At 73.0% G+C, this 56076-nt stretch carries 56 protein-coding genes (2 of these 56 only partly in view); 31 read left to right on the top strand and 25 right to left on the bottom strand.

Annotated elements, in window-relative coordinates:
- Window positions 1-46, top strand: partial view of a DUF2332 domain-containing protein gene (locus tag ACFYPR_RS24375; protein ID WP_355064004.1) — the 3' portion only. The gene continues 890 nt to the left of window position 1, outside the view; 46 of the gene's 936 nt are visible here — the last part of the coding sequence; its start codon lies off the left edge, out of view; its stop codon occupies window positions 44-46.
- A gap of 24 nt (window positions 47-70) precedes the next feature.
- Here the strand turns inward: ACFYPR_RS24375 and ACFYPR_RS24370 are convergent, their stop codons facing one another.
- From ACFYPR_RS24370 to ACFYPR_RS24360, 3 genes are read right to left on the bottom strand one after another with little or no spacing between them, the layout of a single operon-like run.
- Window positions 71-1006: a MerR family transcriptional regulator gene (locus ACFYPR_RS24370; RefSeq protein ID WP_355064002.1), complete on the bottom strand. Its 936-nt coding sequence runs from the start codon at window positions 1004-1006 to the stop codon at window positions 71-73.
- Window positions 1007-1052: 46 nt separating this feature from the next.
- A complete protein-coding gene (locus ACFYPR_RS24365) occupies window positions 1053-1892 on the bottom strand; it encodes an alpha/beta hydrolase (protein WP_355064000.1) in 840 nt (279 codons plus the stop codon).
- An 11-nt stretch (window positions 1893-1903) separates the two neighbouring features.
- On the bottom strand, window positions 1904-3190 hold the full coding sequence (locus ACFYPR_RS24360; protein ID WP_355063998.1) for an MFS transporter: 1287 nt from the start codon (window positions 3188-3190) through the stop codon (window positions 1904-1906).
- Between the two features lie 142 nt (window positions 3191-3332).
- On the opposite strand from ACFYPR_RS24360, the gene ACFYPR_RS24355 reads away from it, so the two are divergent.
- Together ACFYPR_RS24355 and ACFYPR_RS24350 are read left to right on the top strand one after the other, a co-directional pair.
- Window positions 3333-3587 (top strand): DUF5522 domain-containing protein, encoded by a 255-nt coding sequence (locus ACFYPR_RS24355; protein WP_354861203.1) that lies wholly within the window; start codon window positions 3333-3335, stop codon window positions 3585-3587.
- Between the two features lie 99 nt (window positions 3588-3686).
- Window positions 3687-4235 (top strand): hypothetical protein, encoded by a 549-nt coding sequence (locus ACFYPR_RS24350; protein ID WP_355133574.1) that lies wholly within the window; start codon window positions 3687-3689, stop codon window positions 4233-4235.
- Window positions 4236-4254: 19 nt separating this feature from the next.
- On the opposite strand, the gene ACFYPR_RS24345 is transcribed toward ACFYPR_RS24350, so the two are convergent.
- The gene (locus ACFYPR_RS24345) at window positions 4255-4944 is read right to left on the bottom strand and encodes a metal-dependent transcriptional regulator (RefSeq protein ID WP_355133576.1); all 690 of its coding nucleotides are present in this window, start codon (window positions 4942-4944) and stop codon (window positions 4255-4257) included.
- A 100-nt stretch (window positions 4945-5044) separates the two neighbouring features.
- Between ACFYPR_RS24345 and ACFYPR_RS24340 the strand changes: the two genes are divergently transcribed.
- Genes ACFYPR_RS24340 through ACFYPR_RS24330 form a run of 3 tightly spaced genes read left to right on the top strand, consistent with a single transcriptional unit; the run spans window position 5045 to window position 9706 of the window.
- Entirely contained in the window at window positions 5045-5905 is an 861-nt protein-coding gene (locus tag ACFYPR_RS24340) for a sulfurtransferase (protein WP_387183954.1), read from the top strand.
- A 48-nt stretch (window positions 5906-5953) separates the two neighbouring features.
- Window positions 5954-7135, top strand: coding sequence for an acetoin utilization protein AcuC (locus ACFYPR_RS24335; RefSeq protein WP_355133580.1), 1182 nt, complete (start codon window positions 5954-5956; stop codon window positions 7133-7135).
- 15 nt (window positions 7136-7150) lie between these two features.
- Complete coding sequence (locus tag ACFYPR_RS24330) at window positions 7151-9706, top strand: GNAT family N-acetyltransferase (protein WP_354861196.1); 2556 nt, start codon at window positions 7151-7153, stop codon at window positions 9704-9706.
- Window positions 9707-9716: 10 nt separating this feature from the next.
- On the opposite strand, the gene ACFYPR_RS24325 is transcribed toward ACFYPR_RS24330, so the two are convergent.
- The gene (locus tag ACFYPR_RS24325) at window positions 9717-10124 is read right to left on the bottom strand and encodes a VOC family protein (RefSeq protein WP_355063990.1); all 408 of its coding nucleotides are present in this window, start codon (window positions 10122-10124) and stop codon (window positions 9717-9719) included.
- A 107-nt stretch (window positions 10125-10231) separates the two neighbouring features.
- A complete protein-coding gene (gene sigB, locus ACFYPR_RS24320) occupies window positions 10232-11248 on the bottom strand; it encodes an RNA polymerase sigma factor SigB (protein ID WP_355063988.1) in 1017 nt (338 codons plus the stop codon).
- A gap of 232 nt (window positions 11249-11480) precedes the next feature.
- On the opposite strand from sigB, the gene ACFYPR_RS24315 reads away from it, so the two are divergent.
- Window positions 11481-12269, top strand: coding sequence for a sporulation protein (locus tag ACFYPR_RS24315; RefSeq protein ID WP_355064060.1), 789 nt, complete (start codon window positions 11481-11483; stop codon window positions 12267-12269).
- Window positions 12270-12360: 91 nt separating this feature from the next.
- Here the strand turns inward: ACFYPR_RS24315 and dtd are convergent, their stop codons facing one another.
- The 4 genes from dtd to ACFYPR_RS24295 form a co-directional block, all read right to left on the bottom strand.
- The gene (dtd, locus tag ACFYPR_RS24310) at window positions 12361-12783 is read right to left on the bottom strand and encodes a D-aminoacyl-tRNA deacylase (protein WP_354861190.1); all 423 of its coding nucleotides are present in this window, start codon (window positions 12781-12783) and stop codon (window positions 12361-12363) included.
- 28 nt (window positions 12784-12811) lie between these two features.
- Entirely contained in the window at window positions 12812-14296 is a 1485-nt protein-coding gene (locus ACFYPR_RS24305) for a methyltransferase (protein ID WP_354861188.1), read from the bottom strand.
- 230 nt (window positions 14297-14526) lie between these two features.
- A complete protein-coding gene (locus ACFYPR_RS24300; RefSeq protein WP_387262636.1) occupies window positions 14527-15591 on the bottom strand; it encodes a macro domain-containing protein in 1065 nt (354 codons plus the stop codon).
- Window positions 15592-15596: 5 nt separating this feature from the next.
- A complete protein-coding gene (locus ACFYPR_RS24295) occupies window positions 15597-16253 on the bottom strand; it encodes a DUF4433 domain-containing protein (RefSeq protein ID WP_387262633.1) in 657 nt (218 codons plus the stop codon).
- Window positions 16254-16412: 159 nt separating this feature from the next.
- On the opposite strand from ACFYPR_RS24295, the gene ACFYPR_RS24290 reads away from it, so the two are divergent.
- The gene (locus ACFYPR_RS24290) at window positions 16413-17000 is read left to right on the top strand and encodes an HhH-GPD-type base excision DNA repair protein (RefSeq protein ID WP_387262631.1); all 588 of its coding nucleotides are present in this window, start codon (window positions 16413-16415) and stop codon (window positions 16998-17000) included.
- A gap of 3 nt (window positions 17001-17003) precedes the next feature.
- Here ACFYPR_RS24290 and ACFYPR_RS24285 read toward each other — a convergent pair whose 3' ends face one another.
- Both ACFYPR_RS24285 and ACFYPR_RS24280 read right to left on the bottom strand, forming a co-directional pair.
- Window positions 17004-17315 (bottom strand): hypothetical protein, encoded by a 312-nt coding sequence (locus ACFYPR_RS24285; RefSeq protein WP_354861218.1) that lies wholly within the window; start codon window positions 17313-17315, stop codon window positions 17004-17006.
- 13 nt (window positions 17316-17328) lie between these two features.
- The gene (locus ACFYPR_RS24280; protein WP_354861181.1) at window positions 17329-17616 is read right to left on the bottom strand and encodes a hypothetical protein; all 288 of its coding nucleotides are present in this window, start codon (window positions 17614-17616) and stop codon (window positions 17329-17331) included.
- 104 nt (window positions 17617-17720) lie between these two features.
- Here ACFYPR_RS24280 and ACFYPR_RS24275 point away from each other — a divergent pair, with 104 nt between their 5' ends.
- A complete protein-coding gene (locus ACFYPR_RS24275; protein WP_354861180.1) occupies window positions 17721-18080 on the top strand; it encodes a DUF3099 domain-containing protein in 360 nt (119 codons plus the stop codon).
- A gap of 63 nt (window positions 18081-18143) precedes the next feature.
- On the opposite strand, the gene ACFYPR_RS24270 is transcribed toward ACFYPR_RS24275, so the two are convergent.
- Entirely contained in the window at window positions 18144-19043 is a 900-nt protein-coding gene (locus ACFYPR_RS24270) for a carbohydrate kinase family protein (RefSeq protein ID WP_387262628.1), read from the bottom strand.
- A complete protein-coding gene (locus ACFYPR_RS24265; protein WP_355133596.1) occupies window positions 19040-19975 on the bottom strand; it encodes a pseudouridine-5'-phosphate glycosidase in 936 nt (311 codons plus the stop codon). The genes ACFYPR_RS24270 and ACFYPR_RS24265 overlap by 4 nt, the downstream gene beginning before the upstream one ends.
- Window positions 19976-20063: 88 nt before the next feature.
- Between ACFYPR_RS24265 and ACFYPR_RS24260 the strand changes: the two genes are divergently transcribed.
- The 3 genes from ACFYPR_RS24260 (at window position 20064) to ACFYPR_RS24250 (ending at window position 22900) form a co-directional block, all read left to right on the top strand.
- A complete protein-coding gene (locus ACFYPR_RS24260) occupies window positions 20064-20282 on the top strand; it encodes a DUF3039 domain-containing protein (RefSeq protein ID WP_007456912.1) in 219 nt (72 codons plus the stop codon).
- Window positions 20283-20322: 40 nt separating this feature from the next.
- On the top strand, window positions 20323-20985 hold the full coding sequence (locus ACFYPR_RS24255; protein WP_354863159.1) for a trimeric intracellular cation channel family protein: 663 nt from the start codon (window positions 20323-20325) through the stop codon (window positions 20983-20985).
- 181 nt (window positions 20986-21166) lie between these two features.
- Window positions 21167-22900 carry a DEAD/DEAH box helicase gene (locus ACFYPR_RS24250; RefSeq protein WP_387262624.1) on the top strand — a complete coding sequence of 578 codons (1734 nt, stop codon included), beginning with the start codon at window positions 21167-21169 and terminating at the stop codon, window positions 22898-22900.
- A gap of 118 nt (window positions 22901-23018) precedes the next feature.
- Here ACFYPR_RS24250 and ACFYPR_RS24245 read toward each other — a convergent pair whose 3' ends face one another.
- Both ACFYPR_RS24245 and ACFYPR_RS24240 read right to left on the bottom strand, forming a co-directional pair.
- Window positions 23019-23252, bottom strand: coding sequence for a hypothetical protein (locus ACFYPR_RS24245; protein WP_234587953.1), 234 nt, complete (start codon window positions 23250-23252; stop codon window positions 23019-23021).
- A 245-nt stretch (window positions 23253-23497) separates the two neighbouring features.
- Window positions 23498-25114 (bottom strand): RNA polymerase sigma factor, encoded by a 1617-nt coding sequence (locus ACFYPR_RS24240; protein WP_355133600.1) that lies wholly within the window; start codon window positions 25112-25114, stop codon window positions 23498-23500.
- Between the two features lie 288 nt (window positions 25115-25402).
- Between ACFYPR_RS24240 and ACFYPR_RS24235 the strand changes: the two genes are divergently transcribed.
- Window positions 25403-26224, top strand: coding sequence for an inositol monophosphatase family protein (locus ACFYPR_RS24235; RefSeq protein ID WP_354862506.1), 822 nt, complete (start codon window positions 25403-25405; stop codon window positions 26222-26224).
- Window positions 26225-26282: 58 nt separating this feature from the next.
- Here ACFYPR_RS24235 and ACFYPR_RS24230 read toward each other — a convergent pair whose 3' ends face one another.
- On the bottom strand, window positions 26283-26801 hold the full coding sequence (locus ACFYPR_RS24230) for a LytR C-terminal domain-containing protein (RefSeq protein WP_354862507.1): 519 nt from the start codon (window positions 26799-26801) through the stop codon (window positions 26283-26285).
- 435 nt (window positions 26802-27236) lie between these two features.
- Between ACFYPR_RS24230 and ACFYPR_RS24225 the strand changes: the two genes are divergently transcribed.
- Both ACFYPR_RS24225 and ACFYPR_RS24220 read left to right on the top strand, forming a co-directional pair.
- Entirely contained in the window at window positions 27237-27533 is a 297-nt protein-coding gene (locus ACFYPR_RS24225) for a DUF4193 domain-containing protein (protein WP_007075406.1), read from the top strand.
- A 120-nt stretch (window positions 27534-27653) separates the two neighbouring features.
- Window positions 27654-28451: a hypothetical protein gene (locus ACFYPR_RS24220; protein WP_387262621.1), complete on the top strand. Its 798-nt coding sequence runs from the start codon at window positions 27654-27656 to the stop codon at window positions 28449-28451.
- Between the two features lie 19 nt (window positions 28452-28470).
- Here the strand turns inward: ACFYPR_RS24220 and ACFYPR_RS24215 are convergent, their stop codons facing one another.
- The gene (locus ACFYPR_RS24215) at window positions 28471-29004 is read right to left on the bottom strand and encodes a DUF3093 domain-containing protein (protein ID WP_387183984.1); all 534 of its coding nucleotides are present in this window, start codon (window positions 29002-29004) and stop codon (window positions 28471-28473) included.
- A gap of 84 nt (window positions 29005-29088) precedes the next feature.
- Here ACFYPR_RS24215 and dut point away from each other — a divergent pair, with 84 nt between their 5' ends.
- From dut to ACFYPR_RS24195, 4 genes are all read left to right on the top strand, one after another.
- Entirely contained in the window at window positions 29089-29625 is a 537-nt protein-coding gene (dut, locus tag ACFYPR_RS24210) for a dUTP diphosphatase (RefSeq protein ID WP_354862500.1), read from the top strand.
- A gap of 25 nt (window positions 29626-29650) precedes the next feature.
- Complete coding sequence (locus ACFYPR_RS24205; RefSeq protein ID WP_354862498.1) at window positions 29651-30325, top strand: DUF3710 domain-containing protein; 675 nt, start codon at window positions 29651-29653, stop codon at window positions 30323-30325.
- A gap of 126 nt (window positions 30326-30451) precedes the next feature.
- Window positions 30452-30832, top strand: a complete 381-nt coding sequence (locus ACFYPR_RS24200) for an OB-fold nucleic acid binding domain-containing protein (protein ID WP_354862496.1) — start codon at window positions 30452-30454, stop codon at window positions 30830-30832.
- A 25-nt stretch (window positions 30833-30857) separates the two neighbouring features.
- Complete coding sequence (locus ACFYPR_RS24195; RefSeq protein WP_354862494.1) at window positions 30858-31544, top strand: DUF3159 domain-containing protein; 687 nt, start codon at window positions 30858-30860, stop codon at window positions 31542-31544.
- Between the two features lie 27 nt (window positions 31545-31571).
- On the opposite strand, the gene ACFYPR_RS24190 is transcribed toward ACFYPR_RS24195, so the two are convergent.
- The gene (locus ACFYPR_RS24190) at window positions 31572-32261 is read right to left on the bottom strand and encodes a TrkA family potassium uptake protein (RefSeq protein WP_234587936.1); all 690 of its coding nucleotides are present in this window, start codon (window positions 32259-32261) and stop codon (window positions 31572-31574) included.
- Window positions 32262-32264: 3 nt separating this feature from the next.
- Window positions 32265-32930, bottom strand: a complete 666-nt coding sequence (locus tag ACFYPR_RS24185) for a TrkA family potassium uptake protein (protein WP_266251020.1) — start codon at window positions 32928-32930, stop codon at window positions 32265-32267.
- A 173-nt stretch (window positions 32931-33103) separates the two neighbouring features.
- Between ACFYPR_RS24185 and ACFYPR_RS24180 the strand changes: the two genes are divergently transcribed.
- The 3 genes from ACFYPR_RS24180 to dxs all read left to right on the top strand — a co-directional run bounded on the left by ACFYPR_RS24180 (window position 33104) and on the right by dxs (window position 38459).
- Window positions 33104-35173, top strand: coding sequence for an APC family permease (locus ACFYPR_RS24180; RefSeq protein ID WP_354862491.1), 2070 nt, complete (start codon window positions 33104-33106; stop codon window positions 35171-35173).
- The gene (locus tag ACFYPR_RS24175; RefSeq protein WP_387262618.1) at window positions 35166-36431 is read left to right on the top strand and encodes a class I SAM-dependent RNA methyltransferase; all 1266 of its coding nucleotides are present in this window, start codon (window positions 35166-35168) and stop codon (window positions 36429-36431) included. The genes ACFYPR_RS24180 and ACFYPR_RS24175 overlap by 8 nt, the downstream gene beginning before the upstream one ends.
- 81 nt (window positions 36432-36512) lie before the next feature.
- A complete protein-coding gene (dxs, locus tag ACFYPR_RS24170; protein WP_355063976.1) occupies window positions 36513-38459 on the top strand; it encodes a 1-deoxy-D-xylulose-5-phosphate synthase in 1947 nt (648 codons plus the stop codon).
- A 167-nt stretch (window positions 38460-38626) separates the two neighbouring features.
- On the opposite strand, the gene ACFYPR_RS24165 is transcribed toward dxs, so the two are convergent.
- Window positions 38627-39826 (bottom strand): hypothetical protein, encoded by a 1200-nt coding sequence (locus ACFYPR_RS24165; protein ID WP_387262616.1) that lies wholly within the window; start codon window positions 39824-39826, stop codon window positions 38627-38629.
- Between the two features lie 545 nt (window positions 39827-40371).
- Here ACFYPR_RS24165 and ACFYPR_RS24160 point away from each other — a divergent pair.
- Window positions 40372-42087, top strand: coding sequence for a hypothetical protein (locus ACFYPR_RS24160; protein WP_387184224.1), 1716 nt, complete (start codon window positions 40372-40374; stop codon window positions 42085-42087).
- Window positions 42087-43889 carry a hypothetical protein gene (locus ACFYPR_RS24155; protein WP_387183999.1) on the top strand — a complete coding sequence of 601 codons (1803 nt, stop codon included), beginning with the start codon at window positions 42087-42089 and terminating at the stop codon, window positions 43887-43889. The genes ACFYPR_RS24160 and ACFYPR_RS24155 overlap by 1 nt, the downstream gene beginning before the upstream one ends.
- Here the strand turns inward: ACFYPR_RS24155 and ACFYPR_RS24150 are convergent.
- On the bottom strand, window positions 43886-45781 hold the full coding sequence (locus ACFYPR_RS24150; RefSeq protein WP_387262775.1) for a hypothetical protein: 1896 nt from the start codon (window positions 45779-45781) through the stop codon (window positions 43886-43888). The two genes, ACFYPR_RS24155 and ACFYPR_RS24150, sit on opposite strands and share 4 nt — an antisense overlap.
- Window positions 45782-45898: 117 nt before the next feature.
- Here ACFYPR_RS24150 and ACFYPR_RS24145 point away from each other — a divergent pair, with 117 nt between their 5' ends.
- From ACFYPR_RS24145 to ACFYPR_RS24115, 7 genes are all read left to right on the top strand, one after another.
- Window positions 45899-47176, top strand: coding sequence for a PQQ-binding-like beta-propeller repeat protein (locus tag ACFYPR_RS24145; RefSeq protein WP_387262613.1), 1278 nt, complete (start codon window positions 45899-45901; stop codon window positions 47174-47176).
- Complete coding sequence (locus tag ACFYPR_RS24140; protein WP_387262611.1) at window positions 47173-48468, top strand: PQQ-binding-like beta-propeller repeat protein; 1296 nt, start codon at window positions 47173-47175, stop codon at window positions 48466-48468. The genes ACFYPR_RS24145 and ACFYPR_RS24140 overlap by 4 nt, the downstream gene beginning before the upstream one ends.
- An 85-nt stretch (window positions 48469-48553) precedes the next feature.
- Entirely contained in the window at window positions 48554-49222 is a 669-nt protein-coding gene (locus ACFYPR_RS24135; RefSeq protein ID WP_039907546.1) for a response regulator transcription factor, read from the top strand.
- Window positions 49219-50400, top strand: coding sequence for a HAMP domain-containing sensor histidine kinase (locus ACFYPR_RS24130; protein ID WP_363938216.1), 1182 nt, complete (start codon window positions 49219-49221; stop codon window positions 50398-50400). Before ACFYPR_RS24135 ends, ACFYPR_RS24130 begins: the two co-directional genes overlap by 4 nt.
- A gap of 147 nt (window positions 50401-50547) precedes the next feature.
- Window positions 50548-50865: a VOC family protein gene (locus ACFYPR_RS24125; RefSeq protein ID WP_387184006.1), complete on the top strand. Its 318-nt coding sequence runs from the start codon at window positions 50548-50550 to the stop codon at window positions 50863-50865.
- Window positions 50862-51323 (top strand): VOC family protein, encoded by a 462-nt coding sequence (locus ACFYPR_RS24120; protein ID WP_355063972.1) that lies wholly within the window; start codon window positions 50862-50864, stop codon window positions 51321-51323. The genes ACFYPR_RS24125 and ACFYPR_RS24120 overlap by 4 nt, the downstream gene beginning before the upstream one ends.
- Window positions 51324-51359: 36 nt before the next feature.
- The gene (locus tag ACFYPR_RS24115) at window positions 51360-51911 is read left to right on the top strand and encodes a levansucrase (RefSeq protein ID WP_354858154.1); all 552 of its coding nucleotides are present in this window, start codon (window positions 51360-51362) and stop codon (window positions 51909-51911) included.
- Between the two features lie 66 nt (window positions 51912-51977).
- Here the strand turns inward: ACFYPR_RS24115 and ACFYPR_RS24110 are convergent, their stop codons facing one another.
- The 3 genes from ACFYPR_RS24110 to ACFYPR_RS24100 all read right to left on the bottom strand — a co-directional run.
- The gene (locus ACFYPR_RS24110; protein ID WP_355133618.1) at window positions 51978-52766 is read right to left on the bottom strand and encodes a hypothetical protein; all 789 of its coding nucleotides are present in this window, start codon (window positions 52764-52766) and stop codon (window positions 51978-51980) included.
- Window positions 52767-52946: 180 nt separating this feature from the next.
- Window positions 52947-55007, bottom strand: coding sequence for a 3-hydroxyacyl-CoA dehydrogenase NAD-binding domain-containing protein (locus ACFYPR_RS24105; protein ID WP_354858150.1), 2061 nt, complete (start codon window positions 55005-55007; stop codon window positions 52947-52949).
- Window positions 55004-56076: the 3' portion of a thiolase family protein gene (locus ACFYPR_RS24100; protein ID WP_354858147.1), read on the bottom strand. It continues 124 nt past the right edge of the window; only the last 1073 of its 1197 coding nucleotides appear in the window; its start codon lies off the right edge, out of view; its stop codon occupies window positions 55004-55006. Before ACFYPR_RS24100 ends, ACFYPR_RS24105 begins: the two co-directional genes overlap by 4 nt.

Raw genomic sequence — 56076 nt, 5'->3', positions numbered from 1 at the left:
GGCCTGGGCCCGGGGGCACGGCCAGGCGCTGACCTGGTTCGCCTGACGTTCCGACGCCGACCCGGCCGGTTCAGCGGTTCGGCGCGGGCGTCCGGGCTTGCAGGGCACGGATGAACCAGTCCGCCGCCGGCGCGACCGCGCCACCGCCCGACCAGCCGTTGATCACCGACAGCAGGTCGAGGTAACGGTCCCGGCGAGGGTCATTGGCCAGCACCAGGCGGTCGAGCAACCGCTGGCGCAGGTCGGCGTCGTCGGGGAGGCCGTGCAGGCGGGCGTACCGGTCGGTGACCGCCGCGACCACCGGCCCGGCCTCGGGTCCGGCCGGATCGAGACCGGCGGCCAGGGCGTTGGCCACCCCGTCCCGGACCATGGCGACGGCGTCCGGGCGGGGCAGCCCGGGCACGTCGTTGTCGGCGGCGTGCTGGCGAGCGAGCCGCCGCATGCTCGCCCGGAAGGCAGGGTCCCGGCACAGGTCGGCCAACTCCACCCACGCCTGCACCTGCTCGGCGGTGGGGTCGTCGGGCAGGTCCGGCGTCATCGAGACGAGCACGCCCGGGTACGTCGGCGGGTCGCCGGTGAAGACGCTGTCCAGGAAGTCGTCCACCAGTTGCCCCCGTTGGTGGGCGGTGAGCTGGGCCAACCGGTGCAGGTCGTCCACCTCGGAGGGGCCCGCCTCCCGCCTCGCCGCGACGGTCAGCACGGCCTGGCGCAGTCGCAGCACCCGGATCTGCACCGCCAGCGCCTCGGCGTGCGCGGCGGCCACCTCGTGCAGGGGCACCTCGCGGTCCACCACCCGACGGATGGAGGCCAGGTCCACGCCCAGGTCGCGCAGCGTCCGGACCAGTTCCAGTCGCGCGACGGCCTCCGGGCCGTACTGGCGGTAGCCGGCCGGGCTCCGGTCGGTCGGCGGCACGATCCCGCTGTCGGCGTAGTACCGGATGGTCTTGACGCTCAGCCCGGTGCGTCGGGCCAGGTCGCCGATCGTGTACCGCTCGTCACCGCTCATGCCCCCACCCTCGCGTCTCCCCCCGGTGGAGACTCAAGCCACCGCATCAGCGCAGGAACGCCGAGACGGTGGCGGTGAACCGGTCGGCGTCGTCCAGCCACGGGTAGTGCCCCGCGCCGGGCTGTACGACCAGCTCGGCGCCGGGCATCAGCTCCGCGAGCTGGGCAACCAGGCCCGGCGGGGCACCGAGATCCAGCTCACCGGCGAGCAGCAGCACCGGGCGTGGGTGGGCGGCGAGCGCGGCGCGGGTGGCCGGCGGGTCGAAAGCGCCGTCGGCGCCGAACATCCGGGCGGCCTCCTGGTTGCGCTGGGCGGCCTCGACCGCCTGGTGCGCGCGGGCCGCCGTGTCCCACCGGCCGTAGAAGAACGGCGCGATCGCCTGCCAGGCGTCGCCGGTGGCCCGTCCGGTCACCATGGACTCCAGCGCCGAGGCGGCCTCCGGGTACCACCGCTCATCGGCGCGGGCCCGGGTGACCTCCTGGCGCAGAGCGGCGGTCGCCTCCAGCCCCACGGCCCGGGTGCTCGGCGTGATCAGCGCGAGCCGGCCCACGCGGTCGGGGTGTCGGGCCGCGTACTGCAGCGCCACGTTCGCGCCGGCGGAGTGCCCGAGCAGGTCCAGCCGGGCGAGCCCCAGGTGCACGCGTAGCGCCTCGACGTCGGCGACCAGGCGGTCGCACCGGTACGAGGAGGCGTCCGACGGCACCGCCGACCGGCCGGTGCCGCGCAGGTCCAGCCGAACCAGGCTCCGATGCGAGGACAGGCCGCCCAGGTCACCGAGGTACGCCGAGTCGCGCATCGGCCCGCCCGGCAGGCAGATCAGCGGGTCGCCCCCGCCGAGACTCCGATACGCGAGCGTGGTGCCGTCCGAGGCGGCGAAGGTGGGCATGCCCCACCCTCTCAGACGCCGACGTCCGCCGGCGTGTCCCGCATCCGGCGCAGCGGCGAGCAGACCACGAACAGGCACGCCGCCCAGGTGCCCAGTACGCAGACCCAGAGCGCGCCGCGCAGCCCCAGCGTGGTGCCGAGCGCGCCGCCGGTCAGCGCGCCCAGCGGGATCACCCCGAAGCAGATCCAGAGGAACGCCGCGTTGACCCGGCCGAGGATCGCCGGCGGGGTGATCCGCTGCCGGTACGACATCGCCGCCACGTTGAACAGCACCGCGTTGGCCGAGAACGCGGCCAGTCCGACTCCGTAGAGCAGCAGTCCCCAGCCGGGTCGGGCCAACGGCATCAGCAGATAGAACGGGCCGGGCGCGGTCATCGCCACCCAGATCACCCGGGCCGAGCCGAGCCAGGCCGACAGCCGGGCGGCCAGCACCCCCACCACCAGCCCGCCGACGGCGCTGACCGAGAAGACCAGACCCACCTGCACCGGCGCGGCGTGCAGCTCCCGCACCAGGAAGGTCACCTCGATCGAGGCGGACGTCATCACCCAGAAGTTCGACCACGTCGTGCAGGCCAGGATGCTGACCAGGATCGGCTGCCGCCGGATGAAGCCGAGCCCGTCGGTCAACTCCACCCGCAGGAGTACGCGGGGAGCCGGCTCGCGGCGTACCGGTGGCTGCCGCATCAGGATCAGCGTCAGCGCGCTGACCAGGAAGGCGAACCCGTTGGCCAGGAAGGTGCGGGCGGCGCCGACCAGCCCGATCAGCGCGCCGCTGACCGTCGGGCCGACCAGTTCGGCGGCGTCCTGGCTGATGGTCAACTTGGCGTTGCCGTCCACCAGCAGGTCCGCCGGCACCAGCCGGGGCAGCAGAGTCTTGTACGCCACGGTGAACAGCACGGTGAGCACGCCACCGAGCCCGACCACCGCGTACAGGAAGGGCAGGGTGAGGTGGCCGACCAGCGCGGCCACCGGCAGGGACAGCAGGAGCGCGGCCCGACCCAGGTCGCACGCGATCATCAGCCGCCGCTGGTCGAGCCGGTCGGCGACGATGCCCGCCGGCAGCGAGAACAGCAGGTACGGCAGCCAGGCCAGGACGGTCAGCAGGGAGACCTGGAACACGCTGGCGTGCAGGGTGTCGGCGGCGAGCAGCGGCACTGCGACATTGGCGATCCGCGTGCCCAGCTCGCTGACCGTCTGACCGCCCCAGAGCAGCAGAAAGTTCCGGCTGCGCCACAGCGACGGGGTCGCCCCCGCCTCGACCGCCTCGACCGCCGGGGACCGCTGCACCTGCTGACTCACCGTCGCCGCCTGTCCGTGCGGGTAAGCGCCGCCGGCCGGCGGCCCGCGGACTCTACCGAGGCGCAACCCCACCCGGCACCGCAATTCCGCCCGCCCGGCACGGCTGGGCCACCGCCGACGGGTCCTCCCTAGACTGCTGCGGGTGAGCGGAGAGCGACGACCCCTGGCGGATCGGCCGCTCGCCGAGCCGCACCCGTCCCGGCTGCCGTCCGAGCACCCCGAGCGGGCCCGGATCCTCGCCGCGCACGCCGCCGCGCTGGCCGCCGGTGAAGCCGGTTACCCCGACCCGGCGACGGGGCTCTTCGTGCTCAGCGCCGGCTTCCTCGCCCGCCGCGGCACGTGCTGCGGCCGGGGCTGCCGGCACTGCCCGTATGTGGACGATCCACCGTCGGAATAGGCGTGCACGAGGACTTCCGCCCGACCCGCACACCCCGTACGGTGTCCGACGGACATCCGGCGGGGCCCCCTCCGCCGTCGGTCGGCGAGAGGGTGGAGTGTGCGCGGGCGGATCGTGGTCGCCGGGCTGGCGGGCCTGCTGCTGAGCGGCTGTGCCGCCGAGGCCGAGCCGGTGGCGGTGCCGCCGCAGGCGCCGGTCGCCCTGGACGTGTCGGCGGCCTCCTCAGGGGGTGCCTGCCGGCTGTTGGACTTCGCGGTGATCGAGCAGCTCGTCAAGGTGCGCTTCGACGTGGCGGCGGCCAGCGAGCGGGGTGACACGCACACGTGCGTGGTCCGGGCCGAACGCGCGGCGCTGCCGGAGCTGATGCTCAGTGTGTCCGAGACCACCATCGACAAGACCACCTTCGGCGCGGACGTGGTGCCCGACAAGGCGGCGAAGGTGACCGGGCTGGGTCAGCAGGCGTACCGGCGTACCACCGCCGCGACCGGCGGGCACGGCCCGGTCGCCGAGGTCGGCTGGCTGGGCACCGACGGACGCCTGGCCACGCTGACCTGGACGGGCGCCCGTGCCGCCGACCGCGCGGCCGCCGACAAGCTGGCCGGAGACCTGGTCGGGCTGGCCAAGAAGGTGGACACCCGGGCGCTGTGACGCCCGGGTGGGCGGCCGGTCAGTTGGCGGCGACGAAGACCCGGGAGGCGACCTCGCGAGGCAGCCGCACCCGGTCGCCGGAGCGGTCGATCGACACCCCGTCGCGCTCCTGGGCCACCGTCACCGTGGCGCCCGGGTCCACCCCGGCGGCGTGCAGCTGGCGCAGCACGTCGGCGTCCTTCTGCACGCTCTCGCAGATCCGCCGCACCACGACCGGCCCGGAGAGGCCGGGGAAGGCCAGGTTGCGCTCGCCCTCGGCGGCCTCGGTGGTCTCCGCCTCGGCCGACCCCAGCTCCGCAAGCCCGGGGATCGGGTTGCCGTACGGGGAGCGGGTCGGCCGGTTGAGCAGGTCGTACACCCGCTTCTCCACCGCGTCGCTCATCACGTGCTCCCAACGGCAGGCCTCCTCGTGGGCCTCCTCGTAGGGCATCCCGATGACGTTGACCAGCAGCAGCTCGGCGAGGCGGTGCTTGCGCATCACGGAGACGGCGCTGCCCCGGCCGAGCGCGGTGAGCGTCAGGTGCCGGTCGCCCTCGACGGTGAGGAGGCCGTCGCGCTCCATCCGGGCGACGGTCTGGCTCACGGTGGGGCCGCTCTGCTGCAGCCGTTCGGCAATCCGGGCGCGCAGGGGCGGCACCCCCTCCTCCTCCAACTCGAGGATGGTGCGCAGGTACATCTCGGTCGTGTCGACCAGGTCGTGAGACTTCATAACGTCAGCGGCCCTCCGGTGCACGATGCTACCCCGCTGCGTGGCCGACGACCGCCGCCGAACCGCGTAATGCCGACCCGGATGGTGTTGGATGGTCGCCATGTCCGGTACCGAGGAGTTGCTTGTCGAGGTCGATCAGCTCGCCGTCGAACTCGACCACGCCGACCCGCCCACCCTCCTCGACGTCCGCTGGCGGCTCACCGGCCCGCCCGGCCACGACGACTACCTGGCCGGTCACCTGCCCGGCGCGGTCTTCGTCGATTTGGACACCGCGCTGTGCGGGCCGCCCGGGGTCGGCGGCCGGCACCCGCTGCCCGATCCGGGCGCGCTACAGGCCGCGCTGCGGGCCGCCGGCGTCCGCGCCGGTCACCCCGTGGTGGTGTACGACGGCGGTGACGGCCTGGCCGCCGCGCGCGCCTGGTGGACGTTGCGCTGGGCCGGGCACCGGCCGGTGCGCCTGCTGCACGGTGGCTTCCCGGCCTGGGTCGCCGCCGGACGACGGGTCTCCACCACCGCGCCCGCCCCGGCCGACGGCGACGTCGAGGTGCGCCCCGGTGATCTTCCGGTGCTGGATGCCGGGCAGGCCGCCGCGCTGGCTGCCGCCGACGACGCCGTGCTGCTCGACGTGCGCGCGGCGCCCCGCTACGCCGGCGAGGTCGAGCCGATCGACCCGGTCGCCGGTCACGTGCCCGGCGCGGCCAACCTGCCCGCCGGCGAGTACGTGGGCGCCGACGGGCGCTTCCCGGCCGCCGACGTGCTGCGCGAGCGGTTCGCCGCGGTCGGCGCGACCGGGGCGCGGACGGTCGGGGCGTACTGCGGCTCCGGGGTGACCGCCGCGCAGGCGGTCCTCGCGCTGCACCTGGCCGGCCGCACGGACGCCGCGCTCTACGTGGGTTCGTGGAGCAACTGGGTCGCCGACCCGGCCCGGCCGGTCGCCTCCGGGCCGACACCCGGCCGCTGACCAGCGCGTGCGGTGGGCCGACGACGGTCCCCGTGCGACGATGAGCTCATGTCCGACGACACGGTAGTGGTGTGGGACCCCTCGCTGCTCGCCTACGACATGGGTGACCATCCGCTCGACCCGGTCCGGGTGGAGCTGACCGTCGCGCTCGCCCGGGAGCTGGGCATCCTGGATCGTCCCGGGGTGCGCGTGGTCAAGCCGGAGCCCGCCGACGACTCCCTGCTCACCCGCGTGCACCACCCGGCCTACCTGGCCGCGGTGCGGGCCGCGCCGCGTGACCCGCTGTTCGCCGGGTACGGGCTGGGCACCTCCGACAACCCGGTCTTCGAGGGGATGCACGAGTCCAGCGCGTTGATCGCCGGCGCGACCGTGACCGCGGCCGAGGCGGTCTGGCGCGGTGACGCCCGCCGGGCCGTGAACGTGGCCGGTGGGCTGCACCACGCGATGCCCGCCCGCGCGTCCGGCTTCTGCGTCTACAACGACCCGGCGGTGGCCATCGCCCGCCTGCTGGATCTGGGCGCCGAGCGCATCGCGTACGTCGACGTGGACGTGCACCACGGCGACGGGGTGCAGCAGATCTTCTGGGACGACCCCCGGGTGCTCACGGTCAGCCTGCACGAGACGCCGCTCGCGCTCTTTCCGGGCACCGGCTTCCCGGACGAGACCGGCGGGCCGGGCGCGCAGGGCAGCGCGGTGAACATGCCGCTGCCGCCCGGCGTCGACGACACCGGCTGGCAGCGGGCGTTCCACGCGATCGTGCCGTCGGTGCTGCGCGCGTTCCGGCCGCAGGTGCTGGTGAGCCAGTGCGGCGCGGACGGGCACCGACTGGATCCGCTGGCCGACCTGAACCTGACGGTGGACGGGCAGCGCGCGACCTACCTGGCGTTGCGGGCGCTCGCCGACGAGCTGTGCGAGGGCCGCTGGGTGGCCACCGGCGGCGGCGGGTACGCGCTGGTCGAGGTCGTGCCCCGAGCCTGGAGCCACCTGTTGGCCGTGGCGACCGGTGACCCGATCGACCCGGCGACGCTCACCCCGCCGGGCTGGCGTGAGCTGGCCGCGGCCCGTCGGCCGGGCCGGGAGATTCCGCTGCGGATGACCGACGACGCGGACCCGTCGTACGAGCCGTGGCAGCCGACGGGCGAGCCGAACGCGGTGGACCGGGCGATCGCGGCGACCCGCAAGACCGTCTTCCCGCTGCTCGGGCTCGACCCGTACGACCCGCGGGACTGAGCCGGGCCGTTTCCTGTGACGACCGTGGACCAGCCGGTGGACGTGCTGCTCAGCGACGGCAGCACCGTCCAGTTGCGACCGATCAGGCCGGACGACGCGCCGGCGATCGTGGCGATGCACAGCCGGTTCTCCGAGCGCACCCGCTACCTGCGCTACTTCTCGCCGTACCCGCGCATCCCGGAACGGGATCTGATCCGGTTCGTCACGGTCGACCACCACGACCGGGAGGCGTTCGTGGTGCTGGCCGGGGACCGGCTCGTCGCCGTCGGCCGGTACGAGCGGCTCGGCCCGCAGGCGCCGGAGGCGGAGGTCGCCTTCGTGGTCGAGGACGCCTTCCAGGGCCGGGGCATCGGCCCGGTGCTGATGGAGCACCTGGCCGACGCCGCGCGGCGCAACGGCATCCTGAGCTTCGTCGCCGAGGTGCTGCCGGCCAACGGGACGATGCTGCGGGTCTTCTCCGACTTCGGCTACCAGGTGCAGCGCGCGTACGCCGACGGGGTGGTGCACCTGAGCTTCCCGATCGCCCCGACGGAGGCGACCCTGGAGGTGCAGCGCGGCCGGGAGCACCGCACCGAGGCCCGCTCGATCGCCCGGCTGCTCGCCCCGCGAGGCATCGCCGTCTACGGCGCGAGCGCCACCGGCCAGGGCGTCGGCGCGGCCGTGCTCGGGCACCTGCGCGACGGCGGGTTCACCGGCGCGGTGGTGCCGGTGCACCCGAGCGCGTCGACGGTGGCGGGGCTGCCTGCGTACCCCTCGGCGGTCGACGCCGGGGTCGCGGTGGACCTGGCGGTGGTGGCGGTCCCGCCGGAGGCGGCGACCGCGGTGGTCGCGGACGCGGCCGCCGCCGGGGTGCACGGCCTGGTCGTGATCTCGGCCGGCTTCGCCGAGGCCGGCCCGGAGGGCGCGGCCAGGCAACGTGCGCTGGTCCGCGCGGCGCACGCCGCCGGGATGCGCGTGGTGGGCCCGAACTGCCTGGGCGTGGCCAACACCGACCCGACGGTACGCCTCAACGCCACCCTCGCCCCGGCGCTGCCGCCGGCCGGTCGGGTCGGCATCTTCAGCCAGTCCGGCGCGTTCGGGGTGGCGCTGCTCGCCGAGGCGGACCGGCGTGGCCTCGGGCTGTCCAGCTTCGTGTCGGCCGGCAATCGGGCCGACGTGTCGGGCAACGACCTGCTGCAGTACTGGCAGGACGACCCGGGCACCGACGTGATCATGTTGTATCTGGAGACGTTCGGCAATCCGCGCAAGTTCGCCCGGCTGGCCCGGCGGATCGGCCGGGCGAAACCGGTCGTGGCGCTTGCCTCGCCGGCCCGCCCGGCCGGTGTGGGCGACACCGCCGGCCCGGACGAGGTGGCGGTGGCCGCGCTGTTCGCCCAGTCCGGGGTGATCCGGGTGGACACCGTGCCGGAGCTGCTCGACGTGGGGGTGTTGCTGGCCAACCAGCCGCTGCCGGCCGGCGGCCGGGTCGGCGTGGTCGGCAACTCGTCGGCGCTGACCGGCCTGGCCGCCACGGCCTGTGTCGGGCAGGGCTTGACCGTCGCCGAGGGCTACCCGCGCGACGTCGCGCCGAGCGCCGGCGCCGACGAGTTCGCCGCCGCCCTCGCCGAGACGGCCGCCGACGACCGGGTGGACGCGCTCGTCGTGGTCTTCGCCCCGCCCCTGCCCGGCCAACGCACCGAGGTGGACGCCGATGTCACCGCCGCGCTGCCGGCCGCCCTCGCCCTGGGCAAGCCGACCGTGGCGACGTTCCTGGTCGGTCGATTGCCGGCCGGGGTGCCGGCGTACGCCGGCGTGGAGGAGGCCGTCCGGGCGCTCGCCCGGGTACACCGGTACGCCGAGTGGCTGCGCCGCCCACCCGGGGTCGCGCCCGAGCTGCCCGGGATCGACCGGGACGCCGCAGCGGCCGCGCTGCGCGGCGACGGCACCGACGCGGAGGCGCTGCTGGCCGCGTACGGCATCGAGACCGTCGCGTCGGTGCCCGTGGACTCGGTCGACGCGGCGGTCGACGCGGCGGCGCGGGTGGGTTACCCGGTGGCGCTCAAGGCCGCCGCCGCGGGGCTGCGACACCGGCTCGACCTGGGCGCGGTCCGCCTCGATCTGCCCGACGAGGCGAGCGTCCGCCGCGCGTACGCCGACATGGCCGCCGGCTTCGGCGCGGACGTGCTGGTGCAGCCGATGGTCCCGCCCGGTGTGGCCTGCGTGGTGGAGCTGGTGGAAGATCCGGCGTTCGGGCCGGTGGTCGGCTTCGGCCTCGGCGGGGTCGCCACCGAGCTGCTGGGCGATCGGGCCTGGCGGGCGGTGCCGCTGACCCACACCGACGCCGCCGAGCTGGTCGACGAACCCCGGGCGGCACCGCTGTTGCGGGGGCACCGGGGCGCCGCGCCGGTGGACCGGGCGGCGCTGGCCGACCTGCTGCTGCGGGTCGGTCAGCTGGCCGACGAGCAGCCCCGCGTGCGCTCGGTGACCCTCAACCCGGTGCTCGCCCGCCCGGACGGCATCTCGGTCCTGCACGCCCAGGTGCGGGTGGGCGGGGTGGCCGCCCGCCCGGACACCGGCCCCCGGCGCCTCTGACCGCGGCCGCTCAGGCGCGGCTGGAGATCTGCTGGACGCCCCAGGTGTTGCCGTCCGGGTCGGCGAAGAAGATGAAGCCGACGTTGTCCAGCGGGTCCGGCACCGGGCTCGGGTTCTGGCCCACCACCTGGATGTCGCTGACCTCCACGCCACGGGCGACCAGCTCCGCGTGGGCCCGCTTCAGGTCGGGCACCACCAGTTGCAGGCCCTTGAGCGAACCCGGCGGCATCTCCGGGACCACGCCCTTGCCGATCACGATCGAGCAGCCCGAGCCGGGCGGGGTCAACTGCACGATGCGGGCCTCGTCGCTGATCACCGTGTCGTGGTCGACGGCGAAGCCGAGCTGGTCGGCATAGAACGTCTTCGCCCGGTCCAGATCGGAGACCGGCACGATCACCACTTCCAACGTCCAGTTCATGGCACTCTCCTCGCTCGTCGCGGCGCCGGTCGGCGCCACAGTCAAGCACCCCGACAGCAGGAAAGGTCCCGGCGAACCGCCGGGACCTTTCCTGCTCATCCGGTGCGTCAGCAGGCGTACGCCTCCAGGCGCTGCGCCCGCTCCGGAGCGCGCAGCTTCAGCAACGTCACCTTCTCGATCTGCCGGATGCGCTCGCGGGACAGGCCGAACTCGCGGCCGACCTCGTCCAGGGTGCGCTGCCGGCCGTCGTCCAGCCCGAACCGGAGCCGGATGACCGCCTGCTCCCGCTGCGACAGCGTGGCCAGCACGATGCTCACCTCGTTGCGCAGTTCGCCCTGCGCGGCACCCTCGCCCGGGTCGGTGCGCGGGTCCACCGAGGCCACGAAGTCACCGAGCGCGCTCTCGCCGTCGTCGCCGACGGCCTGGTCCAGGCTGACCGGCTCGCGGTCGTACGAGATCAGCTCGATGACCTGGAACTCGGGGATGTCCAGGGCCCGGGCGACCTCGGCGACTCCTGGCTCGCGACCCAGCGTCACCGCCAGTTCCCGGCGGGCCCGGACCATCCGGTTGACCTGCTCGACCATGTGCACGGGAATGCGGATGGTGCGGGCCTGGTCGGCCATGGCACGGGTGATCGCCTGCCGGATCCACCAGGTGGCGTACGTGGAGAACTTGTAACCCTTGGCGTAGTCGAACTTCTCCACCGCCCGGATGAGCCCGAGGTTGCCCTCCTGGATCAGGTCGAGGAAGGCCATCCCGCGTCCGGTGTAGCGCTTGGCGATGCTGACCACCAGCCGCAGGTTCGCCTCCAACAGGTGGTCCTTGGCGGCGCGGCCCTCGGCGACGATCAGCTCCAGGTCGGCCCGCAGCTCCTCGGAGACCGGGGTGCAGGTGGCGAGCTTCTCGTCGGCGAACAGGCCGGCCTCGATCCGCCGGGCCAGGTCGACCTCCTGCGCCGCGGTCAGCAGCTTCGTCCGGCCGATTCCGTTCAGGTACGCCCGGACCAGGTCGGTGGAGATGCCGCGCTCGTCGGTGGCGTCCAGGTCGGTGAGGGCCTCGGCGGCCCCGTTGGTCTCGGTGCTGGTGGCCGGGCGCGTCCGGTGTTCCGTCATCTGCAGGACCATCTCTGTCTCTCCCCGTGTCCACGTCTGTGCCGTGTCTCCGGCCCAGTGGTGCCGGTGTGACACACAGCTTGGCGGGCAGAGCGTGAAACGGGAGTGAGGCGATCGGGCACCCGACAGGAATCCGGCCGGATCGTTGCCGCGGTGTGTCATCCCGGCGGTTGCGTGCCCGGCCCGGCTACGTTGCGGACGGTCGGCCGCCCCGGGTCGGCGTGGTCCGACGATGGAGGACGGTGTGGTCTTCAAGCGGCTCATGAAGGCGATGGGGGTCGGCGGCCCCTCGGTCGAGACGGTGCTCGCCAACCCGAACTGCCGCCCCGGCGGGCAGTTGGAGGGCCACGTCCAGGTGCTCGGCGGCGACCATCAGGTCGACATCGACGACGTCACGCTCGGCCTGGTCACCCGGGTCGAGGTGGAGAGCGGCGGCAACGACTACGACACCACCCAGGAGTTCCACCGCCAGCGGGTCACCGGTGCGTTCCGGCTGGAGCCGGGGCAGCGCCACGATCTCCCGTTCCGCTTCGACGTGCCCTGGGAGACACCCGTCACCGAGCTGTACGGGCAGCACCTGCACGGCATGACGATGGGGCTGCGGACCGAGCTGGAGGTCGCCCGCGCCGTCGACACGGGTGACCTGGACGCCGTGTCGGTGCACCCGCTGCCCGCCCAGGAGCGGCTGCTGGAGGCGCTGCTGCGGCTGGGCTTCCGGTTCGCGCGCGCCGACGTGGAGCGTGGACACCTCTACGGCGTACGGCAGACGTTGCCCTTCTACCAGGAGATCGAGTTCAGCCCGGCACCGCAGTACGCCCGCTCGATCAACCAGTTGGAGGTCACCTTCATCGCCGACGCGCGACAGATGCAGGTGGTGCTGGAGGTCGACAAACGCGGCGGCGTCTTCACCGAGGGCCGGGACGCCTTCGGCCGGTTCACGGTCGAGCACGCCACCGCCGACAACACCGACTGGACCGCCGAACTGGACACCTGGCTCCGCCAGTCCCTGTCCCGCCGAGGCCTCTTCTCCTGACCCCCGGCTGCCCCGGTGATCAAGAGCTTTGCGTCACCTTGGGGCCGGATTCTGACGCAAACCTCTTGATCACCGGGAAGAGGGGCGGGGGTCAGAGGTCTAGGAGGAGGGTTTGGGGGCCTATGTTGAGGCTTTCCACCAGCATGTGGGCTCGGAAGCGGCCCGTTTCGACCTTGGCGCCTCGTTCGCGTAGGGCGTCGACCACCGCTGTCACCAGGGGTTCGGCGACCTCGGCGGGGGCTGCCGCCGTCCAGCTTGGACGGCGGCCCTTGCGGGCGTCGCCGTAGAGGGTGAACTGGCTGACCAGCAGGATCGGCGCGCCGGTGTCGGCGGCGGACCGTTCACCGTCCAGGATGCGCAGCTCGTGCACCTTGCGCGCCATGGTCTGAGCGGTCTGCGCGGTGTCGGTGTGGGTCACTCCGAGCAGCACCAGCAGGCCGTTCTCGATCGCGCCGACCACCTCGCCGTCGACGGTCACGCTGGCCCGCCCGACGGTCTGCACCACCGCCCGCATCAGCGTGCCACCGCGCACATCGCTGGCATCACGTGGTCACCGGTTCGATGAAGCCGCGCTCCACCAGGTGCGCGACGATCGGGCCGGCGGCCTCGGCCATCTCCGCGGGTTCGACGTCGTGGGCCGCCGCGAGCAGGGCGAGCTGGTCGCGCAGCGGCAGCCGGCCGTCGGCCCCACCGACCAGTGCCAGCACCAGCGGGTCGATCTCCTCGGTCCAGCGCAGGCCGTGCGGCATCGCGAGCACCTGCCGGTCCACCGCCCAGCCCTCGTCGCCCATGGTGGCCTCCTGACGCAGCTGGAGGCCGTCGGTGGCCCGGTAGCGCTCGGCGAGCAGCGCTTCGGTGTCGCGTACCCGCAGGAAGTCCTGGCGGTCGAACCAGGCGCCGATCTGGTCGCCCAGCGGCGGCTGGACCCGCTGACGCAGGTCCTCCACGCGGACCACCGGGTCGGCGTGCCCACCCTGGCGCAGAGACACGATGCCGAAGCCGATCGCCTCGATCTTGTGCGCGTCGAACCAGTCCAGCCAGACGGCCGCCCGCTGCGGGTCGGCGCCCTCGCCGACGTCGGTGAGCCACAGGTCGACGTACGCCATCGGGTCGGCCACCTCGCGCTGGATCACCCAGGCGTCCAGGCCGGTGCCGGCGAACCAGCCGGCCACCCGCTCGTCCCACTCCTCGCCGGCGACGTGCACCCAGTTCGCCAGGTACTGCATGGTGCCGCCCTCGGTGAGCAGGCCGGGGGCGGCGGAGGCCAGTTCGGCGGCGATCGCGTCACCCACCCGGCCCGAGTCGCGGTAGACGTGCGTGGTGGTGCCCGGACCGACCACGAACGGTGGGTTGCTCACCACCAGGTCGAAGCGACGGCCGGCCACCGGGGCGACCAGGTCACCCCGCAGCAGCTCCCAGTCCTGGCCGTTGAGAGCGGCGGTGGTCGCGGCGAAGCGCAGAGCCCGCTCGGAGAGGTCCGTGGCGGTCACCGTGTCGGCGTGGGTGGCCAGGTGCAGGGCCTGGACGCCGGAGCCGGTGCCCAGGTCCAGCGCGCTGCCCACCCGCCGGCGCACGGTCGCGCCGATCAGGGTCTGGGTGGCGCCGCCGATGCCCAGCACGTGCTCGGCGTGCAGCGGACGACCCGGCCGGGCGCTGGCCGGCACGTCGGCGAGCACCCACCAGTCGTCGCCGTACGGCTCCAGGTCGACGCCGGCACGCAGACCGCCGCCGTACCGCTCGACCAGCCCGCCCGCCAGCGCCTCCGCAAGGCGCAGCGGCGCCAGCGCGGCAGCCACCGCGGCCTCCGGCTCGGTCTGGTCGCAGATGAACACCCGGATCAGGGTGCCGAGCGGGTCGCCGTCCTCGGTGGCGCGCAGCGCGGCCCGGTAGTCGTTGCGGGAGACCGCAGCGGTGGCCTGCGCGCCCAGCCGCTCGGCGATGCCGTGGCTGGTGAACCCCGTTCGGGTCAGCGCGGTCCGCAGCGCGTCGACGCCGGCGGGGGAGAGCAGCATGTCGTGTTCGTCCACGCCCTCATCCTGCCTTTCGCCCCGCCCCGCGTCGGCAGCACCCGCCGGACGACTGCCGGAGCGTCGGTGTCTGCCCGAATCGGCGCGCCAGGCAAGATGGCAGGTATGACGCTCGTGCTGCCCATCGATCCGGAGGCCAACCGGCTGCTGGAGCGCAGTCCGCTGGCCCTGCTCATCGGAATGACCCTGGACCAGAGCCTGCCCTGCCCATAGGAAGTGACTCGTTCCTGTCAGGCTGGCAGAAGCTCATGCTCCTGGAGCCGGGCTGCGGCCACCCGTACGTGCTTGTCGGTGAACATGCGTGCCTTGCGCAGACTCCAAGACGCCACTCGATCGGCCAATTCGGCCGGTTCGGCTGTCGGAGGCGCCTGAATAGAGGCGAAGTGCACCGTGGCGAGTAGTTCGAGACTGTAAGGCGTTTCGAAGCTGTCGACCAGCTCAAGCAGCTCGTTGACGCGGCGGACGATCTCATCTTCGCCTCGTAGCGCAGTTTCGGCTGCCTCAACGCTCTGAGGAAGGGGGTTGATCGGCGCGAACTGAGTGACCGGTGCAGACCGGTCCCCTATGCCTGACAGGTAGTGGCCTTCAAGGCTGTCCAGCACGTGGCCAAGGGTCGGCGCGTAGGGCCCGTAGGTTCCCCGGTTGAACGCCAACTTCAGCGGTGTGCCTAGAACCTGGAGGAAGTAGGCGAGCTTCTGGATCTCCAACTCGCTGATCCCCTCCCGAACCTCCTGAAGCCGAGCACGGTCGAGATATCGGGCGATGGCGATCAGTAGTACGGCGCGGAGGGGGGTCAGGGCGGGGACTGGTGTTGCGTTCGGCATGGCGGCAGGCGCTGGAGCTCCTTCCGGAGCGAAGACCACGACGCGTACGTTAGGCATACGAGCGGCTGCCTGCTCAATCAACGGACGAACGTCGCTCCACCGCAAACCACCGTTGCCGCAGCCTAGGGCGGGTATGGCGACGGAAGTGATACCTCGCTCTTTGGCCACTTCTACCAGCGAGCCGAGGCCAGCAACGATGTCCTCTAGATGCGACCTGCCCCGCCAGTGTCCCTTGGTTGGAAAGTTCAGGATGTATCGCCGGTGGCCGAGTATGGCGTTGTCGAACGTCCAGACCTCGCCCAAGCGAACCTCACCCCTTGCGCAGGCAGCTCGGTAGGCGCGGAAGTTTGCCGGGAATGCCCGTTTGAACTGCAGAGCGATGCCCTTGCCCATTACACCCACCGTGTTGACCGTGTTGACGAGAGCGTCGACCTCAGCGGTGAGCAGGTTGCCGTGGCCATCTTCGATCATGCTTCTCACCTCCTTCCGTACCCGTAGTACCACTTGGGCCTGACGATAACGCGCTCCGTGAGTGGATGCCCTGCTAGGAGCGCCAGCACCCGCGACCGGTGATGATCATCGTGAACACCAACCCACTTGATCAGCCGCGTATCCAACTCCTGATGAACGAGGAATTCCGCCTGTCGCCTGCGTTGGCGGTCCATGTCTTCGGCGGTGTTGTTCCATCGCTCGGCTGTCATGAGCGGCCAGTCGACCATCTCGTTCAGCGCCCGGAGGTCGGCCGTGAACTCCGTGGTAGCGGTGGCGGCGTTGCCGTCGGTCCCGACCCATCCTGATGCGCCATCGACCGCAGATCCGACGGTAGTCAAGAGGTAGACCAGCGGCCGATCGCCCCCGGGATAGCAATTCGGCTTGCTGTCCCGGTGATCGCAGGCGATTCGGTACATCATGGGCGATCTGGGAGCAAAGTAGAACGGGACGTAGTCACCCACCTGTCCACCTGGCCCGGCGAGCACTGGTCGTCGTCGGCGAGACTCCTTGATTGCCCGGTCGCCGACCTCGGTGCGGGTAAGACCCTCGCGTGCAGTGATGTCGCACGCGACCCGGCCTGAACTGAAGATTGCTTCGATGTTGTCCACGTGCGTGAAGTGATAGATCCATCGGTCTCTCACGCTGACCCCGTCAGACACGTCGAGCCGTCACTTGGTTCGCCATCATGGCAGCTCGACTCCTGCGCGTCTGTTCACACCAGCCCGCAGACCCTATCGAACCTCGTTCCGATTGCTACCTACCCAACCGGCAGTACCGATCGGGTGCGGCATCATCAGAGCATGGCGCTGTCTCTTCCCATCGATCCGGAGGCCAACCGGCTGCTGGAGCGAAGTCCGCTGGCCCTGCTCATCGGCATGACCCTGGATCAGCAGGTGCCGATGGAGAAGGCGTTCTCCTCGCCGTACGTGCTCGCCCAGCGCCTCGGCCACGACCTGGACGCGGCGGAGCTGGCCGGCTACGACCCGCAAGCCCTGGTCGCGCTCTTCGCCCAGCCGCCCGCGCTGCACCGGTTTCCCAAGGCGATGGCGGCCCGGGTGCAGGAGGTCTGCCAGGTGCTCGTGGAACGCTACGACGGTGACGCGGCGCTGCTCTGGGCCGACGTCGCCGACGGGCCGGAGCTGCTGCGGCGGGTCGCCGGGCTGCCCGGCTTCGGCAAGCAGAAGGCGCAGATCTTCGTGGCCCTGCTCGGCAAGCGGTTCGGGGTGACCCCGCAGGACTGGCGGGAGGCGGCCGGTGGGTACGGCGATCCCGGCGCGTACCGGTCGGTGGCGGACGTCACCGACGCCGATTCGCTGCGCCGGGTGCGGGAGTACAAGCAGCAGATGAAGGCGGCGGCGAAGGCTGCGGCGAAGGCTGCGGGGGGCTGACGCTCAGGCGGCGGTCGGGTGGGCCAGCGACGCCAGCGCCCGCCGGACGTCGGCGAGGGAGACGGTGGCGGAGTCGTCCAGGTCGGCCAGGCCGGCCTCGATCCACTGCCGCATCAGGGTGGTGACCCCGATGCCCCGGGCGTCGGCGGCGGTGCGGACCCGCTCGTAGGTCTCCAGCGGCAGCCGCACCGATCGGCTCACCATCGGCACGTCGGTGTCGGGGGTGGGCAGGTCCACCGCCGGGCTGTCGTCGATCAGGTCGGCGAGCCGGTCGTCGCCGCTGTGGAACTGCTTGGTCGCGTCGTTACGGTGCATCGTCACGGCCTCCTCATCGGCGATCTCTCCGCACGGCCTCGTCGTAGCGCTTCGACTCGACGTCGCTCAGCTCGCGGGCGGAGAGGATGTCCCAGTCGTTGTCGGTGCCGTCGGCCTCGGCGAGCAGCACCGCCAGGCGGCGGCCCCGCCGGGCGGCGGCGTAGACCACCATCACGTCGTCGCCCAGGTGGCGGATGACCCGCCGAGGGCTGTGCAGCGCCTCCCAGACTTCCCCGGGAGTGACGTCGTAGACCCTCAGGTTGGCCAACGCCTCGTCGGTGAAGCTGAACCTGCTGCCCACATCGCGCAGCGTACCACGCGCGTAACACGTACCGGGCTGGGTCAATTTTCGCTGATCACGCTTCGGTGGTGACAGGATGGGGCGTAATCCCTTCGAGGAGGTCCATGGTGAAGCGTCAGGCGTACCAGCCGATACTGATCACCGATGCCTCGCGCAGCCAGAATGATCAGCTCACCAGCCGTCAACGCCGCTACGTCCTCATGATGGGCATCCGGGTGGCCTGCATCATCGCCGGCGCGATCCTGGTCGGCGCGAACGCCCCACTGCTCTGGGTCTGGCTGCCGCTGTGCGCCCTCGGCATGGTGCTCATTCCGTGGCTGGCCGTGCTGCTGGCCAACGACCGGCCGCCGAAGGAGGAGCACCGGCTGGCCAATCGGTTCCATCCCCGGCGGCAGGACGAGGCGCCGCCGATGAGTCTCACCGCCGACGAGCGCCCGCACAAGGTCATCGACGTCGAGCCCTGACCCGCGAGCGGGCCAGGGCTCGACCGTCACGGCCGTGCTGCGGCTGCGGCCGTGCGCCGGCCCTTACGGCTGCGGCCGTGCGCCGGCTGTGGAGACGGCCAGCGCGCCCAGGTCGGTGGCGCGGCTCAGTGCCGCGGTCGGGCTGGCGCCGGCGAGCCACGCGGTGAGCAGACCGGCCGCGAAGGCGTCGCCCGCGCCCGTGACGTCCACCACCGCCACCCGGCGGGCCGGAGCCGTGCAGACCGGCGTCGTGCGGTCGACCCACACCGCTCCCGCCGCGCCACGTTTGACCACCACCCGCCGAGCCGTCGCCGACAGCGCGCGCCCCTGTGCCGCCGGGTCCAGCCCGCCGGCCAGCACCGTGGCCTCGTCCGCGTTGACCAGCAGCAGGTCGACGTCGCGTACCCAACCCAGGAAGGTCCGTGCGCCGACCCGCCGCAGCGGCGCCGCGGACGCCGCGTCGACGCTTGTGGTGAGCCCGCGCTCGCGGGCGGCGGCCAGCGCCCGCAACCCCGCGCCTCGCGACCCGGCGTCCAACAGGGTGTACGCGGACAGGTGCAGATGCCCCGCGTCGGGCACCGCCGCGAGGGCCTTCTCCACGTGCTCGGCGCTCAACGCGAGGTTCGCGCCCCGCGACGTGACCATGGTCCGCTCGCCGTCGGCGGCCAGCACGATCACCGTGCCGGTCGGGGCGTCCAGCACCCGCTCGACCGCGCAGTCCACGCCCGCGCGGTCCAGCTCGGCCATCCGGTCGCGCCCGGCGTCGTCGTCGCCGACCGCGCCGACGAGCGTGACGGCCACCCCCTGCGCGGCGATCCAGGCGGCGGTGTTGGCCGCCTGCCCGCCGCCGCCGAAACTGATCTCGGCCCCGGTGTCCGAACCGGCCGCGAGCGGCCCGGACAGCACCGCCACCACGTCGGTGATCACGTCCCCGACGACGACCACGCGGGCCGGACGGGTCATGCCGGGACGGCGGAGGTGCGGGCGACCGCGGCGACCGCGATGCGCGCGGCCAGGTCGGCGTTGCGCAGGATGATCCGGACGTTCACCGCCAGGCTCGCGCCCTCGGTGGCCGAGTGGAAGTGCGCCAGCAGGTACGGCGTGACGGCCTTGCCGGTCACCCCGTCCCGCTCCAGCAGGGCCAGGCCCTCGGCGAGGGTCCGGTCGTGCAGCTCCGGGTCGAGCTGCTCGTCGACCGGCAGCGGGTTGGCGACGAGCAGACCCCCGAGGTGCACGGCGTGCCCGTCCCGGGCGGCCAGCACGGCGGCGACCTGCTCCGGCGAGTCCACCGACCAGTCCAGGTCGAAGCCCGCGTCGGTGAGATAGAAGCCGGGGAACCGGCGGGTGCGGTAGCCGATGACGGCGACCCCGAGGGTCTCCAGGCGTTCCAGCGTCGCGCCCACGTCGAGGATCGACTTGACCCCGGCGCAGACCACAGTGATCGGGGTCTGGGCCAGGGTGACCAGGTCGGCCGACTCGTCGAAGGTGTGCGCCGCCTCCCGGTGCACCCCGCCCAGGCCGCCGGTCGCGAACACGCCGATCCCGGCGGCGGCGGCCACCGCGCTGGTCGCCGCGACGGTGGTGGCGCCGTCCGCGCCGGTCGCCGCCGCCACGGCCAGGTCGCGGACGGAGAGCTTCGTCACGCCATCGACGGTGGCCAGCCGGGTCAGCTGCGCGTCGTCCAGGCCGACCACCAGCTCGCCACCGATCATGCCGATCGTCGCCGGCACCGCCCCGGCGTCCCGGACCGCCTGTTCGATCTCCCGAGCCACCCGCAGGTTCTGCGGACGGGGCAGGCCGTGCGAGACGATGGTGCTCTCCAGGGCGACGACGGGCCGGCCGTCGCGCAGGGCAACGGCCACCTCGGTGCCGTAGCTGATGCGAAAGTCAGTCACACCGGCACGGTACGGGGTGGGACCCCGACCGGGCTCAAGTGGACCCGGCCGTGATGACCTGCCAAACTTGACGGTTGGAGGTGCAGACGTGAGCACAGAGGTTCTCGAGCGTCCGGAACTGAAGGACGCCGACACCGGTCCCGAGATGTTCCATTACGTCCGCAAGGAGAAGATCGCCGAGAGTGCCGTCATGGGCACCTTCGTCGTCGCGCTCTGCGGGGAGACCTTCCCGGTCACCAAGGCGGCCAAGCCGGGCTCGCCGGTCTGCCCCAAGTGCAAGGAGATCTACGACTCGTACCGCGAGTGAACCCCGGCCGGCGCTCCGGCCGGCGACGTAGCCTGCGGCGGTGACCACCTCCACCGCCCTGCTCCTCGCCGACCTGACCGGAGTGGCGGTCTTCGCCGCCTCCGGCGCCTCGGCGGCGGTGGCCAAACGACTCGACCTGTTCGGCGTCGCGTTCGTCGGCTTCGTGGCCGCGCTCGGCGGCGGGATCCTCCGCGACCTGGTCATCGACGAGGTACCGCCGCTCGCCTTCGCCGACTGGCGGTACGCCGCCACCGCGGCGATCACCGCGCTCGCCGTCTTCTGGCTGCACCCACAGCTCGCCCGACTGCGCACCACGGTGCTGGTGCTCGACGCGGCGGGCCTCGGTCTGTTCACCGTCACCGGCACGCTCAAGGCGCTCGACGCCCGGGTGCCGGCGGTCGGCGCCTGCCTGATCGGCATGCTCACCGCGATCGGCGGCGGGCTCGGCCGGGACCTGCTGACCGCCGAGATCCCGGTGGTGCTGCGCCGGGAGATCTACGCGGTGGCCGCCCTGGCCGGATCGGTCGCGGTGGCGTTGCTGTACGTCACCGGCCACACCGGGCCGGCACCACTCACCGCCGCCGCTGTCGGGGTGGTCGGGCTGCGCCTGATCGCGTTGCGCCGCCGCTGGTCCGCCCCGGTGGCGACGCTGCGGCCACCGCGTGCGAACGGGGCCGATCCGCGCGCCGACCGGGAGTGGTGAGGCTGACCGTGCTCCGGTGGTGAATGTGACAGGCGTGGTGTCGCCTGGGCCCGCGGGGCCCGCGCTGGTTATGCTGAGTCGGCCTTCGCGGCAGCTTCTGCGCGGAGGCGTTTTCATGGGCGGCGGTACTCGTGGCCCTCGCCCGGTGTCCGCCCTCGTGCGGTCGGAGAGGAGCTTTCGCGTGGCAGCCCGGACGCCGGTGCTCGAGACGTTCCCGGCACTCCGTGCCTGGCAGCGCAAGGCCCTGGTGGAGTACCTGCGACGGCGTACCGAGGACTTCACCGCGGTCGCCACGCCGGGCGCCGGAAAGACCACCTTCGCCCTGCGGATCGCCGCCGAACTGCTCGGCGACGGCACCGTCGAGGCGGTCACCGTGGTCGCGCCCACCGAGCACCTGAAGAACCAGTGGGCCGAGTCCGCGGCCCGGGTGGGCATTCAGCTCGACGCCGCGTTCCGCAACGCCGACGTGCACTCGGCGGCCGACTTCCACGGCGCGGTGGTCACCTACGCCCAGGTGGGGATGGCCCCGCAGGTGCACCGGCGGCGCACCATGACCCGCCGCACCCTGGTCATCCTCGACGAGATCCACCACGCCGGCGACTCCCGCTCCTGGGGCGACGGCGTCAAGAACGCCTTCGAGCCCGCCGTACGCCGGCTGATGCTCACCGGGACGCCGTTCCGCTCCGACGACAACCCGATCCCGTTCGTCACCTACGAGCGGGGCGGTGACGGGCTGCTGCGCTCCCACGCCGACTCGGTCTACGGCTACGCCGACGCGCTGCGCGACGGAGTTGTCCGGCCGGTGCTCTTCCTCGCGTACTCCGGGGAGACCCGCTGGCGCACCAACGCCGGGGAGGAGTTGGCGGCCCGCCTCGGCGAGCCGATGACCCAGGATCTGGTGGCGCAGGCGTGGCGTACCGCCCTGGACCCGGCGGGGGACTGGATGCCCCAGGTGCTGCGAGCCGCCGACGCCCGACTCACCGTGCTGCGCAACGCCGGCATGCCCGACGCCGGTGGCCTGATCATCGCCACCGACCAGCAGACCGCCCGCTCGTACGCCAAGCTCATCGAGCAGGTGACCGGCGAGAAGGCCACCGTGGTGCTCTCCGACGACCAGGGCGCGTCCGCGCGGATCGCGACGTTCGCGGCGTCCGACCAGCGGTGGCTGGTCGCGGTGCGGATGGTGTCCGAGGGGGTCGACATCCCGCGACTGGCGGTCGGTGTCTACGCCACCAGCGCCAGCACCCCGCTCTACTTCGCCCAGGCGATCGGCCGGTTCGTGCGGGCCCGCCGCCCCGGCGAGACCGCGTCGGTCTTCCTGCCCAGCGTGCCGCACCTGCTCGGGCTGGCCAGCGAGATGGAGAACGAGCGGGACCACGTCCTCGGCAAACCCAAGGACTCCGACGGCTTCGACGACGAGCTGCTGGAACGGGCACAGCGTGACGACCAGGCCAGCGGGGAGTTGGAGAAGCGGTTCGCCGCGCTCTCGGCCACCGCCGAACTGGATCAGGTGATCTTCGACGGCGCGTCGTTCGGGACCGCCGCCCAGGCCGGCACCCCCGAGGAGGAGGAGTACCTCGGCCTGCCCGGCCTGCTCACCGCCGACCAGGTCTCCCTGCTGCTCACCAAACGGCAGGCCGACCAACTCGCCGCCCAGCGCCGCCGTAGCGCCGAGCGGGCCGCTCAGCCGGCCGCTGCGGCCACCGCGGCACCGCCGGTACCCATGAGTGCCGCCCAACGCCGGGTGGCGCTCCGGCGTCAACTGAACGCTCTGGTGGCCGCCCGGCACCATCGCACCGGCCAACCCCACGGCAAGATCCACGCCGAGCTGCGCCGGCTCTGCGGCGGCCCGCCGAGCGCCCAGGCCACCATCGAGCAGCTCGAGGAACGCATCGCCACCGTGCAGACCCTCTAGCCCCCGTGCACCGAGCGTGCGACGCCGGTGAGTCGCGGGGCGCGGTTGGGCAGAAAGTGAAAAGCCGACCGGAGGCGCCCCGTGGGGTGCCTCCGGCCGGCTATGTCGGTTTGCGGATTTAGTTCGCCATCAGATCGGCGCCACGCCAGCTGAAGTCGGGCTCCGTTGCGAACCGCTCGGTGATCTTCACGAGATCCTCCGCGTACTTGTTCGCGTGGTGCCCGCAGAACACCAGTTCGCTCCCACCCGCCAGGGTGATCCGGAGCTTGCCGGCAGCATTGCAGCGGTCGCACCGTTCATCGGCGGCTGGGGGAACCACCGTCTCGGGCGGCGGCGTGAGGGTCGAGTTCATCGCCTTCCTCCTCTGGTCGTCACCGATGAACAATCTCTTCGGTCGTTGCTCACCTATCGTGCAACACCCGTGCCGGGCACTGCCTTCCCTGTGTGCCCGCGGGGGACCGAGGTCACACATGGCAGGGACAGTGTGCCGTGAACCCAGGGTGCCACGTCAACGATCACATTCGTGCATCCGGACGATCACCATCTGGTGTTGCACACCAGGTGATCAAAACGACACGTCCGGTTGACGAAACCGGCTCAGTCCAGGTAATCCCGGAGGACCTGCGACCGGGACGGGTGACGCAGCTTGGACATCGTCTTGGACTCGATCTGCCGGATCCGCTCCCGGGTCACCCCGTAGACCTGACCGATCTCGTCCAGCGTCCGCGGCTGACCGTCGGTCAGGCCGAAGCGCAGGCGCACCACACCCGCCTCACGCTCGGAAAGCGTCTGCAGCACCTGCTGGAGCTGGTCCTGCAGGAGCGAGAACGAGACCGCGTCGACGGCGACCACAGCCTCGGAATCCTCGATGAAATCACCGAGCTGGCTGTCACCCTCGTCGCCGATGGTCTGGTCCAACGAGATGGGCTCCCGAGCGTACTGCTGGATCTCCAGCACCTTCTCGGGTGTGATGTCCATCTCCTTGGCCAGCTCCTCCGGCGTGGGCTCGCGGCCCAGGTCCTGGAGCAACTCGCGCTGTATGCGGCCGAGCTTGTTGATGACCTCGACCATGTGCACCGGGATGCGGATGGTGCGGGCCTGGTCGGCCATGGCGCGGGTGATGGCCTGCCGGATCCACCAGGTGGCGTACGTGGAGAACTTGTAGCCCTTGGTGTAGTCGAATTTCTCCACCGCGCGGATGAGGCCGAGGTTGCCCTCCTGGATGAGGTCCAGGAAGGCCATGCCGCGCCCCGTGTACCGCTTGGCCAGGGAGACGACCAGACGGAGGTTCGCCTCGAGGAGGTGGTTCTTGGCGCGCTCGCCGTCGCGGGAGATCCAGCCCAGGTCGCGGACCATCTCCCGGGCGAGCTTCTCCTCGCCCTCGTCGGCCGCGCGCAGCTGCTCGGCGGCGTAGAGCCCGGCCTCGATCCGCTTGGCCAGCTCCACCTCCTGCTCGGCGTTGAGCAGCGGGACCTTGCCGATCTGCTTCAGGTACGCCCGGACGGAGTCGGCGGAGGCGGTCAGTTCGGCGTCGCGCCGGGCCTGCTTGAGCGCCTCGGACTCCTCGTCGTCCCACTCGAAGTCGTTGTCGGTGGCCGACGCGGCGGCGTCGGTCTCGGCGGCCTGGGCCAGCTCGGCCGGCTCCTCCACCACCACGTCCTCGATGACGGCGGCGAGCTCCTCGGGGTCGATCTCACCCTCGGCGCCCTCGCCCTTGGCCTTGCCGCCGGCCTTGACCGGCTTGGCTCCGGCCGCCGCGGCGACAGTCGCCTTGGTGGCGCGGGTGGACTTGGTCGCCTTCGCCGGGGTGGCCGCGGCGGCGGCGACCTCGGCGGTGCTGCCGGCGGCCTTGCGAGCGGCCACCTTGCGCGGCGCCGGCGTCGACGGCGCCGCGTCGGAGGCGGGCGCCTGCTTCGGGGCGGGCGCGGCGGCCTTCTTGGTGGTCTTGGCGGTGGTGGCCCGGGACGCGGGGGTCGTCGAGCGGGCCGCGGCGACCCGGCGGCGGGTGCTCGCCGAGCCGTCCACCACAACGGTCACTCCCGCCTCGGAGAGCGCCCGCAGGATCTTCTTGGCCTGGGCCGGAGTCACCTCGGCGGTCTCGACGGTGCGCGCGAGCTGGGCCGACGTGAGCTGACCACCGGCGCTCTGCGCGTGGGCGATCAGGGTGTCGGTGAGCGAGCGAACGTCGGCGCCGGGCTGGCGGGGTTCTGTCACGAATGACCTTCCGGAGGCGAAGAGCGGGCACGGCCGGGTCGTCCGGCACAGCGTGGGGCAACCGGGCCGGGCGATGTGGTTGAGGGACCCCCGTGTCCCGGGCCGGCCGGTGGTCGGCGGTCCGTGGCGCGTGGGCAGGGGTGAATTGTAACGCCGTCTGCGGCGATCATCCTGCGCCGCACGGCGTAACGGCAGCGGGACCGCCGATTCGGCGCAGATGTGGACTTTGTAAGGATGATACTCGCGCACGGCCCGGAACGCCCCGGTCGTACGGGAAGGGACCCTGGAATGGACCGTTCGGCGCCGACACCGCGGGAACTGTTGGCGATCGCGCTCGACGTGGCGCGGGACGCCGCCGCCACCGCGTACCGGATGCGGGTCGAGGGCGTCTCCGTGGCGGCGACCAAGAGCACGGTCACCGACGTGGTCACGGCGGCCGACCGGGCCGTCGAGCGGCAGGTCCTCGACGCGCTGCGCGCGCTGCGGCCGGGGGACGCGGTCCTGGGCGAGGAGTACGGCACGGAGGACACCGGTCCGGCGGAGCCGGGCGGCGTGCGGTGGATCGTCGACCCGATCGACGGCACCGTGAACTACCTCTACGGGTTGCCGTACAGCGCGGTGTCGCTGGCCGCCGAGGTGGACGGGGTGGTGGTCGCCGGCGTGGTGCGCAACGTGCACACCGGCGAGGAGTGGACCGCCACCGCTGGTGGCGGCGCCTGGCGCGATGGCGTCCGGCTGCGCTGTTCCGGCGAGACGGATCTGGGGCAGGCGCTGGTCGGCACCGGCTTCGGCTATGACGCCGGCCGACGGGCGCACCAGGCGTCGGTGGTGGCCGGACTGATCGCGTCGGTGCGGGACATCCGCCGCCTCGGCGCCGCCGCCCTGGACCTCTGCCTGGTGGCGGAGGGGCGGCTGGACGCGTACTTCGAGAAGGGCCTGGCCGCCTGGGACCTGGCCGCCGGCGGGCTGGTGGCCGCCGAGGCGGGCGTGCGGGTCTCCGGCCTGGCCGGTCGCCCGCCCGGCCCGGACCTGGTGATCGCGGCCCCGCCCGCCCTCTTCGCCGGGCTGCACGACCGGCTGGCCGCCCTGGACGCCTCCGGCGGCCCCTGACCGCTCCGCCGGGGTGGACCCGGATGCTCGGCGCGGGGCGGACGGCCCGGTTACGCCGTCACTTCTTGGCGGCGGGGGACGGGCAGGAGCCCGCCGGCGCGACCGGTGGGCCCAGGTCGCCGAGGGACTGGTTGACCTCGGTGGTGGTGGCGAGCTGCTGGAAGCCGTTGCCCAACACCACGTCCACGGTGTCGTCGGTGCGCTTGTCGTCGTAGACCGGCTCGGCGTTGTTGAGGAAGTACGCCTTGAGCAGGTGGGCGGAGCTGACGCCCTTGGGGCCGAACTTCAGCACGGCGACGTCGTCGATGCCCTTGGGCGCGTTGCCGACCTTCTTGACCTGGAACTTGCGGTTGCGGAAGTCGTCGGCGACGGCGCCCGCCCGGCCCGGCTCGTCGGTCGCGTTCAAGACGTTGATCTTGACGTCCTTGGGCTCGTGCAGGGTGACGTCGGCCAACGGCCAACCGTCCGGGCAGCCGCCCGCCGCGCCGGCCTCGCCCTGGCTGTCGCGGACGATCGCGGTGATCACGAACGCCAGGGCCAGGACCCCCAGCAGGCCGACGACGACGAGTGCTCGCACTCGCGCAAAACTCATCTGGGCGCTCCCGGGACCTCAGGTGGGTGGCGGCGGCCGCCAACGATCGCACTGACCGCCGGCCGTCGAATACGCCGCTGAGGTTAACGGTTGTCCGGCCGTCGCGTGGAAACAGTCCGACATGCCGGCGCGCCGACCCTGAACCGGGTACTACTACCCCTATCTTCGTGTCGCCTGAATCACATTGGGAACAACTTCGCGTGCGGGGGCGTACATCTCAGCCGCAAGGGCGGTATACATGCCTCGCCCAAGGGGGGGTAAGGTTCCGCGCTCGCAGGGGAGTGGCCCCAGCGGTCCCGACCCGTACGGTCCCGCGGGTCGGGTGCCCGACACAAGTGGTTGCCGGCCAGCGGAACCGAAACAGCGTCGTCCGGCGTTACAACCGGAAGCGACAACATCGATATGGGAGAGTGACATCCGATGGCCACCGACTACGACGCCCCGCGTCGCGACGAGGTCGACCTCGGCGAGGACAGCCTGGAAGAGCTCAAGGCACGGCGCGTCGACTCACAGTCGGGCGCGGTGGACGTCGACGAGGCCGAGGTCGCCGAGAGCTTCGAGCTGCCCGGTGCCGACCTGGCCGACGAGGAGCTCACTGTCAAGGTGCTACCGATGCAGCAGGACGAGTTCCGGTGCGCCCGCTGCTTCCTGGTCCACCATCGCAGCCAGCTGGCGGTCGAGCGCAACGGCGAGCTGATCTGCCGAGAGTGCGTCTGACACTCACGACACCGGCGGCGGCCTCCTGATCGGGGCCGCCGCTACCGGTGTAGGCGTGCGACGCCGGTGGGTACCTGTTTGACTCGTAGCGGGTAGCCACACCACCGGGAGGTCCGACCCATGAGCGATCGAGGCGACACCACCGACGACGGCGCGGACGATCTCGGCGCCACCGTCGCGGCGTTGACCGCGGACGACATCGAGCCGGCCCGGCGGCGGCAACTGCTCACCCGGATGGTGGGGCAGGCCCGCAGCCGAGGCATTTCCGACCTGTTCAAGCCCCGCGCCGCCGTGCGCTGGATGACCGACACGGTGGCCGAGATCGCCCCGCACGTACCGGTGCGGGACCTGGCCACCCTGCGTCGACACTTTCCCGGCCTGGACGACGCCGCCCTGGCCGAGCGACTGATCCGCAACGCCTCCCGCGCCACCGCCGGGATCGGCGCGGCCGGCGGGGGAGTCGCCGCCGTCGAATGGACCGTCGCGCCCACGCTGCTCTCCGCGCCCGTGCTGCTCGCCGCCGAGACCGTCGCCGTCGTGGCGGTGGAGCTGAAACTGATCGGTGAGCTGCACGAGATCCACGGCGTGTCGCTGCCGGGCGCCGGCAGTCAACGGGCGGTGGCCCTGGTGCACTCCTGGGCCACCCAGCGCGGGGTCAACCCGATGGTGCCCGGTGTGGGCGTGGGCGCGGTGCTCGGCACCGCCGCCCGCAAGGAGATGCGGGACATGCTGCTGCGCCGATTCGGGCGCAACCTCACCACGCTCGGGCCGTTCCTGACCGGCGCGGCGGTGGCCAGCTTCCTCAACCGCCGGGCCACCCGGCAGATGGCCGACCAGCTCCAGGTGGACCTGCGCCGTCGCGGCATCGCCCGGCCGGCGCCGCCGCCGGCCCTGCCCGGCCCGCCGACGGGCACCTGAGCGGGGTCGTCGGCGTCGGTCAGCCCGGCTCGCCGGCCGTACGGTCGGCAGGCCGGCCGGCGTCCCGCGCGGCCAGCACCGTCTCGGCCAACTCGACCGGACGCCTCGTGCTCACCACCCAGAACGGGGTCGGGTCGGCCGGGTCGTCGAGCACCACCTGCACGGCGCCGCCGATCCAGGGCCGCTGCACCACGAAGGCGAGTGGGTCCGCGCCCACCCCGAGCACCTCACGGCGGCCGGCCACGTCCAACGGGATCACGTCGGCCACGAAGCGCACCGGCAGCCGGGCGTCGTCCACCCGCAACTCGGCGTCGGCGACCGCGACGCGGATCCGGCCCAGCCACCACAGCCCGGCGGCGGTGACCGGCAGCAGCACCGCGAAGGGCAGCCAGGCCCGGACGCCGGGGCCGCCCATCCAGATTTCGACGGCCAGCAGCGCGGCGGCCACCAGCCCGGTCAGCCACAGCCACCAGGGCAGGTCCAGCCGTTCGGCGTACGCCGGACGGGCCGGGGTTGGCGGCCGATCGGCGGACGGGGAGGGCGACATGCTCACTCCTGCGAGGGTACGGCGCACGGCGGGCCGGCCAACCGGCAGGATGGCAGGGTCACCGGAGACAACCGGACGAAGAGGGGACCCGTGACCGACGTCGTACCCGTGCCCGTACGGCTGCTCGATGCCGAGCTGCCGCTGCCCACGTACGCCCATCCCGGCGACGCCGGGGCCGACCTGGTGGCCGCCGCGGACGTGGAGCTGCCGCCCGGCGGTCGGGCCCTGGTGCCCACCGGCGTGGCCGTCGCCCTGCCGGACGGCTACGTGGGCCTGGTCCACCCTCGGTCCGGCCTGGCGGCCAGGCTCGGCGTGACGGTGCTCAACGCGCCCGGTACGGTCGACGCCGGCTACCGGGGTGAGATCATGGTCAACCTGATCAACCATGATCGGGACACGCCCGCGAAGATCTCCCGTGGCGACCGGATCGCCCAGCTCGTGGTCCAGCGGGTCGCGCGGGCGCGGTTCGAGCCGGTGGCCGAGCTGCCCGGGTCCTCGCGCGGGGCCGGCGGGCACGGCTCGACCGGCGGGCACGCCGGGCTGGTGCCGTCACCGGCCGGCCAGGAGTGGGCCGACCAGCGGCCGGCCGAGCCGGGCCACGGGCAGACGGAAGAGGTGGCAGGGTGATTGTGAACAGCGGAGGGTGGGCGCAGTGATCTTCTCCCGAAAGCGGGCCGATGCCGGGCGGCACACCCGCGACGAGCGGACCACCGAGGTCCTCGACGAGGGCACCGGGACGTCGGCGCCGGCGCTCGTGCGCGGGCCGTACGACATCTCCGAGGTCGACGACGACGTGCAGCGACTCGACCTCGGCAGCCTGCACATCCCGGCGGTGGCCGAGGTGGAGGTGCGGGTGCAGGCCGACCCGCAGGGCGTGATCCAGCAGGTGGTGCTGGTGCACGGGGACAACGCGCTGCAGCTCGGCGTCTTCGCCGCCCCCCGGTCCGAGGGGATCTGGGACGAGGTGCGCGAGGAGATCCGACAGTCGCTGCTGAGCGACGGCGCCGCCGCCCAGGAGGTCGAGGGCGAGTACGGCCCGGAGCTGCACGCCCAGGTGCGCACCCCGGACGGCCCGACGAACCTGCGGTTCGTCGGCGTCGACGGGCCGCGCTGGATGGTCCGGGGCGTCTTCCAGGGCCCGGTGGCCACCGACCCGGCCAGCGCCGGGCCGCTCGCCGAGTGCCTGGACGGCCTGGTGGTCGACCGTGGCCAGGAGGCGAAACCGGTCCGTGAGCCGCTGCCGCTGCGACTGCCCCGCGAGATCGCCGACCAGGCCGACGCCGAGGGCGGGGACACGTCCGCCGCCGCCGAGCCCCGCCAGGTCTGACCGAGCGCCCACCGGCCCGCCGGAACCGGCCCCGTCGGCGTACGCTGGCGGGACGGTTCCGGCGTCGCCGGAGCTGGGCCGGTGCCGGCCAGCGCCGGCGAGCGTGGAGAGGGTGACGCGGAGGTCATGAAGACCGACGAGAGCCGGGTGTCGCTGCGGCGCATCCTGCAACGGTTCACCGCCAGCGAGGCCGAGATCGACGCGCAGGAGCTGCGGCAGGAGAGCGCCGATTGCGGCGGTGTCCTGGCCCAGCAGTGCTCCCGGGGCCAGCTGGTCTCGGTCGCCGGTCGGCTGCGCACCGTGGTCTACACGCCGCGCACCAACCTGCCCACCCTCGAGGCCGACCTGTACGACGGCAGCGACGTCGTCACCCTGGTCTGGCTGGGCCGGCGGCACATCTCCGGGATCGAGCCGGGGCGGCACCTGACCGCGCGCGGCCGGGTGGCCATGCGCGACGACCGCAAGGTCATCTACAACCCATACTACGAGCTGGACTCGCCGAAGTGACGGCACCGCGGACGGAAGGCCGGGCATGACCACGGGACAGCACCGGGCAGCACAGCCGGAGACCGATCCTCCGCAGGACGACGAGCCGCTGCCCACGATCGCCGAGCAGATGGCCGACCAGCTCGGCGGCTGGCGGGGGCTGGTCGAGTCCAGCATCCCGGTGGTCGTCTTCGTGCTCGCCAACATCATCGGCGACCTGCGGCCCGCCGTGATCGCCTCGGTGGCCGTCGCGCTGCTGATCGCCGGGTTGCGGCTGGCTCAGCGCCGGCCGATCCGGCACGCGGTCAACGGGCTGTTCGGGGTGGGCATCGGCGCCGCCATCGCCTGGCGCACCGGTGACGAGCGGGATTTCTACCTTCCCGGCATCCTCTACGGCATCGGCTACGGCATCGCCCTGCTGATCTCGGCGGCCATCCGGCAGCCCCTCGTCGGGTGGATCTGGTCGGTGCTGGTCGCCAAGGGCCGCTCCGAGTGGCGGGCCGACCCGAAGCTGGTGCACGTCTTCACCCGGCTGACCGTGCTCTGGGGCGTGGTGTGGCTCGCCAAGGTGGGCGTGCAGGCCGGGCTCTACCTGGCCCACCAGGACACCGCGCTGGGCGTGGCCCGGCTGGCGCTGGGCTACCCGCCGTACGCGCTGCTGCTGCTCATCACCGTCTGGACGGTGCGCCGGGTCACCCGGGAGCCGCAACCGACCCCGCTGCCCGGCGCCTGAGCGACCGTGCCGCCCGCGCCCGACGGCTCAGTGTGAGCCGCGGGTCCGCTCGACGCTGTCCGGGCCGAGGATGACCGCGCGGACATCGTCCTCCACCTCGGCGGTGCAGACGAAGATCAGCTCGTCGCCGGCCTCGATGGGGTCGTCCGGGCTGGGCACCAGGACGCGCTTGCCGCGCAGGATCGCCACCAGGGCGGAGTCGCGGGGCAGCGGCACCGCGTGCAGGGGCTGACCGACGTAGGGAGCGGTCGGCGGGAGGGTGATCTCGACGAGGTTCGCCTCGCCCTGCCGGAAGGTCATCAGCCGGACCAGGTCGCCGACGGTGACCGCCTCCTCGACCAGGGCGGCCATCACCCGGGGCTTGCTCACCGCGACGTCGACGCCCCACTGCTCGGTGAAGAGCCACTCGTTCTCCGCCCGGTTGACCCGGGCCACCACCCGGGGCACCGCGAACTCGGTCTTGGCCAGCAGCGACAGCACCAGGTTGGTCTTGTCGTCACCGGTGGCCGCGACCACCACGTCGCAGCCGGCGACGTTGGCCTCCTCCAGGCTGGCCACCTCGCACGCGTCGGCGAGCACCCACTCGGCGGCCGGCACCCGGTCCGGCCGGAGCATCTTCGGCTGCCGTTCGATCAGCATCACCTGGTGGCCGTTCTCGATCAGCTCCTGGGCGATCGAGCGGCCCACGTTGCCGGCGCCCGCGATGGCGATCCGCATGGCTCAGTGCCCCCCTTCCGGCGGGGTCGCCGCCACCGACGTGACCGTCGCCACGATGTCGTCGCTGACCAGCATGAACACCTGGTCACCCTCCTGTACGACGGTGGACGCGGTGGGCAGCGTGCCGATGCCGAAGCGGATCAGGTAGGCCACCCGAGCACCGGATGCCTCCTCCAGGACGCGCACCGGCCGGCCGATCCACTCCTTGTGCACCGGCACCTCGACGATCGACACGGTGCTCGTGGGGTCGCGGAAGATCTCCACGTTGCCCTCGGGCACGAGGTGCCGCAGCATCCGGTCGGCCGTCCAGCGCACCGTCGCCACAGTGGGAATGCCCAGCCGCTCGTAGACCTGGGCCCGGCGCTGGTCGTAGATCCGGGCCGCGACCCGGGACACGCCGAACGTCTCACGGGCCAACCGCGCCGAGATGATGTTGGAGTTGTCGCCGCTGGAGACGGCCGCGAAGGCGTCCGCGCGCTCGATGCCGGCCTGACGCAGCACCTCGCCGTCGAAGCCCGCCCCGGTCACCGTGATCCCGGCGAAGTCGGGGCCGAGCCGGCGGAAGGCGTCGGCGTCCTGGTCGATCACCGCCACCGAGTGCCCCCGGGACTCCAGGCTGTGGGCGAGGGTCGACCCGACCCGGCCACATCCCATGATCACGACGTGCACGCTGTCCCTCCCAAGGTGCGTACCGCTGCCGCTGGCCCTTTCGCCGCCGGTGGCTCCGAGTTCGAGCCTGCCACGTCCGGGTCGACAGCGGGACCGACCGTACCGCGTCCTGTCGGCCGACGGTGATCGCCCACCCCCGCGTTCTCACCGTGGTGGTCGTACCCTTGGCGTTCGTGGCCAGACCCACCTCGCTGCTGAAGCGACTGCTGCTCGGTCGACCGTTCCGGTCCGACCGACTGCAGCACACCCTCCTGCCGAAGCGCATCGCGCTGCCCGTGTTCGCCTCCGACGCGCTGTCCAGCGTCGCGTACGCGCCTGACGAGATCCTGCTGACCCTGTCCATCGCCGGGGCGTCGGCGTTCCTGTTCTCCCCGTGGATCGCCCTCGCGGTGGTCGTGGTGATGCTCACGGTGGTGGCCAGCTACCGGCAGAACGTGCACGCCTACCCCTCCGGCGGCGGCGACTACGAGGTGGCCACGGTCAATCTCGGGCCGAAGTTCGGGGTCGGGGTGGCCAGCGCCCTGCTGGTCGACTACGTGCTCACGGTGGCCGTGTCGGTCTCCTCCGGCGTGGCGAACCTCGGCTCGGTGGTGCCGTTCGTGGCCACCCACAAGGTCATGATCGCGGTGCTCGCAGTGATCCTGCTGACCGCGGTCAACCTGCGCGGGCTGCGCGAGTCGGGCACCGCGTTCGCCATCCCCACGTACGGCTTCGTGATCGTGATGGGCGCGATGCTGCTCACCGGGCTGTTCCGCGTCTTCGTGCTGGGCGACGACCTGCGTGCGCCCAGTGCCGACCTGGTCATCCAGGCCGAGCACAGCGTGACCGGTTTCGCGCTGGTCTTCCTGCTGCTGCGGACGTTCAGCTCGGGCGCCGCCGCGCTCACCGGCGTGGAGGCGATCTCCAACGGCGTGCCCGCGTTCAAGGCGCCGAAGAGCCGCAACGCCGCCACCACGCTGCTGCTGCTGGGCGCGATCGCGGTGAGCCTGCTCGTCGGGATCATCTGGCTGGCCCGGTTGACCCACCTGCAGTTCGTCGAGGACCCGGCCCTGCAGATCGTCTCGGGCCCCGACGGGTACGTGCAGAAGACGGTGACCACCCAGCTCGGCGAGACGGTCTTCGGCTCCGGCTCGTTCCTGCTCTACGTGGTGGCCGGGATGACCGCGCTCATCCTCTTCCTGGCCGCGAACACCGCGTTCAACGGCTTCCCGGTGCTCGGCTCGATCCTCGCCCAGGACCGCTACCTGCCCCGCCAGTTCCACACCCGGGGCGACCGGCTGGCCTTCTCCAACGGCATCACCTTTCTCGCCCTCTTCGCGATCGTGCTGATCGTTGGGTTCCAGGCCGAGGTGACCCGCCTCATCCAGCTCTACATCGTCGGCGTCTTCGTCTCGTTCACCGTCTCCCAGGCCGGCATGATCCGACACTGGAACCGACGCCTGCGCACCGAGCGGGACCCGGAGGCGCGCAAGCGGATGCACCGCTCCCGGGCCATCAACACCTTCGGCATGGGTCTGACCGGCACGGTGCTGGTGATCGTCCTGATCACCAAGTTCCTGCTCGGCGCCTGGATCGCGATCGCGGCGATGGCCGTGATCTACGCGCTGATGCTGGCCATCCGCCGGCACTACGACCGGGTCGCCACCGAGCTGACCCCACCGGACGAGGGCCGGGCCGTGCTGCCCGCCCGGAACCACGCGATCGTGCTGGTCAGCAAGCTGCACCAGCCGACGCTGCGGGCCATCGCGTACGCCCGGGCCACCCGGCCGGACACGCTGACCGCGGTGACCGTCAACGTGGACGAGAAGGACACCCGCGACCTGCAGGCCGACTGGGAGCGGCGGGAGATGGCGATCCCGCTCACCGTGGTCGACTCGCCGTACCGGGAGATCACCCGGCCGATCCTGGACTTCGTCGCCTCGACCCGTCGTACGTCACCGCGCGACGTCGTCACCGTCTTCATCCCGGAGTACGTGGTGGGACGCTGGTGGGAGAACCTGCTGCACAACCAGAGCGCGCTGCGCCTCAAGGGCCGGCTGCTCTTCGAACCGGGGGTGATGGTGGTCAGCGTTCCGTGGCAGCTCGCCTCGACCGCGAGCAAGAACCTGGACCGGCTGGACGCCACGCTCTCCCGGACCCCCGCGCGCGGGCCGCGGGGCACCGTGCCTGCCGCGGTCACCGCGCCGCCGCCGGACGAGTCCGGCCCGGTGGACAGCGAAACGGTCGGGAACGGCCGTGACTGAGCGGACCGCGGCGGCCTCGCCACCCGTCGGGGCCGAACGTGGCCTGGCGGAGGCGGAGCGGGTCGAGCTGATCGTCGACGCGGTCGCCCCCGGCGGGCACTGCGTGGCCCGGGTGGACGGGCAGGTGGTGTTCGTCCGGCACGCGCTGCCCGGCGAGCGGGTGATCGCCGAGGTCACCGAGGTGCACCGCGGGTTCGTCCGGGCCGACGCCGTGACCGTGCTGGAGCCTTCACCGGACCGGGTGGAGCCGCCCTGCCCGTACGCGAGGCCGGGCGCCTGCGGCGGCTGCGATCTGCAACACGTCGCCCCGGATGCGCAACTGGCCTGGAAGACCGCAGTGGTGCGCGAGCAGTTGGTCCGCCTCGGCGGGCTCACCGACGCCGAGCTGGACCTGCTCGGCGTCCAGGTCGAGGCGCTGCCGGGCGGGCTCCTGGGCTGGCGTTCGCGGGTCCGCTACGCGGTCGACGCCGCGGACCGCGCCGGCCTGCTCAAGCACCGCTCGCACGAGGTCGTGCCGATCGACCGCTGCCGGATCGCCCACCCGGCCATCCAGCAGCTGCCGGTGCTCACCCCGACCGGCACGCGCTGGCCGGCGGCCGAGGCGGTGGAGACCGTCGCCAGCACCGGCGGGGACGTGAGCGTCGCCGAGGTCCGCGACGGGGTGGCCACGCCGGTGAGCGGGCCGACCGAGGTCCGCGAGGTGGCCGCCGGGCGGGACTGGGCGCTGCCCGCGTCCGCCTTCTGGCAGGTGCACCCGGCGGCGGCGGACACCCTGTCCACGGCCGTGCTGGAGCTGCTCGACCCGCGTCCGGGCGAGGTGGCCTGGGACCTCTACGGCGGCGCCGGGCTGTTCGCCGCCGGGCTGGCCGCCCGGGTCGGCGCGTCCGGTCGGGTGACCCTGGTGGAGGCTGCCGAACAGGGCGTCGCCGCCGCCCGGGAGAACCTGGCCGACCTGCCCCGCGTGGAGGTGGTGGCGGCCCGGGTGGAGACCGCGCTGGCCCGTCGACGGATCACCGGCCCGGTCGACGTGGTGGTGCTCGACCCGCCGCGCTCCGGCGCCGGCGCTCCGGTGGTGCGCGCGCTGGCCGCCGCCGGTCCGCGGGCGGTCGCGTACGTGGCCTGCGACCCGGCCGCCTTCGCCCGGGACGTGCGCACCTTCGCCGAGCTGGGCTGGCGGCTGGCCGCGCTGCGCGGCTTCGACCTGTTTCCGATGACCCAGCACGTCGAGTGCGTCGGACTGCTGCTGCCGCCGGCCTGACCAGGCGCTCAGTCGGCTGGTCCGGTGTAAGCGGCTCGGGCCAGGCTGCGGAGTACCGGGCGGCCGATAGACTCTCCGGTCATGAGCGTTGAAGAGGACACGGCCAACCACGGTCGGTTGCTGGGGACGGTACGCGGTCCGCAGGACGTCAAGCGGATGTCGGGCGAGGAGCTGGATGTGCTCGCCGCGGAGATTCGGGACTTCCTGATCGCCAAGGTCTCCCGCACCGGCGGGCACGTCGGGCCCAACCTCGGAGTGGTCGAGCTGACGCTGGCCATGCACCGCGTCTTCGACTCCCCCCGGGACCGGCTCCTGTTCGACACCGGCCACCAGGCGTACGTGCACAAGATCCTCACCGGGCGCCAGGCCGGCTTCGACAAGCTCCGCCAGCGCGGCGGCCTCTCCGGCTACCCCAGCCAGGCGGAGAGCGAGCACGACCTCATCGAGAACTCGCACGCCTCCACCGCGCTCTCCTACGCCGACGGCCTGGCCAAGGCGTACGCCCTGCGGGGCGAGGCGCGCAGCGTCGTGGCCGTGGTCGGCGACGGCGCGCTGACCGGCGGCATGTGCTGGGAGGCGCTGAACAACATCGCCACCGCCGGCAACTCCCTCGTCATCGTGGTCAACGACAACGGCCGGTCCTACTCGCCGACCATCGGCGGTCTCGCCGACCACCTCTCCTCGCTGCGGCTCAACCCCGGCTACGAGAAGGTCCTCGACACGGTCAAGGACGCCCTGGGCTCCACGCCGCTGGTCGGCAAGCCGATGTACGAGGTGCTGCACGCGGTCAAGAAGGGCATCAAGGACGCGGTCGCCCCGCAGGCCATGTTCGAGGACCTCGGCATCAAGTACGTCGGCCCGGTGGACGGGCACGACGTGGCGGCCGTCGAGTCGGCGCTGCGCGCGGCGAAGAACTTCGGCGGCCCGGTGATCGTGCACGCCGTCACCCGCAAGGGGTACGGCTACCGCCCGGCCGAGGAGGACGAGGCGGACTGTCTGCACGGCCCCGGCAGCGCCTTCGACGTGGAGACCGGCGCGCTGCTGGCCGCCCCCTCGGTGAAGTGGACCCACGTCTTCGCCGACGAGCTGCTGGCCGTGGCCGACGAGCGGCCGGACGTGGTGGGCATCACCGCCGCCATGGCCGAGCCGACCGGCATCGCCAAGCTGGCCCGCAAGTACCCCGAGCGGGTGTACGACGTGGGCATCGCCGAGCAGCACGCCGCCACCTCGGCGGCCGGCCTGGCGCTCGGCGGTCTGCACCCGGTGGTCGCGGTCTACGCCACCTTCCTCAACCGCGCCTTCGACCAGGTCCTGCTGGACGTGGCGATGCACAAGCTGCCGGTGACCTTCGTGCTGGACCGGGCGGGCATCACCGGCCCGGACGGCCCCAGCCACTACGGCATCTGGGACATGTCGGTCTTCGGCGTGGTTCCCGGCCTGCGGATCGCCGCTCCCCGGGACGCCGCCACGCTGCGCGAGGAGCTGCGTGAGGCGCTGGCCACCGACGACGGCCCGACCGTCGTGCGGTTCCCGACCGGCGCGGTCGCCGCGGACCTGCCGGCGCTGCGCCGGGTCGGCCCGGTCGACGTGCTGGCCGAGTCGGCGCGTACCGACGTGCTGCTCGTCGCCGTCGGCTCCTTCGGCCAGCTGGGCATGGAGGTCGCCGCCCGGGTCGCCGAGCAGGGCTACGGCGTCACCGTCGTCGACCCCCGCTGGGTCCGCCCGGTCCCGGCCGAGCTGGTCGAGCTGGCCGCCCGGCACCGGCTCGTGGTCAGCGTCGAGGACGGCGTCCGCGTCGGCGGAGTCGGCGACGCTCTCGGCCAGGCCATGCGGGACGCCGACGTCCGGGTGCCGCTCAAGGACCTGGGCGTACCGGCCGACTGGCACCCGCACGGCACCCGCGCGCAGATCCTCGCCGACCTCGGCCTGACCGCCCAGGACGTCGCCCGCAACGTCACCGGCTGGATCTCCGGCCTGGACGCCACCCCGGACCGGCTGACCCCCACGAAGACCCCGGCCCAGAACTGACCCGGCTCGACCGACGGCGGGCGGCCCCTACGGGCCCGCCCGCCTCGGCGTGCCGCGCCACACCCTTGCGCGGTCGATCATGGAGTTGTGGTGCCGCACAGAACGGGCAAAGACGTATGCGACGCCCACCAGGAGTCCATGATCGACCGGGTTGGGGGGTTGGGGGGTTAGCGGGGGTGGGGGCTTACTGAGCGGTAGTGGGTCTTGTCGGTGTTGGCGAGGCTGTAGGTCTGGGTGCTGGCCGGCTCGGGGACGACCACCAGGCCGGGGCGCTCCACCAGCAGCGGGGTGCCGGGCGGCACCGAGAGGGAGCTGTCCCGGGTGGCCCGCCAGCTGAGCACCACAAGCGGCTGGCCGGGCACCGGCAGCTGGTACGTCTGCAACGGCGTGGCCCGGTCGGCCGGTGAAACCACCGGCGCGCTCCCGTCCGCCGGCCGGTAGACGACCGCGGTCATCGTGCCGGCGTCGGTGTCCCAGCTGAGCTGCTGCAACTCGGCCGGCTCGCCGCCGCCGAGAGCCACCTCACCGAGCGAGCGGACCGAGAGCTTCGCCATCGGCCAGGACGTCGGCACCGACTTCGGCGCGTCCCGGTCGCCGATCCGTCGCGGAATACTGCCGAACGGACCCCGCTCGCCGGCCAGCACGCAGGTGTCCAGGCCGGTGAGCGCCCGCCGGCCCGCGCCGGACTCGTCACGAACCAGCGGATAGCGCGGGTCGGTCGTGCCGGTGCCCAGGTCGAGCAGCCGGTCGGCGGCCCGCCCGCGGGGCAGCGACTCGGTGGCCCGCAGGGTCGCCGTCACGCCGACCGCCGTGCAGGCCGGCACGTCGACCGGGGCGCTGAGGCCGTCGGCGACGGTCAGCGCCCGGCCCTGCGGCCCGAGCAGTTGCTGCACCCGGGCGGAGACCAGGTAGCGCCGACCACCTGCCGTCTGCACCGGCAGGACGTCGGAGTAGACCAGGTAGCCGGGGTCGGTGTACTCGGTGGCGCGGGCGATCGCGTACCGGCCGTCGTCGCCGGTGAGTTGCAGCAGCCAGGAGGCGCTCTCACCGGGCACGTCGGCCGCGACCAGGGCCACCGGCGCCCCGTCGACCCGGCCCGAGAAGAGGATGCCGGACGAGGGCAGGTGCGCCCGGTCGTCGGCCGGCGAGCGCCAGTCGCGGACGGCCCTGGTGACCGCCGCCGTCGCCGCCGCGTCACCGGCCAGGTCGCCCCGGGGCGGCCACACCGCCAGCGTGCCGTCGAGGCTGTCGTACCCCACCCGCAGGTCGCGGGGCGTGCGCTCCGCGACGGGACCGCACGCGGTGGCGGTCAACAGCGCGGTCAGCAGGACGCTGAGCGCCCTGCCGTGCCGGCGGCCCGGAGTCACCTGATCCGCCCCCGATCGCCTCGCCGTCGTTGTGGGAAAGCGCCATAGTACGAGATGTCCGACGCGACGCTGCCGCTGGCCGGCCCCGCACCCACCACAATGGACGTCACCGGGGCTTTAGTGCCTTTTCGCCGCTCGGGTAGACTCCGCCGACTGTGACGCCTGCCGAGTCCCGCGCCCTGTCCGCGCCGCACCCGGAGGCGGCCGGCCCCGACGAGACAGTGAGCCACCACACTCCCACCGCTTCCCGGGCCAGGGCCGTCGGCGGCTCCGCTGCTCCGGCCGCCCGTGCCGGTGCCGGCGTGCGCACCGTTGAGCGCGAGCCCGAGCCCGCACCCGCCACGACGGCGGTCGCCGCCGCGCCGGCCGAAGCCCCACCGGCAGCGCCGGTCGAGACCCCGGCAGCGCCGCCGGCCCGAGCCACCCCGGCTGGCGTACCCGTCGAAGTCACCCCGGCTGGCGTACCCGCGCAAGGGGACGGCGACGAGGGGACTGCCGGGCCGCGTCGACGTCGGTGGGCCCGCTGGACCCGGCGACGGCAGCACCTGGCGGTCGGCGCGCTGTTCCTGCTCGCCGCGCTCTGGGTGACCAGCCGGATCTGGCTGGACCCGGCCGGCCGGGTGGCGTCGCTCTACACCGGAGACCCGGCCCAGGTGCAGTTCTTCCTCGCCCACTCGGTGCGGGTGGTGCTGCACGGCGAGTACCCGTTCTACACCGAGCAGTTCAACTACCCCGACGGCGTCAACCTGATGGCCAACACGGCGGTGCTGGCGCTGGGCATCCCGATGGTGCCGGTGACCCTGCTGTTCGGGCCGGCGGTGTCCTTCGTGGTGCTGGTGACGCTCGGCCTCGCCGGCACCGCGATGGCCTGGTACCTCGTGCTGCGCCGCCACGTCGTGCGTACGCCGCTCGCGGCCGCGGCGGGCGGCTGGTTCTGCGGGTTCTCCCCGGCGATGCTCTCGCACGCCAGTTGGCACCCGAACATCATCAGCCAGTTCCTGCTGCCGTTCATCGTCTGGCGGGTGCTGGTGCTCACCCGCTCGCGCCGGCCGGTCCGCGACGGTGCCCTGCTCGCCCTGCTCGTCACCGCGCAGGCGTTCATCAACGAGGAGATCCTGCTCTTCACGGCGCTGGCCTGCGGGATCTTCCTGCTCGCGGTGGTGGCCCAGGAGCCGGCCCGCTGGCGGGCGTCGTGGCGACCGCTGGCCGCCGGCCTCGCCGCCTGCGCGCTGCTGGCCGGGGCGCTGCTGGCGTACCCGCTGTACGTGCAGTTCGCCGGGCCGATGGCGTACCACGGGCTCAGCGACGCCGTGCAGGACTACGGCAACGACATCGCCGCCTTCTTCGCCCCCGGCTCGGCCACCCTCGGCGGCAACCAGCGGGCCAACGTCAACCTGGCCCCGAACTACTCCGAGGAGAACGCCTTCTTCGGCTGGAGCCTGTCGCTGCTCGCCGTCGGCGTCGTGGTGTGGCTGCGGCGGGAGATGGTCGTGCGGGCGCTCGCCGCGACCGGTGGCTTCTTCGCCCTGCTCTCCCTCGGCGAGCGGATCTCCTGGTGGGACCGGGAGCTGATCACCGGGCCGTGGGAGTTGCTGGTGCACCTGCCCCTGCTGGACGCGGTCGTGCCGACCCGGTTCGGCCTGATCACCACTGTGGTCATCGGTCTGCTGCTCGCGCTCGCCGTCGAGCGGGCCTGGGAGCTGCGCCCGGCCGACCGGCGTACCGTCCGGACGCTCACCGCCGCCGGCCTGGCGTTCGCGCTGCTGCCGATCGCCCCGATGCCGCTGCGGATGGTGTCCCGGCCGCCGGTGCCGGAGTTCATCACCGCCGACCGCTGGCGGGCGTACGTCGGCCCGGACCAGACGCTGGTGCCGATCCCGGTGCCCAGCATGGGCAACACCCACGGCATGCGTTGGGCGGCGGCCACCAACCTCGACTTCAAGATCCCGGGTGGCTACTTCCTCGCCCCCCGCAACGGCAACACCGGCGACCCCGGTCGGTTCGGCGGCCGGCCCAGCGGGGTGGGCCAACTGCTGGAGGAGGTGGCGACCACCGGCCGGACCCCCAAGCTGGACGACCGGCAGCGTCGGCGCTTCACCGACGAGCTGCGGCACTGGCACGCGGCGATCCTGGTGCTGCCGGTTCGTCAGCAGCACGTCGAACCGCTGCGGCGTACCGTCGAGGAGCTGGTCGGCCCCGGTCGCCAGGAGCTGGACGTCTGGGTGTGGGACGTTCGGACGCTGACCGACCGCTCGGTCTGATGTCCACCGGAACGACGTCGTCGCCGACGGAGACGGCGACGGTCGGTCCGCCCACCGCGCGCCCACCCCGGCCGGCGTGGCTGCCGGACGCGTTGGTCATCGCCGGCTACCTGGGGCTGGCGGTGCTGCTGACCAGCGCCCAGTGGGGCCACCCCGGGCGGCTGTTCCACCAGGCCGGCGACCAGGTGCTCTTCGAGTGGATGCTGGCCCACGCGGCACACGCCGTCGTCGCGGGGGAGAACCCGCTCTTCAGCACCGCCCTGAACGCGCCGGACGGGGTCAACCTGATGGCGAACACCTCGGTGCTCGGCCTCGGTGTCCCGCTGGCCCCGGTCACGCTGCTGTTCGGCTCGCAGGTGGCGTTCTGCGTGGCGGTGGTCTGCTGCCTCGCCGGCACCGCCACGGCCTGGTACGCGCTGCTGCGCCGTCGACTGGTCACCGCCCGCTCCGCGGCGGCGCTCGGCGGGCTGGTCTGTGGCTTCGCCCCCGGCATGATCGCCCAAGCCGGGGCGCATCTGCACGTGGCCGCCCAGTTCCTGCTACCGGCGATCCTCGCCCTGGTGTTTCGTCCCGGGTCGAGCCCGCGCCGGGTGTGGCGGCCCGGTGTCGGCCTCGGGCTGCTGCTCGTGTGGCAGGTGTTCATCGGCGAGGAGGTGCTCGTCTTCCTGGCGCTCGCCGCCGGGGTGTTCGCGCTGGGCTACGCCCTCGCCGACCGGGCCGCGGCCCGCCGCCTCGCGCCGGCCCTGCTCGGTCGACTCGCGGTGGCGGCCGTGGTGGCGGTGACGCTGCTGGCGTACCCACTGTGGTTCCAGTTCCACGGGCCGCAGCACTACACCGGGATGGCCTTCGCCGCGCACGGCTTCCAGCTCGACGCCGCGTCGTTCACCGCGTCGGCCCGGCAGACCGTGCTCGGTGACGACTGGCTGCCGGGGCTGCTCTCACCGAACCCGACCGAGGAGAACTCGTTCTTCGGCCCCGGCCTGCTGGTGCTCGCCGTGGTCATCGTGATCTGGCTGTGGCGACGGCCGCTGGTCCGCGCGCTGGCCGGCTGCGGTGTCGTCTTCGCCCTGCTGTCGCTCGGCACCGACCTGCGGGTGGACGGCAACGCCACAGGCGTCGCGGGCCCGTACCGGCTGGTCGCCGGGTTGCCGCTGCTCGACCTCGCGGTGCCGGCCCGGTTCGCGCTGGTCTGCGTGCCGGTGCTGGGTGTCCTGGTGGCGCTCTTCGTGGACCGGGTGCGGGCGGCTCGCCGGTCACCGGCCGTGCCGGGACTGCCGGTACGACTGCTGGGGGCGGGAGCGGTGGCCGCCGCGCTGCTGCCGCTGACGCCGACGCCGATCCGGGCGGTGCCGGTCGCGCCGGTGCCGGGGTTCGTCGCCGACGGCGGGTGGCGGTCGCTGGTGCCTGCGGGCCGGACCGTGGTGGCGGTGCCCCCGGTGACCGGCGCCGCGCTGAGCCCGGTGATGCTCTGGTCCGCCCGCACCGGCCTGGCGTTCCGCGCCCCGGGCGGGTACTTCATCGGGCCGAGTGGTCCGGACGACCCGGCGGCCCGCTGGGGCGCCCCGGACCGGCCCACCGCCGTGCTGCTGCGCCGGGTCGCCGAGACCGGCGCGGTGCCGGTGCTCACCGAGGCCGACCGCCGCCAGGCCGTCGACGACCTGCGGCACTGGCGGGCCGCCGTGGTGGTGCTCGGCCGGTCGACGCACGACGAACCGGTCCGCCGGACAGTCGAGGAGCTGCTCGGCCCCGGCCGCCCGGTCGACGGCGGGTGGCTGTGGGACGTCCGGACGCTGGTCGGCTAGCGCTGATCCACAAGCGCGCGGACATCCCAGACCCAGACGTCGTCGACCCGCTGCGGCGGCCCGATCAGTGCGGTGACCAGCTCGCGTAGCACCGCCTCGCGCGGGTGTGCGCCGAGCACCACCACCGACGCCCGCCAGAACAGGAGGTCCTCGACGGCCTGGCGGCGGTTCTCGTCGGTGAGGACCGGGACCGCGTTGGCGTCCATCGTGGAGTAGATGAGGCTGCTGGTGGGCCGGTTCGGTGCGCCGAAGACGCCCTCGCCCAGCTCGTTGGGGCCGATGAAGTAGCCGCCCGGGACGGGGAACTCCTGCCCGGTCAGGGCACTCCAGCGCAGCGTGGGCAGGCCGTGCACGTTGCTCGGGATCGGCACCGGCACGAGGGTCCGGCCCTCCGGCACGTACGGTCGCCAGCCGCCGGCGGTGATGAAGTGCGGCGGCGGGTCGATCTGCTGGGCGGGCAGCGGCCGGGGGAAGAGCGGCAGCAGGGCGAGGGCGACCGCCGCGTACCCCAGCGGGCGCAGCCACCGGCGCCGCGGCGCGGCCAGCGCGGTCGCGGCCGGCTCGTCGGACGTCGCCGGCTCCCCGGCGCGCGGTGCCGGCACGCGGCCCGGCGCGGCCACCGGGCGGCCCTGTCGGTGCGCCGCGTCCCAGGTCAGCGCCAGCAGCACGCCCACCGCGGCGGCGACCACCAGGGTCAACCGGGTCGGCATCATCATCTCGACCAGGGGCAGGTCGTCCGGCACGTACGACCAGGGGCCGCGCACCCCGGTCTCCACGCCGTCGAAGCGCACCCGCGGCCCGATCGCGGCCACCGTGAAGACCACGATCAGCACCGCGACGATCCGGGCGGCCAGCGAACGGCGCACCAGCAGCACGAGGGCCACCACCGACAGCAGCACCAGCGGCCAGCCGAACCAGGTGTTCTGCTCGGTCATGCCGATCGTCTGCTCCACCGCCGGGTCGCCCGCCCAGGTGTCCCGGGCGAAGGTCACGAACGCGACCAGGTCCTCGCCCCAGTTGTGGAACACGCCACCCTGCAGCCCGCGGTAGGACTGCGGGCCGTTGAACTGGAACCAGATCGGGTACGCCGCCAGCAGCAGCGCCAGCCCACCGGCGACGCCCATCCCGGCCAGGAACGGCCCGGCCGCGGCGCGCGTCGCCCGTGGCCGCTGCACCGCGTACGCCAGCACGACGACCAGGCAGGCCAGCGCGGTGAGCAGCAGCATCTCCTCGTTGATGAAGATCTGGTAGGTCACCAGCACCCCGAGCGCCAGCCCGTTGCGCCGCCACCGGCCCGGCTCGCCCATCCGCAGCACCCGCACCACGATCAACGGCAGCAGGAAGTTGGACACGAAGTTGGGCTGGCCGTTGGCGTGGTGGATGATGCCCGGCGCGAAGCCGAGGAACGCCCCGCCGACGAAGGCTGCCGCCCGGGAGCGCACCAGGTGCCGCGAGAGCATCCAGTAGGCGGTGCCGGCGGTGGCCGCCAGAGCGCCACCCAGGTAGAGCGCGTACGTGACCTGCGGACCGAACAGCATCGTCAGTGGCGACAGCGGCAGGGTCACCCCGAGCAGCGAGGTGTTGGCCATCATGTTCACCCCGTCCGGGGCGTTCTGCCGGGCCGTGAACAGCGGGTTCTCCAGGTGCTGCACCGAGTACGCGCCGTGCGCGAACAGCCACTCGAACCAACTGTGGTCGGTGGGCAGGTGCGAGGACACCCGGCCGGTCACGTCCCCCCAGTAGTGGAGGCAGACGAAGACGCCCAGCACCACATAGGCTCCGAGGGCCAACAGGTCGGCTCGGGCCGGACGGCGTCGAGGCCGCCGTGTCGGCTCGACCTCGGCCGGCTCGGCGTCGGTCACGGGATTCAGCGAGGGGTCTACCACCGGCACAGCCACGACGCGCCATCGTACAGGCGAGGATGCGTCGCTTTTGCCGGGCCGGTACGCCCACGGCCGGTTTGCCGGGGCCGCCCCCGGCCGACCCGACCGGCGATGGAGGGACGGTCGTTGTCGATCATCGAGCTGGGCGAGGTCCGGGACGAGCCCGAGTCGCGGGCGACGGCCCGCCGACCGCGCGCCGCCGGCCGTCGGCTGCGCAGCGCGGCGGTGCTGCTGCTGGCCCTCGTCACGCTGGCCAGCGCGACCCCGGTGCGGCAACGGATCGTGACGTCGGTGCCGGCCTCGCCGGGCGCCTCGGTGTACCTCACCGAGGACGCCATCGTCGTGGTCGACACGTCGACTCCCATCGGCGACCGGTACCTGACCGCCTACGGCCGTCCCGGGCCGCGGGGCGGGGACAGCGTGCGGCTCCGGTGGCGCGCACCGCTGGAACGCAGCGGCGACTTCCTGGCGGTCTGGGGCGACCGCGGGATGCTGCTGGCGGTGGGTGCCAGCACCGCGAACGGGGTGCTGGAGACCACCGCCTTCGACGCCGGGACGGGCCAGCGGCGCTGGCGCCAGCCGGGAATCGCCAGGCGAACGGCCGACGGGGGCCTGCTCCTCGCGAACGACCTGGGCGACGGGCCGGGCACGGTGAGCCGGGTGGTGCCCGACACCGGCCGGGTGCTCTGGTCGGTGCCCATCCCGTCCGGCAGCCCCGACTACCACGGGCCGGCGGGTCAGGTCGACCAGATCGTGTTCGTCCAGCCGACCGGTGAGCTGCAGGTGTACGACGCCGGCAGCGGCGACCTGCTGCGCAGCGTCGACACGTTGCCCGGTGCCCGGTCGGCGTTCCAGCGGGTGCAGGTCGTGGACGACCTCGTGCTGCTCGTCCCGCCCGGCAGCACCGGGCTGGTCGCCTTCCGGCTGCCCGGACTGGACCGGGTGTGGACGTCGTCGGTGCCGCTGGTGGCCTGGGCGGTCCCGTGTGCGGACCTGCTCTGCACGGTCCAGCAGACCGGCGCCATCCAGACCATCGACCCCGCCACCGGCGCCGTTCGCTGGTCGGACCCGGGGCCGGACACGTTGGTCGACGTCCGGCGGGACATGTTGCTGGTGGCCGCGCCCGAGCAACGGTACGCGGTGCGGGACGCGCAGACCGGGCGGGAACGCGCTGAGCTGGGCCGGTGGCAGCTGGTGGACCAGCTACGCCGCGACGACCCGCTGGTCGGCGTACGCCCGACGCCCGACGGCCGGCTCGTCGTCGCCGAGCTGGACCTCACCGCCGGTCGGACGCGGATCCTGGACGTGCTGCCGGGCGTGGTCGGTGGGTGCCAGGCGGCGCTGCCCGTCCTGCTCTGCCGCCGCCTCGACGGCTCGACCGCGCTGTGGCGGTTGCCCCGGTGACCGGTCCGGTGATCGATCTCGGGGAGCTGCGGCACGGGCCGGACCCCGACACCGTCCGGCTGCTCCGCCCGCCGCTGGCCCGGCAGCGGCCCCTGCGCTGCGCGCTGGTAGTGCTGCTGGTGCTCGCCGGCCTCGCCGGTTCGGGGCCGTTGCACCGGCGCGAGGTGGTGACGGTGCAGGCCGAGCTCGGCGGCGACGCGCTGGTCTCCGACGACCTCTTCGTCCTCGTCGAGCCGCTCGGCCGAACGGGGCAGCGGCGGCTCACCGCCACCCGGTTGCCCAGCGGCGAGCCGGCCTGGCAGGTGCCGTTGCCGACCGAGGGCCGGTACTGGGGAGTCGCGCAGCAGGGCGAGACGCTGCTGGTCACCGGCCACGAGGTCGGCCCGGACAGTCAGGGGACGCTCACGATGGCGCTGGACCGCCGGACCGGGGCGTACCGCTGGCAGCAGCCCGGCAACCCCGCCGCGCTTCCCGACGGCAACATCCTCATGTGGTCCGCCGGCAGCGACGACCAGCTGGACACCCTGCGCGGGGTCGACCCGTGCTGCGGGACCGTGCGCTGGCAGGTGCCGATCAGCCCCGGCGGTGAGTTCGTCTTCCACGACGGCGAGCACGGGGTGGACCGCGTGGTCGTCGTCCGCCTGCGCGGGTCGACCGAGGTCCGCGACGCGACCACCGGCGCGGTGCTGGCCCGCACCGACCTGGGCGCCTCCGGCGGTGGGTCCAGCCTGTCCGTGCAACTGGCGGACGACCTGCTGCTCACCATCGGCGGTCCGTCGGCCACGATCACCGCGTATGGGCTCGACGACCTGCGCCAGCGGTGGCGTGTGCCCGCCGGCGAGGCGCTGTACGCGTCGGACTGTGGCGTCGTCATCTGCGTGCAGACCCGCTCCGGCGGGCTGCGGGCGCTCGACACCGCCACCGGTCGGGACCTCTGGGGGAGCGACCGCTGGGGGTGGGTCTGGCCCTACGCCGGTCGGCTGGTGGCCACCACGGTGAGCAGCGCCGGGCCGGGCGCGGAGGAACTCGTCGTGCTCGACCCACCGACCGGCCGGGTGCTGGCCGAGCTGGGTCGGTGGGAGCTGGCCCGGTTCGCCCTCGGCGACCCGCTGATCGGCGTACGCCGCCATCCCGACGGGGGCCTGCTCGTCGCCGAGCTGGACGTCGCCGGTGGCCGGGCACGGATGCTGGACGTGTTGCGGGACGCGACCGGGGACTGTCAGGCCCTCACCGGGCGACTGCTCTGCCGGCGCCGAGACAGCGCGTACGGGCTGTGGCGGTTGCCTGGCTGACCACCGCCGGGTCGGTGTGGGCGGCGAGGGAGGATTGTTGCCCGCCGGCACTAGGTTGTCGGTGGTCAGCAGCGAGGAGGCCGGGATGCGGGTACTGGTGGTGGAGGACGAACGCAACCTCGCCGACGCGATCGCGCGTGGATTGCGCAAGCGGGGCATGGCGGTGGACGTGGCGTACGACGGCGACGCCGGCCACGAGGCGGCGTTCGTCACCCGGTACGACGTGGTGGTGCTCGACCGCGACCTGCCCGGCGTGCACGGCGACCAGATCTGCGCCGACCTCGCCGCCTCCGGGGCGCTGACCCGGGTGCTGATGCTGACCGCGAGCGGCACGGTGGCCGACCGGGTGGAGGGGTTGCAGCTCGGGGCGGACGACTACCTGCCCAAGCCGTTCGCGTTCGACGAGTTGGTCGCCCGGGTGCAGGCACTGGGCCGGCGGGCCACCCCGGCCGCGCCGCCGGTTCTCGAACTGGCGGACCTGGTGCTGGACCCGGCCCGCCGGGTCGCCACCCGCGCCGGTGTGCCGATGGACCTGACGAACAAGGAGTTCGGCGTGCTCAGTGAGCTGCTCAAGGCCCGGGGCGCGGTGGTGTCCAGCGAGGAGCTGTTGGAGCGGGTGTGGGACGCCAACACCGACCCGTTCACCACAATCGTCCGGGTGACCGTCATGACGCTGCGTCGAAAGCTCGGCGACCCGCCGTTGATCGAGACGGTGGTGGGGGCCGGCTACCGCACGGCCGAGGTCCTGCCGTGAGCCGGCCGGGGCGGTTGCGACCCACCCTGCGGTTGCGGCTGACGCTGCTCAACGGGGTGCTGCTGGTCGGCGCGGGCGCGATCCTGGTGCTGCTGGCCTGGCTGCTGGTCCGTGACGCGCTGCGGCCCACCGACGAGCTGCTGCCCGGCACGACGGTGCTGCTCTCCGACGGTGGGCGGATGGACGCCGCCCAGTGGCAGCGGGAGCTGGTCGACGCCGCCTCCGGGGAGCTGCTGGCCAAGGGCCTGGTCGCGCTGTTGGCGATCAGCGTGGTCGGGGTGGCCGGCGCGTACGCCGTGGCCGGCCGGGCGCTACGGCCCCTGCACCAGGTGACCGCGACCGCCCAGCGGCTCGGCGAGGCGACGCTGGACCAGCGGATCGGCTACTCGGGCGCGGACGACGAGGTCGCCGAGCTGGCCAAGACGTTCGACGCGATGCTGGACCGGATCGCGTCCGCGTTCGAGGCGCAGAAGCGCTTCGTGGCCAACGCCTCGCACGAGCTCCGGACCCCGCTCGCCGTGATGCGGACCGAGATCGACGTGACGCTCAGCGACGACGACGCGGACGCCGCCGAGTACCGCCGGATGGCGACCGTCGTCCGGGACGCCTCGGAGCGGGCGAACAGCCTGGTGGACGCGCTGCTGGTGCTGGCCCGCAGCGAGGCGCAGGCCGGGCGGCGGCTGGGCCGGCGTACCGAGTGCGACCTCGCGACGGGCACCGCCAACGCGCTGTCGGCGATGCGCCGCGAGGTGGAGCGGATCGGCCTGCGCGTGCAGACGTCGCTGCAATCCGCGCCGGTGGTCGGCGATCCGGGGTTGCTCGACCGGCTGGCCGGCAACCTGATCGAGAACGCGGTCCGCTACAACCACCTGCACGGTCGGCTCTGGGTGCGTACCGGCACCGACGGCGACCGCTCGTGGCTGGTGGTGGGCAACACCGGTTTCGAGGTCGACCAGGCCGACGTGCCCGGACTGTTCGAGCCGTTCCGGCGCGGTGGCCGGGAACGCACCGGGGCGCGCGGCTCCGGCCTGGGCCTGTCCATCGTCCGGGCGGTCTGCCAGGCGCACGGCGGCACCGTCCGGGTGATCGCCCAGCCCGGCGGCGGCCTGGAGGTGACGGTCACCCTGCCGACCGCGGACGCCCCGGCGGTGACCGGTGCGGTGACCACCACCGGCTGAACGGGGTTGCACACGGCGCTCGGCCGGTGGCAAGATCACGCCGTCAGCTCGGAGGCGAAGGGGGGTACGTCGATGTCCACCAGTCAGGGCTCCGCACCCCGGGTCGTCGCCGGCTGACCCCGGGCAGCGGAGCGTCCCCATCCGCGCATGGAGGGACCACCCGTGTATCCACGGATCCGCAACATCAGTTTCGACTGCCACGACACGTACTCCCTGGCCGGCTTCTGGTCGGCGGTGCTCGGCTACGCCCGGCACAGCGAGGACGTTCCGGGTGATCCGGAGGCGGTAATCCGCGACGAGGAGATCGAGCGGGTGCTCGGCCTCGGCGCCACGATGGTCGCCGACCGGCGGCATGCCGACGGGACGGGTTGGGCGGTGCTGGCCGACCCGGAGGGCAACGAGTTCTGCGTGCTGCGCAGCGCCGGGGAACGTGTCGCCATCACCACTGTGGAGGACCAACCGTGAGTTCCACGATCCACAACATCAGCTTCGACTGCCGCGACACGTACGCCCTGGCCGGTTTCTGGTCGCAGGTCTTCGACTGCCCCCGGCAGCCCGACGACTTCCCGGGCGACCCGGAGGCGATGCTCCTGCCGCCGGGCGGGCCGGAGGTGCTGTTCATCGCCGTGCCCGAGGGCAAGGCGGTGAAGAACCGACTGCACCTGGACCTGGAGCCGGCCGACCGGTCGCGGGCCGACGAGGTCGAGCGGCTGCTCGGCATCGGCGCGGTGCACGTCGCGGACCAGATCCGGCCGGACGGCTCCGGCTGGGTGGTGCTCGCCGACCCGGAGGGCAACGAGTTCTGCGTGCTGCGCAGCGCGGCCGAGCGGGCCGCGTCACCGGCGGGCGTGGCGGCGACGGGTGACGTCGAGCCGGTCCAGGCGCTGGAGACGGCCGCCGGGGATCCTGTCGCGTCGCCGTGATCCACGGGACGGCGTAACAGGTTGGCGTGGTGTTGGATGAGCGACCACAGCAGCCAGATGAAGGATGTGTGGGCAGATATGGACACGACGGCGACCGAGCCGGTGCAGGCGTACCTCACCGCGACCGGCGAGCGGCTTCGGGCCGACGGCTGCGAGGTGCGGACCGAGGACTGGGGCGGCGTACCGGTGCTGATCGGCTACCGGGGCGACTTCAGGATGCGGTGGATGGCGACCAAGCTGCATTTGTTCACGGTCGCCGCGCCGACGACGCTGGTCACGGCGGACGCTCTGCAGAGGTTCACCGCCACGGCGATGGACTACGTGTTGGCCCGCAAGGGGCAGCTGCGTGGCTTTCAGAACGGCGTGGCCGTGTTCCCCGCCCTGGTCGGCACTCAGGTCGAGCCGGCGGCCTCGGCGTGGGCGCAGGGGGGCCAGCAGATGAAGTTCGCCGCGGTGGCCCGTCCGGTGGCGGTGGACGCCGGCAGCGGCACGGCCAGCGCGTACCGCGGCAATCCGGCGCTCGGCTTCATCTACGCGGCCCACCTGCGGAGCAAGTTGAACGCGTACTTCCCGGTGGCCGGAGCCTGAGCGGTCCGTGACGTACGGCGGGGCCCCGGTCACCGTGAGGTGGCCGGGGTCCCGGTCGTGCACGGGTCAGGAGCGCTGCTCGATCTGGCCCCGGATGGTGACGAACTCGGCCTTCGTCTCCTCGGCGGACTTGAAGTACATGACCACCAGGCCCACGCTGCCCCGGTCGGCCCAGACGCAGACGCCGAGCGGCACGCCCTCGGTCTTGCCGTCGCCGCAGCGCGCGTCACCGCCCAGCGGGCCCGCCTCGACCACCGCCATGTTGGTCACCGACAGCTCGCTGGACAGCCCGGTGACGGCCTCGTCCAGCTCCTTCTTCGGGTCGGCCATCACGCCGGACACCGCCGTGATCATGATGAGGTCCTGCTTGGCCGGGTCGCCGTAGAACGCGCCGATCGTGCTTGTCTCGTTCTGCACCTCGGTCTTCATCTCGGTGACCATCTGGTCGGCGACCGTCTGCAACTGCGGGTCGGTGTTCTTCGCCCGGCCGGCGAGGGTGGCCGGCGCGACCACCCGGGTCTTGGTGGCGTCGACGACGTCGCCCACCTCGTCCTTGACCGCGAACCAGGTGATCGCCGCGCCACCGAGGCAGAGCACGAGCACCACGGCCAGCACGATCAGGATGATCTTGCCGACGTTCGACTTCTTCGCCGGTGGCGGGCCGCCGAACTGGTTCGGGTCGCCGTACGGCTGCCCCGGCTGAGCCGGCGGGAAGCCCTGCTGCTGCGGCGGCGGCCAACCGCCGGGCTGCTGCGGCTGGCCCGGCTGCTGCGGCACGGCCGGCTGGCCCGGCTGCTGCGGCGGGGGAGGGGAATCGTGCGGCGGGCCGAAGGGGTTGGCCGGCGGCTGGGACATCAGTCAGCTCCAGGATGGGTGTGCAAAGCGCGTGATCGTAACCCGGCGACCGCCCCAGCGTGGCCCCCGCCCAGGTCCCGCCGGTCCCGCCCGCTCCCGGGCCGGTCACCAACGAGCGCGGTGGCCGGCCCGGTCCACGAGGGACGGTCCGGCCACCGCGACGGTGGTGCTGGGGTCGTGTCAGGCGGGCAGGCTCGCCGCTCCGAGCGGCAGGAACCGCCGGCCGGTGACCCGCTCGCTGGTGCCGGTCCGGTCCAGGTACGGCGTGACGCCGCCCAGGTGGAACGGCCAACCGGCGCCCAGGATCATGCACAGGTCGATGTCCTGCGCCTCGGCGACCACGCCCTCGTCCAGCATCAGCCGGATCTCCTGCGCGAGCGCGTCGAGCGCGTTCTGGCGTACCTGCTCGGCGGTCAGCGGCTGGTCACCGACGACGAGCAGCTTGGCCACCTCGTCGTTGACCTGGTCGTCGACCACGATCGGCTGGCCCGAGTCGGCGATCCGCTTGAGGTTCTCGCTGACCCCGAACCGGTCCGGGAACGCCTCGTGCAGGGTGCCGCCCACGTGGTACGCCACGGCCGGCCCGACCAGCTGGAGCAGGGCGAGCGGGCGCATCGGCAGGCCCAGCGGGTCCAGTGCGCTGTTCGCCACGTCCAGCGGCGTGCCGGCGTCGACGGCCGCGAAGACGGTGCCCAGGAAGCGGGTGAGCAGCCGGTTCACCACGAACGCCGGGGCGTCCTTGACCAGCACGCTCGACTTCTTGAGCTGCTTGCCGACCGCGAACGCGGTGGCCAGGGTGGCGTCGTCGGTCCGCTCGCCCCGCACGATCTCCAGCAGCGGCAGCACGGCCACCGGGTTGAAGAAGTGGAAGCCGACCACCCGCTCCGGGTGCTCCAGCTCCGCGGCCATCTCGGTGATGGACAGCGAGCTGGTGTTGGTGGCGAGCACCGCCTCCGGGGAGACGATCTTCTCCAGCTCGGCCCAGACCTGCTTCTTGACGCCCAGGTCCTCGAAGACCGCCTCGATGACGAAGTCGGCGTCCGCGAAGGCGCCCTTGTCGACCGTGCCGCTGACCAGGCCGTACAGCTTGGCGGCGGTGCCCTTGTCCATCCGGCCCTTGGTGACGGCCTTCTCGATCTGGGTGTGCACGTAGCCGACGCCCTTGTCCACCCGGGCCTGGTCCAGGTCGCTCATGACGACCGGCACCTGGAGGCGGCGGGCGAACAGCAGCGCCAACTGGCTGGCCATCAGGCCGGCGCCGACGATGCCGACCTTGGTGACCGGGCGGGCCAGGCCCTTGTCCGGTGCGCCGGCCGGCCGCTTGGCCCGCCGCTGCACGAGGTCGAAGGCGTACAGGCCGCTGCGCAGCTCCTCGGAGAAGACCAGGTCCGCGAGGGCCTCGTCCTCGGCGGCGGTGCCGGCGGCGAAGTCGCCGTCCTTCGCCGTCTCCAACAGGTCGAGCGCCTTGTACGCGGCCGGGACCGCGCCGTGCAGCCGCTGGTTCAGCGTCTCCCGGGCGAAGTAGAGCACGCCCGCCCACATGTCCTTGTCGACCTCGGGCCGGGTCACGGTGACCTGACCGCGCACCACGCCGGCGGCCCATTCGAGCGACCGCTCCAGGAAGTCGGCCGGCTCCAGCAGCACGTCCGCGATGCCCAGCTCGGCGGCCTGCTTCGGCTTGAGCATCTTGTTCTGCATGAGCGGGTTCTGGATGATCACCTGCGTGGCGGCGGGGATGCCGATCAGGTTCGGCAGCAGTTGGGTGCCGCCCCAGCCGGGCACCAGACCGAGGGAGACCTCGGGCAGGGCGAGCGCCGCCGCGCCGCCGGAGAGCGTCCGGTAGTGACAGTGCAGCGCTAGCTCCAGGCCGCCGCCCATGGCCGCGCCGTTGACGAACGCGAACGTGGGCACGGTGCTGTCCTTGAGCCGGGCGAAGACCCGGTGGCCGAGCCGGCCGATCTCCAGCGCCTGCGCGCGGTCGGCGAGCTGCGGCAGGCCGACGATGTCCGCGCCCACACAGAAGATGTACGGCTTGCCGGTGACCGCGATGAACGCCGGGTCGGCGGCGAGCGCGGCCGTGATGGCCTCGTCCAGGCTGGTCAGACCGGCCGGGCCGAAGGTGTTCGGCTTGGTGTGGTCGAAGCCGTTGTCCAGGGTGATCAGGGCGGCGGGTCGGTCCAGCCCCGGTACGGTCACCGAGCGCAGCAGCGCCCTGGTGACGACCTCGTTCGGCGCCTTCACTTGTCGCCCTCCGTCCAGTGCGGGTTCTCCCAGATGACCGTGCCGCCCATGCCGATGCCGATGCACATCGCCGTGACGCCGTAGCGGACCTCGGGGTGCTCGGCGAACTGGCGGGCCAGCTGGGTCATCAGCCGTACGCCGGACGAGGCGAGGGGGTGGCCGATGGCGATGGCGCCGCCCCACGGGTTGACCCGCGGGTCGTCGTCGGCGATGCCGAAGTGGTCGAGGAAGGCGAGCACCTGCACGGCGAACGCCTCGTTCAGCTCGAACAGTCCGATGTCGTCGATGGTCAGCCCGGCCAGGCGCAGGGCCTTCTCCGTCGACGGGATCGGGCCGACGCCCATCACCTCCGGCTCCACCCCGACGAAGCCGAACGACACCAGCCGCATGGCGATCGGCAGGCCCAGCTCGCGGGCGGTTGCCTCGTCGGCGAGCAGGCTCGCGGTGGCGCCGTCGTTCAGGCCCGCCGCGTTACCCGCGGTGACCTTGCCGTGCGGGCGGAACGGGGTCTTCAGGGTGGCCAGCTTCTCCAGCGACGTGTCGCGGGGGGCCTCGTCCACTCCGGCCAGACCCCAGCCGCCCTCGGCGTCGCGGATGGCCACCGGCACCAGGTCGTCCTGGAGCTTGCCGTTGGCGTACGCCTTCGCCGTCTTCTGCTGCGAGGCGAGCGCGAACGCGTCGGTGCGCTCCTTGGTGATGTGCGGGACCAGGTCGTGCAGGTTCTCCGCGGTGGCGCCCATGACCAGCGCCGACGGGTCCACCAGCTTCTCCGCGATGATGCGCGGGTTGGGGTCGACGCCCTCACCCATCGGGTGGCGGCCCATGTGCTCGACGCCACCGGCGATGGCGACGTCGTACGCGCCCATGGCGATGCCACTCGCGACGGTGGTCACGGCGGTCATCGCGCCGGCGCACATCCGGTCGATCGCGAAGCCGGGAACGGTCTTGGGCAGACCGGCCAGCAGCGCTGCGGTACGGCCGATGGTGAGGCCCTGGTCACCGATCTGGGTGGTGGCCGCGATGGCGACCTCCTCGACCCGCTCCGGCGGCAGCTGCGGGTTGCGGCGCA

Origin of the sequence: Micromonospora sp. NPDC005254, from assembly GCF_042872525.1 — a bacterium.
GTDB lineage: Bacteria > Actinomycetota > Actinomycetes > Mycobacteriales > Micromonosporaceae > Micromonospora.
The sequence above is the reverse complement of the archived record's forward strand: the minus strand, read 5'-3'. Positions and strand labels throughout refer to the sequence as shown.

Excerpts from the sequence above, each read along its gene's own strand:
- ACFYPR_RS24300 (WP_387262636.1), bottom strand. The coding sequence starts at position 15,591 with ATGATCGAAGATGGCCACGGCAACCTGCTCACCGCTGAGGTCGACGCT.
- ACFYPR_RS24245 (WP_234587953.1), bottom strand. The coding sequence starts at position 23,252 with ATGAACTCGACCCTCACGCCGCCGCCCGAGACGGTGGTTCCCCCAGCC.
- ACFYPR_RS24345 (WP_355133576.1), bottom strand. The coding sequence starts at position 4,944 with ATGAAGTCTCACGACCTGGTCGACACGACCGAGATGTACCTGCGCACC.
- ACFYPR_RS24125 (WP_387184006.1), top strand. The coding sequence starts at position 50,548 with ATGGAGGGACCACCCGTGTATCCACGGATCCGCAACATCAGTTTCGAC.
- ACFYPR_RS24190 (WP_234587936.1), bottom strand. The coding sequence starts at position 32,261 with ATGCGGATCGCCATCGCGGGCGCCGGCAACGTGGGCCGCTCGATCGCC.
- ACFYPR_RS24110 (WP_355133618.1), bottom strand. The coding sequence starts at position 52,766 with ATGTCCCAGCCGCCGGCCAACCCCTTCGGCCCGCCGCACGATTCCCCT.
- ACFYPR_RS24115 (WP_354858154.1), top strand. The coding sequence starts at position 51,360 with ATGAGCGACCACAGCAGCCAGATGAAGGATGTGTGGGCAGATATGGAC.
- ACFYPR_RS24370 (WP_355064002.1), bottom strand. The coding sequence starts at position 1,006 with ATGAGCGGTGACGAGCGGTACACGATCGGCGACCTGGCCCGACGCACC.
- ACFYPR_RS24200 (WP_354862496.1), top strand. The coding sequence starts at position 30,452 with ATGAAGACCGACGAGAGCCGGGTGTCGCTGCGGCGCATCCTGCAACGG.
- ACFYPR_RS24155 (WP_387183999.1), top strand. The coding sequence starts at position 42,087 with ATGTCCACCGGAACGACGTCGTCGCCGACGGAGACGGCGACGGTCGGT.
- dtd (WP_354861190.1), bottom strand. The coding sequence starts at position 12,783 with ATGCGGGCGGTGGTGCAGACCGTCGGGCGGGCCAGCGTGACCGTCGAC.
- ACFYPR_RS24195 (WP_354862494.1), top strand. The coding sequence starts at position 30,858 with ATGACCACGGGACAGCACCGGGCAGCACAGCCGGAGACCGATCCTCCG.
- ACFYPR_RS24135 (WP_039907546.1), top strand. The coding sequence starts at position 48,554 with ATGCGGGTACTGGTGGTGGAGGACGAACGCAACCTCGCCGACGCGATC.
- ACFYPR_RS24325 (WP_355063990.1), bottom strand. The coding sequence starts at position 10,124 with ATGAACTGGACGTTGGAAGTGGTGATCGTGCCGGTCTCCGATCTGGAC.
- ACFYPR_RS24365 (WP_355064000.1), bottom strand. The coding sequence starts at position 1,892 with ATGCCCACCTTCGCCGCCTCGGACGGCACCACGCTCGCGTATCGGAGT.
- ACFYPR_RS24220 (WP_387262621.1), top strand. The coding sequence starts at position 27,654 with ATGAGCGATCGAGGCGACACCACCGACGACGGCGCGGACGATCTCGGC.
- ACFYPR_RS24235 (WP_354862506.1), top strand. The coding sequence starts at position 25,403 with ATGGACCGTTCGGCGCCGACACCGCGGGAACTGTTGGCGATCGCGCTC.
- ACFYPR_RS24340 (WP_387183954.1), top strand. The coding sequence starts at position 5,045 with ATGTCCGGTACCGAGGAGTTGCTTGTCGAGGTCGATCAGCTCGCCGTC.
- ACFYPR_RS24335 (WP_355133580.1), top strand. The coding sequence starts at position 5,954 with ATGTCCGACGACACGGTAGTGGTGTGGGACCCCTCGCTGCTCGCCTAC.
- ACFYPR_RS24285 (WP_354861218.1), bottom strand. The coding sequence starts at position 17,315 with ATGCACCGTAACGACGCGACCAAGCAGTTCCACAGCGGCGACGACCGG.
- ACFYPR_RS24275 (WP_354861180.1), top strand. The coding sequence starts at position 17,721 with ATGGTGAAGCGTCAGGCGTACCAGCCGATACTGATCACCGATGCCTCG.
- ACFYPR_RS24290 (WP_387262631.1), top strand. The coding sequence starts at position 16,413 with ATGGCGCTGTCTCTTCCCATCGATCCGGAGGCCAACCGGCTGCTGGAG.
- sigB (WP_355063988.1), bottom strand. The coding sequence starts at position 11,248 with ATGGTCCTGCAGATGACGGAACACCGGACGCGCCCGGCCACCAGCACC.
- ACFYPR_RS24225 (WP_007075406.1), top strand. The coding sequence starts at position 27,237 with ATGGCCACCGACTACGACGCCCCGCGTCGCGACGAGGTCGACCTCGGC.
- ACFYPR_RS24270 (WP_387262628.1), bottom strand. The coding sequence starts at position 19,043 with ATGACCCGTCCGGCCCGCGTGGTCGTCGTCGGGGACGTGATCACCGAC.
- dxs (WP_355063976.1), top strand. The coding sequence starts at position 36,513 with ATGAGCGTTGAAGAGGACACGGCCAACCACGGTCGGTTGCTGGGGACG.